The sequence below is a fragment of the Candidatus Poriferisocius sp. genome (assembly GCF_965204015.1).
Lineage (GTDB): Bacteria > Actinomycetota > Acidimicrobiia > Acidimicrobiales > Bin134 > Poriferisocius.
On sequence record NZ_OZ241965.1, the window covers coordinates 1489434 to 1547104 of the forward strand.

The following is a 57671-nucleotide window of genomic DNA, read 5'->3' on the forward strand; positions in this document are numbered from 1 at the left end:
CTGCGAACAAGCGAGCGTTGCCTGGGGATACGGCTCGCTGACGGTTCCCCTGTGGTCCCTCGATCTCAATGATGAGTGCATCCTCGCCCTGGCATTTTTGCCAAGAAGGCCTGAACCTGTAGACCGCTCTCTTCCCGAGCAAGTCCCGCCGGAGTTCTGGTGGCTGTTCTGGTCAGGCTCCCACGCAGGCGACCTCAGGCTCCCCGAGGACGCATTCCAAGTGGCATGCACGCTCTTGGACGGACCTGATCGCGTTGCCCGCGAGTGGGCACTTCGATGCCTGCCCGTGGAGTCGCTTCAGCGGTGTCGCGAGATGCGCGGATACGACATCGACCCGCTCGCCTCTGTAATCGACGCGGCGATCTTGGAGAGATCCATTGCCTGAGATTGACGGATGGGCCGACCACATCTCGGAACCGGCAAGAGACGTGTGGCCCATCCTGGGACGAGCAGTCAAGAAAATCGGCGGATTCCTGGTGGGGGGAACAGCGCTCGCCATTCATTTGAGGCATAGAACATCCTTCGACTTGGATTATCTGGCAGCCGAGCCGTTCTCGGGTGACCACCTCGCCAGATCGCTCACGAGGGAAACCGGCGATGTCGAAGTCATCGACTCTGGATCAGGGATCCTCCATGCCAGAGTCTTAGGCATAGCCGTCCAGGTGTTTTGCCCACCCCCGAGAGGAGCCAACCCCGGAGTGGAGAACACCTTGCAGAAACCCCTTGAAATCGATGGCATGAGGGTGGCTTCACTGCCGGACCTGCTGGCCACCAAACTGGACGTGATCATGTATCGGCCCAAACTGCGTGACTACATCGACCTCAAAGCCATAGACGAAACAGGACCGTATTCCCTTGAAGACGGCCTCCTCTTCCATATGCGCCGCTATGGGACCACGTCGGCGTCGAAGGACCTGGAGAGAATCATCAACCTCCTCGACAACCCAGGAGAGCTAGACCCTGATCGGGTGTTCGGCTACCAGTCCTCTGACACACTCGCCTATCTCAAGGCCAGAACGCCCGCTCTGCGAAGGCGCCTCTACCAGATGAGAGTTCAGTTCCCCAGCGCTTCTCGCCCTAAGCCGTTCGACCCGCCAATGAAGTTCGGCCCCACCGAGTAGTGCGACACATCGAGATCACATCGACATCGTTCATGCCGACATCCTTCATATTGAGTCACATTGAACAGTGCTCAAAAAGCCTCAGCCGCGCCGATGGCGGCCTGGAGGAGGCCGGGCACAAATCACCGGCGGTGTTGGCCTAGACCTGGCTGCAATGGCACCGGCCAACCCATATGTCGGTACCGTTTATGCGTGGCCAACGGTGCAGCCATCACCAACGACGCCTTTCTGCGGGCCTGCCGCGGGCTGCCTGTGGAGCGGGTGCCGGTGTGGTTCATGCGCCAGGCTGGGCGATCGCTGCCGGAGTATCGGGCCATGCGGGGGGAAGGCTCGATGCTGGACACCATCGCCCGCCCCGAGGTGGCCACTGAGATCACCCTTCAGCCGGTGCGCCGCTACGGGGTGGACGCGGCGATCTTGTACTCCGACATCGTGGTTCCCACCTACGCCATCGGGTTCGGGGTGGACATCGTGCCCGGGGTGGGGCCGGTGGTGGAGCGCCCGTTCCGCGAGGCCCGTGACCTCGATCGCCTGCGCCCGCTCGACCCCGAGGCCGACACTCCGTATGTGCTGGAAACCGTCCGCAACCTGGTGGCCGAGTTGGATGTGCCGTTGATCGCCTTTGCCGGGGCGCCGTTCACCATGGCTTCCTATTTGGTGGAGGGGGGGCCGTCGCGCACCCACGGCCTCACCAAGCGGTTGATGCACAGCGACCCCGGATTATGGGCCGACCTGTTGGATCGGTTGGCCGATCTGGCCATCGCCTCCATTGGCTCGCAGCTTGACGCGGGTGCCGCGGCGTTCCAATTATTCGATTCGTGGGCAGGAGCGCTGGCCCCTGACGAATACCGGAAGTTCGTCCTGCCCGCCAGCCAGCGGATCTTCTTCGAGCTGGGTGATCGCAACGATGGGGCGCCGGGCATCCACTTCGGAGTGGGCACCGGCGAGCTTCTGGAGTTGCTGGCCAAGGCGGGGGCCGATGTGGTGGGGGTGGACTGGCGGGTTCACCTGGACGACGCCCGAGAGCGGCTGGGACCCGACGTGGCCGTGCAAGGCAACCTGGATCCAGCCGCGGTACTGGCCCCGTGGCCGGTGGTGGCCGAGCGGGCCACCGACGTGCTGGATCGCAACGCCGGACAGCCGGGCCATGTGTTCAACCTGGGCCACGGCGTGCTGCCCGAGACCGATCCTGAGGTATTGGAGCAGATCGTCGAGCTGGTACACGGGTACAGGGCCACCCGGTGAAGGTCGCAATTGTTGGGGCGGGAATTACTGGTCTCGCCGCGGGCTATGAGGCGGCGAATGCCGGCACCGAGGTGGTGGTGTATGAGGCCGCCGAGCGGCCTGGAGGGCGCATTCTCACCTCTGAGCTGGCTGGGCAACCGGTGGATGAAGGAGCGGATGCGTTCTTGGCTCGGGTGCCGTGGGCGGTGGAGCTCTGCCAAGAACTGGGCTTGGCCGCCGATCTGGTGTCGCCAGCCCAACGGACGGCGTTCGTGTACTCCCGGGGAGCGCTGCGGGCGGTGCCCCAGCCCAACGTGTTGGGGGTTCCGCTGGACTTCGACGCCTTGGCCACCTCCGGGATCGTGTCCTCCGATGGCGTGAACCGGGCTCGCCAGGAGCCCGATCTGGCCGGGACGCCATTGGCCGAAGACGAGTCGGTCGGCGGGCTGGTCCGGCGCCGTCTTGGAGATGAAGTGGCCGACCGGCTGGTGGACCCGCTGATCGGGGGCATCAACGCTTCTTCCATCGACGACCTGAGTGTGCGGGCCGCGGTGCCCCAACTGGCCGAGGCCGCGGCTCGGGGCCCCAGCTTGGTTCAGGAGTTGAGCCGTTTGGCCGCGTCCTCCACTGCCGACCCCGACGCGCCGGTGTTTTACTCCCTGCCCGACGGCGTGGGGCGGTTGACCGATGAGTTGGCCGTCCGACTAGGCCACCGGCTGCGGCTGTCGTCCCCGGTTGTCGACCTGGGCGAGCTGGACGCTGACCAAGTGATTGTGACCCTCCCCGCGGCCGCGGCCAGTGCGCTGGTGGCCCCAATGTCTCCGACCGCAGCCACGTTGCTGGCCAGCATCGACTATGCCTCGGTGGTGCTGGTGTCGCTGGCGTTCAATGCCGCCGATGTCGATCACCCCATGGCGGGCTCGGGCTATCTGGTGCCCGCGATTGAGGGCCGGACCATCACCGCCTGCTCGTGGGCATCGAGCAAGTGGTCCCATGTCGGGACGGCTGACACGGTTGTACTGCGGGTGTCGGCTGGCCGGTATGGCGACGACCGGGCATTGGCCCTCGGCGACGACGCCTTGCTGGAGGCAGTTAGCGACGACTTGTCCCTGACCATGGGGCTGGATGCCGAGCCCCACACGGTACGCATCAGCCGTTGGGAGCGGTCGCTGCCCCAGTTCCGACCCGGCCATCTCGACTTGGTGGCCGACATCGAGCGAACGCTGGCCCGAGACGCCCCCTGGTTGCGGGTGACCGGGGCTTGGGCTCGAGGGTTGGGAATTCCGGCCTGCATCAATCAAGGGCGCCAAGCGGCAAGGGCCTGCGTGTCCGACGGGGCGGTCGCCCGATGAGCAGCCGATGAGTCCAAGGCTGGCGGTGTGGGCCCGAACCAGCGGGTGGACGGCGGCAGGCTCTTTAGCCGCCGGCGGGCTGGTTGCCCTGTCGATGCCGCCATGGGGCTGGTGGCCGCTGGCCCTAGTCGGGCTGCTGGCTTTCGAACGCCTATTGGCCGACCAGCCGATATGGGCCCGGGCGTGGCGGGGATTCGGGTTCGGAGCGGGCTGGCTGTTCCCGGCCACGTTCTGGATGGTGGACTTCACCCTGCCTGGCTATTTGGCGGTGTGCGTGGTGTTCTCCGTGCTGTACGGCCTGACGGGGGCGGCCTGTCCGCCGGGGCCGAGCCGGTGGGTGGCGCTGCCTGGCCTGCTGGTGCTGGCCGGGGCGATTCGGTGGCGGTGGCCGTTTGGCGGGGTGCCGCTGGCCACCCTGCCCATGAGCCAGGTGGATACCCCGTGGGCCACCACCGTGCGGGTGCTCGGGCCGTTGCTGCTGGTGGGGGTGTGTACGGCCATCGCCATGGTGTTGGCCGCTACACTCGATCGCCGCTGGCAGGCCGCGTTGGCCCTAGCGGTATTGGTACTGGGGTTCTGGGGCTGGGCCGCGCTGGCCCCCCGAGGATCAGCCAACGGCACCATCGACGTGGCCGTCGTGCAAGGTGGCGGGCCTCAGCGAACCCGGGCGGCCAACACCGAGCCAGGCGTGGTGTTCGAACGGCACTTGGAAGCCAGCCAACTGGTGCAGCCCCCGGTGGATCTGGTGGTGTGGCCCGAGGACGTGGTGGACGTGCATGGCTTGTTCGTCAACAGCGAGGAGCGCCTCCGTCTGGCCGAGCTGGCCCAAGAGCTCAACGCCACGGTGATAGCCGGCGTGGTTGAGGACGTGTCAGCCACCGAGGCGGCCAACTTCGCCGCGGTGTTCGCTCCCGACGGAACACTTGTAGACCGCTACGACAAGGTGAGGCTGGTGCCGTTCGGGGAATACGTGCCGCTGCGGTCGCTGATCGAGCCGCTGGCCCCCGACTACCTGCCGGCCCGAGACATGCGCCGGGGTGAGACCCCCGCGGTGGTGGACACCCCGGTGGGCCGCCTCGGGGCGTCCATAAGCTGGGAGATCTTCTTCGAAGACCGGGCCCGAGATGCCATCGGCAACGGCGGCGAGGTGCTGTTGAACCCCACCAACGGTGCCAGCTACTGGCTCACCATCGTTCAGACCCAGCAAATCGCCAGCTCCCGGCTGCGGGCCATGGAAACCGGCCGCTGGGTGGTCCAGTCGGCCCCTACCGGGTTCAGCGCCTTCGTCGACCCCGACGGCAACGTCTACCAGCGCACCGCCGTCTCCGAGCGCAAGATCATCCAAGCCGAAATCGAGCTCCGCACCGGCCAAACCCTCGCCACCCGCGCTGGCCCCTGGCCCATGATCGCCCTCGCGGTGGCCGCCCTGCTGGCCGCCTGGACAGCCCACCAGCGCAGCACCACCCCACCCCGCCGCAACACCCGTTGATCAGACCTCCACCATCAGGGTGACGGGGCCGTCGTTGGTGAGTTCGACGGCCATCATGGCCCCGAAGGAGCCGGTGGCTACGGTGGCGCCGAGGTTGCGGAGCTCGGCGACCAGTTCGTCGATCAGCCCGGCGGCTTGGTCGGGGGCGGCAGCACCCAAGAACGAGGGGCGGCGGCCTCGGCTGATGTCGCCGTAGAGGGTGAACTGGCTCACAACCAGCATCTCGCCGCTGGTGTCGGCCACCGAGAGGTTCATGTGATCGTTCTCGTCGGTGAAGATGCGCAGGTTCCACAGCTTGCCAGCCATCTTCTTGACCGTGTCGGCGTCGTCATCATGGGTCACGCCCACTAGACAGCACAGCCCGGGGCCGATCTCCCCGATCACCTCGCCGTCCACCCGAACCCGGGCTTCAGCGGCCCGCTGCACTAGCGCTCGCACGGGGCAAAGATAGCGGTCTGTCAAGGCGGCTGAGCATTTGCCAAACCCGCCGAATTCCGAGAGCCTTGTGGGGTTATGGCCCCGGCCGATCAACCCCTGAGAATCGCCCTTTTGTCGTACCGGGGCAAGCCCCACTGCGGCGGACAGGGGGTGTACGTCCACCATTTGAGTAGGGCGCTCACCAACCTCGGCCACCATGTAGAAGTGCTGAGCGGACAGCCCTACCCGGTTCTCGACGACCGGGTGCCGCTGCACCAGCTCCCCAGCCTCGACATCTTCAACGACGCCTATCCCGGACGGATGCCCGGATTCTGGGAGATCAAGTCGTGGGCCGACGCCGCCGAAGTAGGCTCGTTCATGACCGGCGCCTTCTCGGAGCCGCTGGCCTTCTCCATCCGGGCGTGGCAGATGTTGCGCTCCCGGGTGGGGGATTTCGACCTGGTTCACGACAACCAGTCGCTGGGTTACGGGCTATTGGCCATCGAGCGAGACGGGCTGCCGGTATTGGGCACCATCCACCACCCCATTACTGTCGACCGCCAGCTGGAGCTCGAACATGCCCGGAGCCCGATCGAGCGGCTGGGCAAGCGGCGGTGGTATTCCTTCACCCGGATGCAGGCCAGGGTGGCCCGACGCCTCCAGCGCATCATTACCGTGTCGGAGTCGTCGCGCGACGACATCGCCCGAGACCAAAAGGTGCCCCGCCGACTCATGCACGTTGTTCCGGTGGGGGTGGACCCCGAGCAGTTCCGACCCTTGCCCGATGTTGAACGCAAGCCGGAGCAGATCATCACCACCGCCAGCGCCGATGTGCCCATGAAGGGGCTGCGCTACCTGCTTGAGGCGGTGGCCAAGCTCCGCACCGAGCGAGACGTGCGTCTGATCGTCATCGGCAAGCCCCGCGAAGGGGGAACGTCGGCGGAGGCCATTGCCAGCTTGGGTCTGAGCCAGGTGGTCGAGTTCATCTCCGGGGTGACCGACGAGCGCATTGTGGAGCTGTACGCCACCAGCTCGGTGGCGGTGGTGCCATCGCTTTATGAGGGGTTCTCGCTGCCCGCCATCGAGGCCATGTGCAGCGGCACGCCGCTGGTGGCCACCACCGGTGGCGCCCTGCCCGAGGTGGCCGGCCCCGACGGCCAGACCTGCGTATCGGTCCCCCCGGGCGACAGCGAGGCGTTGGCGGCCGCGCTGAGCCGAATGCTGGACGATCCGGCCATGGCCGCCCGCATTGGCACCGCCGGGCGGGAGCGAGTGATTAGCCGGTGGAGCTGGCACCACACCGCGGAGCAGACAGCAGAGCACTATCGGGCCCTGCTGGACGAGTGGCAGCCTGACCGATAGGCACGATCACCTACGGCGGCTCCTGAATCAGCCATGTTGACTGTTGACTACGACCGCCTGGGCCTGCAACCGGGAGAACGGCTGCTGGATTTGGGATGCGGGTTCGGGCGCCATGCTTACGAGGCCGCCCGGCGGGGGGCCCATGTGGTGGCCTGCGATCTGGCTTCGGCCGAGTTGGCTGAGGTTCGGGCCACGTTCGCGGCCATGTCCGACGCTGGCGAGCAGTACCACGGAACATGCCAAGCCACCCAGGGCGACGCCACCTGTCTGCCGTTCCCCGACCAGTCGTTCGACCGGGTCATCGCCTCGGAGGTACTCGAACACGTGGACTCCGACGAGCAGGCGCTGGCCGAGCTGACCCGGATCCTGCGCCCCGGCGGGGTGCTGGCGGTGACCGTACCCACGTGGTTCCCCGAAAAGGTGTGCTGGGCACTGTCGGATGAGTACCACGCCCCCAAGGCAGTGGGCGGCCACGTGCGAATCTACCGGCGGAGTGAGCTGCGCCACCGGCTTCGACGAGCCGGCCTCGCCCCCTACTCCGGTCACCACGCCCACGCGTTGCACAGCCCTTATTGGTGGCTGCGGTGCGCGGTCGGCCCCAACCGGGACGACCACCGACTGGTGGCGGCTTATCGCCGGCTCTTGGAATGGGATATTGTTCGCCAACCAAGAATCACCCAAATAGCCGAACGAGTCCTGAGTCCAGTGCTGGGCAAGAGCCTGGTTCTTTATAGCCGGAAGCCAGGATCACACAGTCCAAGGGAGACCGAGCTTGTCGCCGTCTGAACCCCACAACCACAGGGAGACCGAGCTTGCCGGGCCTTGCGTGGCCGGCGTTCTGTCGGCATCCGATCTTGAACAGACGGCCGACAGCATCGCCGATTGGCAGTTGCCCAACGGGATGGTCCCCTGGTTCCCCGGCGGCCACGCCGACCCGTGGAACCACGTGGAAGCGGCCATGGCTCTCACCGTGATGGGCCGCCGGGCCGAAGCCGAGCAGGCCTACCAGTGGCTGGCGGACCACCAACGGCCCGATGGCGCCTGGCACCAGTACTACGTGGCCGACGGCGTGGAGCAAGACAAACTGGACGCCAACTGCGTGGCCTACGTGGCTGCCGGGGTGTGGCACCACTACCTGTGTACCGGCGACCAGGGCTTTTTGGAGTCGATGTGGCCGGTGGTGGAGCGAGCGGTGGACTTCGTGCTCGATTTGCAGCTCCCCCGAGGGGAGATCCGCTGGGCCCGCCACAACGACGGCACGCCGTGGTCGTTCGCCCTGCTGACCGGTTCATCCAGCATCTGCCACAGCCTGCGAGCGGCCATCGCTGCTGGCGAAGAACTGGGCCACGAGCGGCCTGACTGGGAGCTGAGCGCTGCCCGGCTGGCCGATGTCATCCGCACCCAACCCGACGCATTCGCCCCTAAGCACCGTTGGGCCATGGACTGGTACTACCCCGTTCTAGCCGGCGTGGTCACCGGACAAGAGGGCCGCACCATGCTGGCCTCTCGCTTCGACACATTCGTGATGGACGGCCTCGGGGTGCGCTGCGTGTCGGACCGGCCCTGGGTCACCGCCGCGGAGACCTGCGAAAGCGTCATCGCCCATCTGGGTGTGGGCCGACGAGACATCGCCGCCGAAATGTTCGAGTGGGTGCAAAACCTGCGGGCCGACGACGGCTCCTACTTCACCGGCATGGTCCACCCCGAACGGGTCCACTTCCCCGCCAACGAGCGCACCAGCTACACCGCCGCCGCCGTCATCCTGGCCGCCGACGCCCTATCCGGCGCCTCCCCCGCCTCCACCCTCTTCTCCAACCACCGCACCCTCCCCGAACTAATCACCATCGGCTGAGGTCGCCCTGTGCGGGGTGTAGATACCATCGGCCCATGAGCGGGCTGCCGGAGGGGTCTTGGGCTTCTTCAGAGGCGACCCGCAAGTCGATGCAGGGGAACCGCAGCCGCGACACCAAGCCGGAACTGGCGGTTCGCTCCGCGGTGCATCGGCGGGGGTTGCGCTTCCGGGTGGCGGCCCGGCCGCTACCGGAGTTGCGGCGAACGGCCGATTTGGTGTTTCGCAAGGCCAAGATCGCGGTGTTCGTGGACGGCTGCTACTGGCACGGCTGCCCGGAACATCACACCCAACCGTCCACCAACCCCGAATACTGGTCCAACAAAATCACCGGCAACATCGCCCGCGACCAAGACACCGACACCCATCTCCGGGAGGCCGGCTGGACCGTGCTGCGCTTCTGGGAGCACGAAAACCCCGAAACCGTCGCCGACGCCGTGGAGCGATCGGTACGCGCTGCCTTAGAGCAAGAGAATCGCTGAGAACTGCTCGCTGGTTAGCGGATGATGCCGCAGCCGACACGGTCGCCGGCACCGCCGATGGGCTGGGTGAGGTGGTCATCGGGGTTCTCGTGGATGACCAACGTGGAGCCGTCGGCATCGAGCAGTGAGGGCATTGACCCGCCGGAAATGGTCACCAGCGAGGTGAAGAACTCCGCTTGGGCAATGCCATCGGCCGCCGCGTACAGGTTGGGCAGGTCGCCGTTGTCGTGATTGTCCACCGTGCGCTGAGGGTTCTTCAAGCCGTGCTGCGCTTCATCGGTAGCCGTGAGGTGACCACCAGCGGCTTTGAAGTCAGGAGTACAAGCACCAACTTCGTGCAGATGGATGCCATGTGCGCCGGGGGTGAGGCCGCTCATCGACACCGTGATCAGTACCCCTGTCGGCCCCTGCTCAAACTCGGCGCTGCCCACGACATCGCCATCGGGGTTGACAATGCTGGCCGAGGCTGAGGTGCCAACCCGGTCAGCCTCGTAATCCTGCTCGTTGTCGTCGCTCCCACAGGCCGCGGCCATCAAGAAGAGGCAGGCGACAAGAGCAGGGATTCTCCAAGTGCTCCAAGAAATCATGGGGGCGAGGCTATACCGCGCTACAGGCTCAACCGCGCCAATGAAGTTCAGCAGCGGAAGCGGTGGGCGCGGGATTGGCGGCGAGTGGCGAATTGGGCGGCGCGTTGTTCGGGGGTGACGCGGATCACGAAGTCGGGAAGGTGGTTGTCTATCTCTGCGAAGGGGACCACGAGGCCCTCGGGGGTGGGCATGGTGGTGCTTAGGACCCAACGGAAGGTGATGAGGGCCTCGGGGCGGCCCTCGGTGTCGAGCCAGTTCTGCACGCCGGGGTCGTGATGGGCTACCACGATACGGAATCGGCCGTCGGGGTCCACTGCGATCTGGGCGTTGTTGAGGCTCACGGTGCGGTTGGCGAAGTCCAGCGACTCGAACCAGGCGTAGCTGTAGAGCATGAACGACCAGTACTGGGCGTCGGGCACGTCGCAGCTCACTACCAGGGCCTCGTCGGGCCCCAGTTCGTAGGAGCAGCCGCCGTACCCGATGGCGTCGGCCCCGCCGGGTACCGAGCGGGGGCCGTAGAACACGTTGGGCGGGGCGGCTCGGCGGCTGCGCTCCATCCACTGGTTCCAGAACACCAGGGCGTCCTCGGCCCAGGCCATGGCCCGGTCCAAGCCGTCGGCGAACTGGGCTGGGTCGAGCGGGTCGGGCTGCTGGCCTTCGCTGCCCACCCGCTCGATGAAGAATCGGCCCGGCTCGTCGACTCCCCAATCCACGTTGTACTCCCGCACCGAGATGTGGTCGGTGTGCTCGTCGATGGACAGCCAGTTGCCGTCGTGGGGGGTGGCACTGGCAATGAAGGTGAAGCTGCCGTCGGGACCCACGGCGAAGTCGTCGCTGGAGCGCTCGGCGGTGATGCCCAGACGGTTCTGGTGCATCTCGCCGTGGGCGCTTTGGATCACGAACATCGCCCCTGGCGGCAGCCACCCAGTGATCTGATAGGAGTGCTCGGCGCTCACGTGGGCCCGCCAGTAGGTGTTGTCCACGTTGGGCCCGCCCCAGCGCATCACGTCGTCGTTGTGGCGGTACATCACGGGAAAGTCCCGATCGCCAAACTCCACCTGCTCGATCCACCCCTGCATCAGCAGCCGACCCAAGTGCCGGTAACCCTCGGCCCGATCAGCCGCCCCCGCGGGAAAGTCGTCGCCCAGCAGTCGATCGCCCGCGGCCTTCAACCGATCGCAGAAGTCCCGCCACGCGTCGCCCGACACCAGTTTCTGGTTGTTATCCACGACCCTGAAGCTAGTGGCGTGCCTGATCAGATGCCGGGGGCGTGGCGGGTGAGGACTCGCAGGGAGCCGGTGGCGGGCTGCTCGGCGAAGGCGCCGGATTCCATGGCTCGGCAGTAGATCTCGTAGGGGGGGCGACCGCCGTCGGCGGGGTTGGGGAATACGTCGTGGATGGCCAGCCTCCCGCCGACGGCCACGTGGGGCACCCAGTTTTCGTAGTCGGCGTGGGCCGGCTCGGTGCCGTGACCGCCGTCGATGAACAAGAAGGCCAGCGGGGTGGACCAGTTTTGGGCGATGGCCACCGAGTGGCCCACCAGCGCTACCACGCTCCCCTCCAATCCGGCCTCGTACACGGTGCGGCGGAAATGGGGCAGGGTGTCGATCAGCCCGACCTCTGGGTCCACCAGATCGGGCTCGTGCCACTCCCAGCCGGGTTGGTTCTCCTCTGACCCTCGATGGTGATCCAAAGCGAACAGCACCCGGCCCTGTGACTGGGCGGCATCTCCCAGATATACCGACGACTTGCCGCAGTAGCTGCCCACCTCGAGCAGTGGCCCGGCAACCTCCAAATTGCACGCTGCTTGATGGAGAGCTAGCCCCTCGTCGGGAGGCATGAACCCCCGGGCGGCCTCAGCGAACGCCTGCCGATTGGGTTCCATCGCCTGCCAATTCGGGGGCCCGCTCAGAGTGGCCTTCACCTTCCACTAGGGTGCCGAACAGATAGCGGTCGCACACGGCGTACTTCACCAGCCACACCGTGCCGAATGCCCCCACCGACGCGGCGGTGATGAACCATCCGTTGTCGGTGGCGGCGTCTACCAAGCCCACAGCCAGCGACGACAGGGCCAGCCCAGCCAGCGAGACCAGCCAGAAGGGCAGCACCACTCGACCCCACTGAGTGGGGCCGTTGTCGTCCCACACCCACCCCCGGTACAGGAAATAGACGGGGATGTTGGCGATCACGAAGGCCACCAGATTGGACACCAGACCCGACCAGCCGAATAGGTCGTAGCACACCCGCAGAATGGTCTGACCCAGCACCACCCCCACCGCCGACGTACCGCAGTAGCGCAGCAGGCGGCGCCAATTGTCCAAGACGTGAGCGCGGGTGGAGTCAAGAAGCGACATGGGGAGAAATAAGCGTACCCCAGCGCCTCTCAAATCCGACCACCCGGTCCTAGGCCATAAAGTTTGCCTAACTCGGACGGTAGGATCAGTCGGTCATGCAGGCAGAGGTAGATGCGCTCATCGAACTGCTGGATCTGGAGCCCATCGAGAAGGACATCTTCCGGGGAGTCAGCCCCCAAGAAGACCGCCAACGGGTGTTCGGCGGCCAAGTGGCCGGCCAGGCCCTGGTGGCCGCCACTCGCACGGTGGAAGATCGCTCGGTCCACAGCCTCCAGGCCTATTTCATCCGCCCCGGAGATGTGGAGGCGCCTTTGGTGTATCTGGTGGAGCGGGTGCGCGACGGCCGCTCTTTCACCACCCGCCGGGTGACCGCCATCCAGCATGGCCAGCCCATCTTCGCCATGTCGGCTTCTTTCCACAAAGAAGAGGAGGGCTTCGAGCATCAAACCGACCTTCCCGCAGGCATCCCCGACCCTGAGGAACTGGAGCCGTTTGTGTGGGATGGCTTCCCGGTGGACGACCAAGGCCGAATGATCCGCCCCATTGAGCTGCGCTACGTGACCGGCTCGCCCGCCGAACGGGGCCAGAGCCGAGAGCCCCGCTTGCAGGTGTGGCTGCGGGCCACCGGCACGCTGCCCGAGAACCCCGTACTGCACACCTGCATGTTCACCTACGCCAGCGACATGACGGTGCTGGACACCGCCACCAAGGCGCTGCCGGTGCGGGGCAACGAGATCGACATCCAGGCGGCCAGCCTCGACCACGCCATGTGGTTCCACCGGCCGCTGCGCATGGATGACTGGATCTTTTTGGACCAGGTGTCCAACTCGGCCTCCAACGCCCGGGGCTTGGCGTGGGGCACGGCGTGGAACCGCACCGGCGAACTGGTGGCCTCGGTGGTGCAAGAGGGATTGATCCGACCGCTGCGAAAACAACCATGAGCATCTGCTGCCGGGCGGTAGCGGTGCTGGCCGCGGCCTTTCTGCTGGCCAGCGCTTGCGGTAGCGGTAACGACGATGTCGCCCAGCGTGATGATGGTCCGGCAAGTATGCCCACGGCTGCGGCCACCGCTGGTGCAGCAGCCACGACGGCCCCCGCTCAACAATCAGGCGCCGACGCCCCCACCGTTGCCGGAGATCAGCCGGCAGGCTCCCCTGCGACCGGCTCGGCCTCCGACCAAGGCGAGGACGCACCAACCGCAGTGGCCGACCAGCCTGAGGAGTCAAACCTGGTGTTGACCCCGGTGGCGTCGCTCACCGATCCGATGGCGCTCGTCGCCCGACCGGGCACCGGCGGCACCAGCGGAGACCTCTACGTGGGCACCCGGGAGGGCCAGGTGTGGCTCATGAGCGCCGACGGGGATGAACCTCCCGAGATGGTGCTGGATATCAGCGCCCAGACCAATCCCGAGTGCGAGGAGGGGCTGTTGGGCATCGCCTTTTCCCCCGATGGATCGCTTCTCTATGTGAGCTCAACCGACCTGAGGGGCGACAGCTTGATCGTGGAGTACCCCATGAGCGGACAGTGGGTTCAAGGCGACCAGGGTCGGACGGTGCTGAGCGTTGACCAGCCAGCCTGCAACCACAATGGCGGCCATATCGCCTTCGGACCCGACGGCTACTTGTGGATCGGGTTTGGCGACGGCGGCGGCCGCGATGACATGTTCAACCAAGGCCAGAATCTCAACACCCTGCTCGCCACCATGCTCCGCATCGATCCCGAAGCCAACGGCAATTCGGCCTACTCCATTCCCACCGACAACCCGTTTGCCGACGGCGGGGGGCGAGCCGAGATCTGGCACTACGGAGCTCGCAACCCGTGGCGGTTCTCTTTCGACCGAACCACCGACGACTTGTGGATCGCTGATGTGGGACAAAACGAGTGGGAGGAAATCCACGTACTACGGGCGGCCGACGGCTGGGCACCAGGGGCCAACCTGGGGTGGCCGCTGTTCGAGGGCAACGTCCGGTTCTCCGGCACTGAGACTCCCGAAGACTTGGACTTCCCCATTCACGTGTACGACCACGACACGGGCTGTTCGATAACCGGCGGCCACGTGTACCGGGGTTCGGCCATACCCAGCCTGGTGGGCACCTACGTGTTCGGCGACTTCTGCCAGGGCCGCCTGTGGGGGTTGACCACCGATGGCCAAGGAGTGGTCACCCGGGAGGAACTCAACCTCTCGGTCCCCGGTGGCACGCTGGTGTCGTTCGGCGAAGATGCGGCCGGCGAGTTGTACGTATTGAGCTTCGATGACACGGTGTACCGGCTGGAGCTCGCTCGATAGTACGCGTCATTTTTCGGATGCAAGAATGAGCCGGTGAAGTTGAGCGGGGGGGAAGCTCTCGTCAAGTCGCTGGTCCGAGAGGGCGTCGAGGTCGTCTTCGGTATCCCCGGCATCCAGACATACGGGATTGTGGCCGCGCTGCGCGACGAGCCCGGCATTCGGATGGTCACCACCCGGCACGAGCAGGCCGCCACCTACATGGCCTACGGATACGCCCGCGCGTCAGGCAAGCCGGGAGTGGCTCTGGTCGTTCCCGGCGTCGGCATATACAACGCCGCTGCGGGATTGGCCACGGCCCACGCCCGCTCCTGTCCGGTACTGCTCATTGCTGGGCAAATTCCCCGAGGGCAGATAGGTATGAACCTCGGCGGGGTCCATGAGATCGAAGACCAGATGGACATTGTGCGACCCATAACCAAATGGCGCCAGCAAGCCCTGACGCCAACGGAGATTCCCGGGGCCGTATCCGAGGCATTTCGACAAATGCGCACTGGTCGCCCCCGTCCGACCTACATCGAATGCCCACCGGATGCTCTGGTGGAACGAGATGAAGTCGAGCTCATGGACCCCATCCCCATCTCCCGAGCCATGCCCAGCCGCGAGCAACTGCAACAAGCCGCCTCGGCCATTTCGGAATCCCGACTTCCCCTGATCGTCGCCGGAGGCGGGGTAGCTCTCTCCGGCGCGGAGCAGGCGCTCCTCGACCTAGTCGAGGCCACCAATATCCCAGTCATCACGTCGGGCGGCGGCAAGGGTGCCATCCCCGACAACCATCCTCTGTGCTACGGCTCATGCGTCAGCCCCGGCGGTGAACGGCACGAGATGAATCAGCTCTTGGACGTTATGAAGACCGCCGATGTTGTCATCGGGATTGGAACACGCTTTTCTCTGGGCAACCCAGCCGGGAAGTCGTCGACGCTCGTGAACATCAACATCGACGACTTCGACCTCACCCGGATTCAAGACAACACCATCCCCCTGCACGGCGACGCCCAAGCAACCATCGACTCTCTGTTGCCACTTCTTGTTGAAGCCGGGTGTAGAGACCGCCCCTCCCCCGCTCAAGCCGTGTCCGCCGCCCGTCGCCTGATCGCCTACTACGACATCCGAGACAACGAACCGCAATACCCCATCTTGGAAGCGATCAGAACGGGGACTCCCGAAGACGCATATACCGTGTGGGACGTGACCCAGTTCGGCTTCTATGCCCGAACCCACTGGCCGGTGAACCACCCGAACACTTACATCGACTCTGGGTACTCGTTTAATTTGGGCTTTGCGTTCCCGTCAGCGCTGGGAGCAAAGCTGGCCAAACCAGATTGCCCGGTCGTGTGCTTCGCCGGGGACGGCAGCTTCATGTTCAACTCACCTGAGTTGTCAACCGCCGTCCAATACGGAATCAACATCACCACCGTCATCTTCAGAGATGACTCCTACGGCAACGTGGCCCGCGACCTAGACGATTTCTTCGACGGCGCCTACGGAACCGACCTCGCCAACCCCGACCTCGTGAAGTTCGCCGAGTCGTTTGGCGCCATTGGCATGAGGGCAGACGACCCCATGGACCTTGAAACACTTATCCCTGCTGCGCTCGAACAACCGGCACCAGTGGTCATCGACGTCCCTATAGGCCATATTCCCCTGCCTCGGCCCAAGCAGATCGAACATGTACCCAAACTGCCCTGGACCCATCCCCAGAAGGGGCTGATCTCGTCCTAGAGCCGAACTGCCGAGCGGCAGACCTAGCCGGTTTCGTACCAGCCGGAAGCGATGAGAATGTCATCCCGCTTGACGATCCACGTGTGCTTGGTCTCCTGCTGGCCGCTTTGCGGGTTGAGGTAGACGTAATCCACCCACTTGCCAGTCTCGGTGGCGGTCACCATCTCATCAGCGGCGGCCAGACCTTCGGGGGTGGCACCGAGGATCTCGTGGAGGGTTTGGCCCACATTGTCGGGAACCGTCGGATGGGCCAGCACCACGCCGTCGAGGTCGACGGCGAACCCGTACCATTGGCCGTCCACGCTAGGCGGGTCGGTGCTGTCGGGAGAATCCAAGTGATCGATCAGGGCGCTGCGTCCGTTGGACTCATAGAACCATATGACGTCTTCGACGAACGCCCTGGTGTAAGAGCCGGGCTCGGCTTTGGTGGGCCGAGGAACGGGATAAGTGTCCTCATACCAGCCCGATCCAAAGATCAGGTCGCCCCGCCGTATGGCCCAAGTGTGCTTGGTGCCGCCGGTGTCGGTCTGCGGGTTGTAGAACACGTAGTCCACCCAGTGGCCTGACTCGTCAGAATCCACCAGATCCCGGCCATAGGCATAACCGGTTATATCCACTCGCTGAGCTGAGTTGAAGCCAATCCGCGAAGGGATGGTGGCGTGGGCCACGCCAATTCCAGAGTTGGCATCAATTATGAACACGTACCACTGGTCGTTGGAGCCAGCCTCGTTGTTGTAGTAATCGATGGTGGCCTGCCGGCCGGTCTCTTCGTAGCGGTCGAGGGCCTGCTGCACATACCACTTGGTGTACGCGTCCCGCTCGGTCTTGGGGGGTGGACCGGCCATCGCTCCATCATCATCGTTGCCGCACGCAGCCAGCGCGAAGATCCCAACGGCTACAGCAGCCATTGCGGCGATGAACACTCGGCATCGACTTCTACGCATTTGGTTCACCATCCTGTTCCATTTATAGGTAGCTCAGGCTACCAGCAGCCCTTGAAAATCTGGTGTGAATGAAGTGTGGGTGCCTAGTGGGCGTAAAGGCGGAGATTGAGCCAGGCGTCGTCGGCCAGGTTGAGGAGGGGCTCGGGGTAGATGCCGAAGGCCAGGGTGAAAAGCACCACGATGGCAACAGCCAGGGCTGGACCACGGGGGATGCGCAACCGAGGGGCGTCGGGATCGGGGGCATCCAGGAACATGGCCACCACGATGCGCAAGTACAAGAAAGCAGCCACCACCGCAGCCAACATGGCGATCACCGCCAGCCAGAAGGAGCGGGCATCCACCGCCGCGGTGATCACCTCGAACTTGGCCCAGAACCCGGCGGTGAATGGGATGCCGGCCTGCGACAGCAACAGCACGGTGAAAGCTCCGGCCAACAGCGGGCGGCGGGCGGCCAGACCCTGGAGGTTTTCGAGAGCGGTACCCTCATCGCCCGGGCTACTGACCACGGTGATCACCGCGAAGCTGCCGATGGCCATGGCCGCGTAGGCGGCCAGGTAGAACAGCACGCTGGCCACGCCGTCATCAGTGGCGGCCTGCACGCCGACGAGGATGAACCCGGCGTGGCTGATCGAGGAGTAGGCCAAAATCCGCTTTACGTCGGTCTGGACGATGGCCAGCATCGACCCCACCGCCAAGCTGGCGATGGCCAGCCCGAACACCACCGGCTGCCAGTCGTCGGCCACCTCGCCGAACCCGGCGAAGAACACCCGGAGCAGGGCGGCGAACCCGGCCGCCTTCACCCCGGCAGCCATGTACGACACCACCGGCGAGGGCGCCCCCTGGTACACATCCGGGGTCCAGGCGTGGAACGGCACGGCGGCCACCTTGAAGCCGAACCCCACCAACAGCATGGCCATACCGGCCAGTAGCAGGCCGTTGTCGCTCAGGCGTTCGTTCTCCAGGATGTTCTGGATGCCAGCCAGGTTGAGCGACCCGGTGGCCCCGTACACCAAGGCGATCCCGTAGAGCAGAAACGCCGAGGCGAACGCCCCCAGCACGAAGTACTTGATGCCCGCTTCCTGCGATTCGGCCCGGCGCAGATGCATGGCCACCAGCACGTACACCGCCAGCGACAAGATCTCCAGGCCCAAGAACAACACGATGAGGTTGTTGGCTGAGGCCATGGTGATGCCGCCAGCAGCCGACAGCATCAACAGCACGTAGAAGGCGGGACCGTCCACGCTCTCCCGCTGCAAGAACCCATCGGCCACCAATGCGGTCAAAACCACGGTGCAGGCCAAAAGCACGATGATGAACACCGAGAACCCGTCCACGCCGATAGAACCGGCAACAACCGAGTGGGGACCCCATTGCCAGGCCCGAATCCACACCGGAATTGCGGTAGCCAGCACCGCCAGTCCGGTGGCCACCGTCCACGCCGCCGGGAACCACTTGGGCAGCCATCGACCGGCCACCGACACAATGGTCAACAGCACCACCGCCCCCCCGGCCATCACCAGATGGGGGATGAGCGGCAGCCACTGGATGTCGGGAATGTCGGCCTGGGCGAGGATCGAGAGCATCAGTGGCCCTCCCCCTCGTCGCCGTACTCGGCCTTGAGCTTGCGGAGATCCTCGAAGCTGCCCTCGGGCCGATCACCCACGGTGGGCGATTCGAATCCCTCGACTTCTTCCATGTGCTCGATCAGCGCATTGACGGCCGGCTCCATGCGCTCGATCACCGGCTTGGGGTACACCCCCAGAAACACGATGAGCCCCACCAGCGGCACCATGACCAGCTTTTCCTGCCAGTTGAGGTCGGGCATCGAGCGGTTGGCGTCGTCGGGGGTGCCGTGGAACACCCGCTGGTAGGCCCACAGCAGGTACAGCGCGGCCAGGATGACCCCGGCGGCGGCCACCACCGCCCACCAGCGGTGGGCCACAAAAGCCCCGGCCAAGATCAAGAACTCGCCCACGAAGCCGTTGAGGCCGGGCAGCCCCACCGACGACAGCATCACCACGGTGAACACCGCGGCCAGCACCGGGGCGGCCTTCTGAAGCCCGATCATCTCGGAGATCTGGCGGGTGTGGCGGCGCTCGTAGATGAAGCCCACCAGCAAGAACAGCGCCCCGGTGGAAAGGCCGTGGTTCACCATCTGGAGCAGCCCGCCTTCGATGCCCTCGGTGTTGATGGAGAATATGCCCAGCACGATGAACCCGAGGTGGGCCACCGAGGAGTACGCCACCAGGCGCTTCAGGTCGCGCTGCATGGTGGCCACCACCGCGCCGTACAAAATGCCGATCACCCCCAGGGTGAACAGCAGCGGGGCGAAGTAGCGGGACGCTTCGGGGAACAGGTACAGGCCGAAGCGGACCAGGCCGTAGGTGCCCAGCTTGAGCAGCACCCCGGCCAAGATCACCGACCCAGCGGTGGGGGCTTCGGTGTGGGCGTCGGGCAGCCAGGTGTGGACCGGGAATATGGGCACCTTCACGGCGAAGGCCAGCGCGAACGACAGGAAGATCCAGCGGGCAGTGATGGTGGGCAGTTCGCCCGCGCTGTTGGCGAGTTCGAGAAGATTGAACGTGACCGCCCCGCCGGTCTCCCGGGCGGTGAGCAGCGCCAGGGCCAGCATGCCCACCAGCATGAGGGCTGAGCCCAGCATGGTGAACAGGAAGAATTTGGTGGCCGCGTACTTGCGGTTTTCGTGGCCCCACTTGCCGATGAGGAAGTACATGGGGATCAGCACGACCTCGAAGAACAAGAAGAACAGCACCAGATCGAGGGCCAGGAATACCCCCAGGCAGCCGGTTTCCAGCACCAGCATCCAGATGTAATAGGCCTTGGCGTCGTGGGGCGGGTCGCAGGCCACGATGGCGATGGGGAACAGGAAACCGGTGAGCACCACCAGGAACAGTGAGATGCCGTCCACCCCGACGTGCCAGGAGATGCCGGCTGAGCCGATCCATTCGGCGAGCTGGGTGAACTGGAAACCGCCGTCGCCGGCCTCGAATGCCGCCATGAGCCACAGGGTGAGCGCCCCGGTGGCCGCCGAGGTAGCCACCGCCACCGGCTTGAGCACCTCCGAGCGGGAGGGGGCGATCAGCGCGATGGCCGCCGCGCCCACCAGCGGCAGGAAGATGATGACCGGAAGCACCATCGAGCCGTCCATCAGAACCCTGCCCTCGAGATGAACCAGGCCAATAGCCCCACCGCGCCGATGGCGATGCCCAGGGCGTAGCTGCGCACCAGGCCGGACTGCGACACCCGCAGCTTGGTCCCGGCCCGGCGGATCAGGGTGCCGGTGGCGTTGACCGCGCCGTCCACCACCTGCTCATCGAACTGGGTGGTGCGCTCGAACGCCCGGCGTCCGGGACCGCCCATGAAGTTGGTGATGGTCTCGTCGATGCGCCACGCCCGGGCCAAGAAGGGGTGTTCGATGCGGGCCGGATCGATCCGACGGCGGATGTACACCGCAGCCCCGGCCGACACCCCGCCCAGGCTGCCGACGATGGCCACGATGGCCAGCACCCACTGGGTGCCGCCGCCGAAGGGAAGATGGCCGGCGTTGCCGAACAGCGACGGCTTGAGCCAGTTGCCCAAGAAATGGACATCGGAGGTGAACGGCAGATTGAACACCCCGGCCACCATGGCCAACCCCGCCAGCAGCACCAGCGGAACGGTCATGGTCCAGGGCGATTCGTGGGGATGGCGGTGGGGCTTGTCGTCGGTGGCTTCGGCTTCAGAGTCAGCCCAGCGGGGCGGGCCGAAGAACGTCATGAGCACCAGCCGAGTCATGTAGAAGGCGGTGAGGATGGCGGTGGCCAACAGCAGCACCCATAGCACCTTGTTCTCACCATAGGCGTAGGCCAGGATCTCGTCTTTCGACCAGAAGCCCGAGAACGGCGGCACCCCGGCGATGGCCAGCCAGCCGGCCACAAAGGTCATCGAGGTGATGGGCAGCAGCCGGGCCAGCCCGCCGTAGCGGCGGATGTCTTGGTCGCCGTCCATGCCGTGGATCACCGACCCGGCCCCCAGGAACAACAGCGCCTTGAAGAAGGCATGGGTGACCATGTGGAAGATGGCGGCCACGTAGGCCCCCGAACCCACGGCCACGAACATGAACCCGAGCTGGCTGACGGTGGAGTAGGCCAGCACCTTCTTGATGTCGTTTTGGGCTACCGCGATGGTGGCGGCCATTAGGGCGGTGCCCAGGCCCACCCACATGATGAGGTCGGGCACCCAGCTGTGGGCCTCGGCGATGATGGGGCTCATCCGGGTGAGCAGGTACACCCCGGCGGTCACCATGGTGGCGGCGTGGATGAGCGCCGATACCGGTGTGGGGCCAGCCATGGCGTCGGGCAACCAGATGTGCAGCGGGAACTGGGCCGACTTACCGGCTGCGCCCACCAATAGCAGCACCACGATGGCTGACGCCGTGCCCGCAGCCACGCCGTTGGACTCCAGGTCGTAGAAGATCTCCCCGTACTGGAGCGACCCGAAGGTCAAAAACGCCAGGAACATGGCCACCAAGAAGCCCCAGTCGCCCACCCGATTGGTGACGAACGCCTTTTTTCCGGCAGAGGCGTTGGCCTCGTCGGTGAACCAGAACGAGATCAGCAGATAGGAGCACGCCCCCACGCCCTCCCAGCCCAGGAAGGTGAGCAGCAAGTTATCGCCCAGCACCAGCATGAGCATGGAGAAGGCGAACAGGTTGAGGTAGATGAAGAACTTGGAGAAGTCCTCGTCGCCGTGCATGTAGCCGATGGAGTAGAGATGGATGAGGGCCCCCACCCCGGTCACGAACAGGGCCATGGTGATGGACAGCGGGTCGGCCAGAAAGCCGATGTCCACGGCCAGCTTCCCGGCCGGCACCCACTCGAACAGGGTGACCACCGTCTCGCGCTCGTCGCCCTCGTGGCCCACCAGCCCGATGAACACCAGCAGGGTGGCGATGAACGAGCCGCCCATCATGGCGGTGGCCAGCCAACCGGCCCGAGGCTCGCCCAGACGGCGGCCCATGGCCATCAGAATCAGCACCCCGGCCAGCGGGAAGGCGGGGATCAACCAGACGAGGTCTACGAGAGTGCTCATGGCGGCGCTATCCCCTCAGCGCCGATAGGTCGTCGGCGGTGGCCTGGGGGCGGCGGCGGTTGATGGCCACCACGATGGCCAGGCCCACCACCACCTCCGCGGCGGCCACCACCAGCACGAAGAACACCGACACCTGACCGCCGATGTCGCCCAGCTCCCGCCCGAAGGTGATGAAGGTGAGGTTGACGGCGTTGAGCATCAGCTCCACGCACATGAACATGATCAGCGGGTTGCGCCGCACCAAGAGCCCCACCGCGCCGATGGTGAACAGCGCGGCGGCCAGGATCAGATACCAGGAGGCGGTGACCATCAGTCGTCCCCCGCGGTTCCCTGGGCATCGTCGCTACGGGCCATGCGGCGCGACATGACCACCGCGCCCACCACCGAGATGGTGAGCAGGGCGGCGGTGGCCTCAAAGGCGTACACGTAGTCGGTGAACAATGCGTCGGCGATCTGGTGCAGGTTGGAGTACTGATCAGACAGATCGGCCTTCAGAACCCCTGCGCGGAGCGCACCGATTTCGCTGTTTAGGAGAAAGACCACCGCCAAACCGAAGGTGCCCAGGCCCACCAAAGCGGCCAGGGTGCGCTGGCCGGTGATGGGCTCCACCGACAGGTCTTCCAACCGGTCGACGCCCAACAGCATGATCACGAACAAGAACAGCACCACGATGGCGCCGGCGTAGACGATGATCTGGACCGCGGCCAAAAAGTGGGCCTCCAGATTGAGGAACAGCACGGCCATGCCAAACAGGGTCCCCACCAGGCTCAACGCGGCGTGAACCGGGTTTCGGGCCAACACCACTCCCAGCGCCCCGGCCAGCACGATGGCCGCGCACACTATGAAGACAGCGGTCTCCATCAGTGGTGGCCCCCATGATCGTCGTGTTCATCGTCGCCCGCGTCAGCATCAGCGTCGGCCGGCTCTTCCTCCGTTTGGCCCCGCTCCGGCGAGCGGATGCCATAGCCCAGCTCGCCCGACCAGGCCACCTTGCCCTCGTAGGCGGCCTGACCCGATGGCGATGTAGCCCGCACCCACGCCGAGGTGTGCTCGTCGTCGCCGGGATGCCAGTCCTCCCAGGGAAGCTGCTGGGGCCGACCGTCGTCACCCACCACCAGCTCGTCTTTGGTGTAGATGGCGTCGGACCGGTTGGTGAACGAGAACTCGAACAGCTTCGACTCGGTGATGGCCTCGGTGGGGCAGGCCTCCACGCACAGATCGCAGTGGATGCACCGCAGGTAGTTGATCTCGTACACGTAGCCGAAGCGCTCGCCGGGCGACACCGGGTCGTCGGGCGGGTTGTCGGCCCCTCGCACGTAGATGCAGCGGGCCGGACACACGCCGGCGCACAGCTCGCATCCGATGCACTTCTCCATGCCGTCCTCGTAGCGGTTGAGCACGTGGCGGCCGTGGAAGCGCTCGGGCTTGGGGCGCTTCTCGTCGGGGTATTGGGTGGTGACCACCCGGCCGGTCTCGGTGCCCTTCAGCAGCTTGCGCAGCGTGACCGCAAATCCTTGGAGGTATCCCATTAGGCGAAGCCTCCTTGCGGGTCGAGTTCTCGGCGTTGGCGAGCGGTCCGCAGGGCCAGGGCCAGCAGCCCGGCCAGGGCGACCATGATGGCCATCATCACGATCACGGCGGCGGCCCGGTTCCAGCCCCGGTCGCCGGCCACGTCATAGGAGGCCAGCACCAGCAACCAGCCCAGCGACAGGGGGATGAGCAGCTTCCAGCCCAGGTCCATGAGCTGGTCGTAGCGGAAGCGGGGCAGAGTGGCCCGCAGCCACACGAAGGAGAACAAGAACAGCATCAGCTTGATGAAGAACCACAGCAGACCCGACAGCCAGCCGATCGAAGTGAAGTCGGGGCCGTTGGGGCCGCCCAAGAACAGCGTCACGATGATGGCCGACATGGTGATGGTGTTCATGAACTCGGCCAGGTAGAACAGGGCGAAGCGGATGGAGCTGTACTCGGTGTGGAAACCGCCCACCAGCTCCTGTTCGGCCTCCACCAAGTCGAACGGGGGCCGGTTCAGCTCGGCGGTGGCCGCAATCAGGAAGATGACCATGGGCACCACCCAGGTGACCCACAGGTTCCAGTTCCACACCGACTGCTCGGCCACGATCTGATTGGTGGACAAGCTGCCCGACTTCAACAGCACCGCAGCCAACGACAGTCCCAAGGCGGCCTCGTACGACACCATCTGGGCCGAGGCTCGCACCGACGCCAAAAGCGGATACTTGGAGCCCGACGACCAGCCAGCCAGCATGACCCCGTACACGGCCACCGACGACATGGCCAGCACCAGCAGGATCCCCACCGGTGGGTCGGACACCTGGAGAAGGGTCTCGTGGCCGAACAAGGTGACCCGGCCGTTGCCGCCGCTGAAATCGCCCCCTACCGGGACCACGGCGAACACCAAGAAAGCGGGCACCAGCGACAGATAGGGAGCCAGCTTGAACACCAGCCGATCGGACTGCTCGGGGATCAGGTCTTCTTTGAAGAACAGCTTTATGCCGTCGGCCAGCGTCTGAAAGATGCCGAACGGCCCGGCCAGATTGGGGCCGATGCGGTTCTGCATGTCGCTGATGACCTTGCGTTCGAACCAGATCATCAACATCACGGCCACCAACAAGATCGCGAAGGCCACCCCCACCTTGAGCAAGGTGATGAGCACCTCAGCCAGGCCCACTCCGCCGATATACAGCGGGTCGAGGCCAAACACACTCGGACCGAGCACCGCGGTCATCGGACCTGAACCCCTTGGAGCGGCCGATCCGCGGTCATCGAGTTTGGATCCTCACGTCGGTGACCACCGCATCGGCATCGATCAGGTCTCGCACGTCCCGGTCGGGGTGGTTGTACCCGAAGACCGCAGTGCCTCGGGGCACGCCGGGGTCGGCCACCACCGGCATGCCCATCTCGCCGATGTGCGAGATCACCTGCACCTCGGTGCCGGGATCAACGCCGACCCGGTCAAAGTCATAGGGGTTGACCGCAAGGGCCGCGGTATTGGCCAGGCCGGCCAACGAGGGGGCGTGCTGCACCAGAGTGCCCCGGTCGTACATGCGCCGAGCCGACACCAGCCGCAGGCTGTAGGCGTCCACATGGGGCACTTCAGTGGGGCTTTCCGGCGGAGTGAACTCGATGGAACTGTTTGCCGCCACCTCGCCATCGGTCTCGGCGTCGATGGCCTCCAAGGAGAGGCTTCGGTGCGATGGCGCCGCCCGGACGATCTCGTCCCACACCTCTTCTGGACTGCCGAAACCGAAATCGGCGTCGAGCTGTCGGGCGAGCTCAGATGCGATGGCCCAGTCGGCTCGGGCCGTACCCGGCGAGGTAACCACTTGGCGCTCCCGGGTGATCCGGCCCTCCATGTTGGTGTGGGTGCCTCGGCGCTCACCGAAGCCGGCCGCGGGGAACACAATGTCGGCTTGAGCCGCAGACGGATGCAAGAACAGGTCGGAGGCGATGACCGTGCCGGCGCGGCTCAAGGCCGACTCGGCCACCTTGCGGTCGGGGAAGTCGCCCAGAGGGTCGGCGCCCAGCAGGATCAACACGTCGATGTCTCCGCCGGCAGCCGCTTTCAGGATGCCTCGGGCGTCGGCACCGGGCGATGCGGGTACCGAGCCCCACGATTCAGCCAGCGCAGCGCCGCCGTCGGCCAGGGTCACCCGACCGGGCAGCAGGCCAGGCGCCATGCCCATGTCCAACGCACCGAGCACATTGCCCCGGTGCAGCGCGGGCAAAAAGGCAATGCCCGGTCGCCCACCTGCGGTCAGCAGCTTGGCCAACTTCATCAGCTCGGCCGCGGCCTCTACCGTGGGGCCTGCCGCCTCGGCCAGCGATGGGCGGCCCAGGATCACGGTGATCGGCTGGTCGGCCCGGTCGGCCAACGCGGCCGCCGCTTCGGCCAGGGCCTCGGCCGAAACCCCGCCAATCTCGCCGTCGGGTCCGGCGTCGATGTCGCCGCCCACCAGGGCGGCCGCAACCGCCGCGGCCTCGCCCGGACGGTGGTGCAAACGGTGGGCCGCCAAGTGGCTCAGCCCGGTTGCCCGGGGGGTGAGCTCGATGAGCTGCACGCCGTCGTTGACCACGGCGTGGCGGAGCCTCAGATACAGGGTGCCCTGCTCCTCTTTGGGATCAGCAGCCATCAAGATGACGGTGCCGCCCGGCGTGCAGGCCCGATTTATGGTGGCCCGGGGCAGGCCGAGCACCGCGTCAGCGGGCAGACCATCGTCGAGTTGGGCGTCGACGTGATCGGTGCCGATGACGCCTTTGGCCAACCGAGCCCAGGCGTACTGGTCTTCGTTGGTCAGGCGGGCCCCACCCAAAACGGCCACCGACTGGGGGCCCTTGTTCTCGACCGCCGCCAGGATGGCGTCGGCCGCCATGGCCAGGGCTTGGTGCCAGGAGGTCTCAACCAGCTCGGGGCCGTCGGGATCGGGCTGGCCCAACGGAGTTCCCCGCACCAGCGGCGACCGCAACCGCAGCTCGCTGGCGGTTGCCTCAAACGAGAAGCGGTCCTTGTCGGTGAGCCATCCCCAGTTGACCGCGTCGCTGTCCACGCCCTGATAGCGCAGCACCTGATCGCGGGAGGCCTGCACCACCACCCGATCACCCATCGGATTGGGATAGGTCGACTCCACCTCGGTGAGATCCCACGGGCGGGCCTTGAACCGATAGGGCACCGCGGTGAGCGCCCCCACCGGGCAGATTTGCACGGTGTTGCCGCTGAAGTACGAGGAGAAGGGCAGGTCGGGAAAGGTGTTCACCTGGGATTGGTCGCCCCGGTCTTGGAAGGTGATCAGCGGATCACCGGCCACCTCGTCGGCGAATCGGGTGCAGCGGTCGCACAGTATGCAGCGCTCCCGATCCAGGTACACCAGATCGTTCACGGGAATGGGCTTTTCGAAGTGGCGCTTCTCCTCGATGAACCGGCTCTCACCCGGGCCGTAGGCCATGGTCTGGTCTTGGAGGGGGCATTCGCCGCCCTTGTCGCACACAGGGCAGTCGAGCGGGTGGTTGAGCAGGAGGAACTCCAGCACCCCGTCCTGGGCCTTGCGGGTCTGATCGGAGGTGGTGTCCACCACCATGCCCTCGGTGACTTCGACCATGCAGGAGGGTTGCAGGGCTGGGCCCCGCCCGGTGTCGATGTCCACGATGCACATGCGGCACATGCCCACCGAGTTCATGCGGGGGTGGTAGCAGAAATGGGGAATGTACACTCCGGCCCTCTCGGCGGCGGCAATGACCCACTCGCCGGGGGCGGCCTCCACCGGTTGGCCGTTGACGGTGATGTTGACCACGGTTTCGGTCTCGCTCACGATGCGACCCCTGAGTTCGTAGTGACGGTTACCGCGGTGGCGGGCAAGTAGGCCTCGAACTCACCGCGGAACCGCTCCAAAGCCGAGGCGATGGGCGACACGGCCGACGGTCCCAGCGGGCAGATGGTGGTCTGGCGGGGCGGCCAGTTGATGCCGGGGCTGATGTTGTCGCAGACATCCATCAACAGATCAAGATCTTGGGGGCGACCCTGGCCCGACAGAATGCGGCTGAGGATCTTCTCCAGCCAGGAGGTGCCCTCCCGGCACGGGGTGCACTTGCCGCAGGACTCCCGGGCGAAGAACCTCACCACGTTGTGGCAGGCCTTGACCACGTCGGTGGTGTCGTCCATCACCACGATGGCCCCCGAGCCGAGCATGGAGCCGGCCTGGTCCACGGTGGCCTTCTCTAGGGGAATGTCGAGGTGCTCCTCGAAGAACCACGGGGCCGACGCCCCGCCGGGGATGAACGTCTTGAGGGTGCGGCCGGGGTGGAGGCCTCCGGCGTAGCGGGGATCGAAGATGATGTCGCGGAACGTGGTGGTGCCGAAGGGCACCTCGAACACGCCGGGAGTGGCCACGTGGCCCGACACCGCGAACACCCGGGTGCCCGTGGAGCTGTCGGCCCCCATGGCCGCGAAGGCGGCCCCGCCGTTGGACACGATCCACGGCAGGTTGGCCAGGGTCTCCACGTTGTTGACGATGGTGGGCTTGCCGTAAAGGCCGATAGAAGCCGGGAAATAGGGCGGCTTCAGCCGGGGCATCCCCCGATTCCCCTCCAGGCTCTCGATGAGGGCGGTCTCCTCGCCCACGATGTAGGCCCCCGCGCCCCAGTGAAGGGTGATGTCCACCGAGAAGTCATCGGCGCCAAGCACGTTGCGGCCCACGTAGCCGGCCTCGTAGGCCTCGTTGAGGGCGGCAGCCAGGCGCTCTTGGGCGTGGGCCATCTCGCCCCGCACATACAAGAAGCACTGGGAGAGACCGAGGGCATAACAGGCAATCAAACAACCCTCGATGAGCTGGTGGGGGTCGCGCTCCATGAGCAGGCGGTCTTTGTAGGTGCCGGGTTCGGACTCGTCGCCGTTCACCACCAGATAGCGGGGCCACACTCCTGGAGGGCAGAACCCCCACTTGACCCCGGCGGGGAACCCGGCGCCACCCCGGCCGAGCAAGCTGGCGGTGCGAACCTCCCCGTGGACCTCGGCAGGCGCCATCTCCAGCGCCCTGCGCAATCCGGCATAGCCCCCGGTGCGCTCGTAGCCGGCCAGGGTGTGGCCGTCGTCAACATCGAAGCGGGAGGTGATGATCTGCAGGTCTTGGGCTGCGGGCGCGCTCATGAGCCGTCTCCGTTGTCGGAGGGGTTGCGGGCCATCCAGTCGGGCTCGCCCTGGCCGTCGGGGGGCGATACCCCGGCCCAGCGGTCCTCCCTGACGTGCTGGCGCACCTTGGCCAGCTGGCCGTGAGGAGCGATCCCGGCGGTACCGGCCCGCAATTGGCCCACGATCTCGTCGAAGTCCTGGGTGCTCACCCGGTTGCGGTAGCGGTAGTTGACCTGGAGACAGGGGGCCTCGGTGCAGGCGGCGATGCACTCCACCGCCTCGAGGGTGATCTTGCCGTCGTCGGTGGTCCCGCCGGGCCTCACCCCCAAGGTGTCCTCAGCGTGATGGATCAGCTCGGACGCCCCCAAAAGGTGACAGGAGATGCCGTTGCAAATGTTGACCATGTAGTCGCCCACCGGCTCGCGCTTGAGCATCTCATAGAAGCTGCACGTACCCATCACCTCGGCGGGGGTCACGCCCACCAACTCGGCGATATGGGCCATGGCTTCCTCGGTTACATAGCCGTCTTGTTCTTGGGCCAAGTGCAGCAAGGGGATGAGCGCGGACCGGGGAACCGGGTATCGGCCGATGATCTCTTGGGCAACCGTGAGGCTGGCAGGGTTGAGGCGGGCCATGGTTAGCGGTCCACCTCCCCCATGATGGGATCGACCGATGAGATGATGGCCACCGCGTCGGCCACCATGCCTCCCCGCATCAGATGGGGCAGGGTTTGCAGGTTCACAAAGCTGGGACCGCGGATGTGCATGCGATAGGGCACTGCCGAGCCGTCCGACACCATGTAGCAGCCCAGCTCGCCCCGGGGAGACTCCACCGCGGCGTACACCTCGCCGGCGGGCACCTTGAATCCCTCGGTGAATATCTTGAAGTGGTGGATGAGGGCCTCCATCGACTCGTCGATGCGGGCCCGAGGCGGCGGGGTGACCTTTTTGTCCTGCACTCGGTAGTCGCCCGAGGGCATCTGGTCGAGGATCTGGGCCAAGATGCGGATGGACTCTCGGATTTCGTTCAGCCGGATGGCATAGCGGTCGAAGCAGTCGCCGTAGGTGCCCACCACCACGTCGAAGTCCACCTCGTCGTAGGCCAAATAGGGCATATCCCGGCGCAGGTCCCAGACATAGCCGGTAGACCGCAGGATGGGTCCGGTCACCCCCAAGGCCAGGCACTCGGCGGTGTTGATGACCCCCACTCCTTGAAGCCGCTCCCGGTAGATGGGCTGGCCGGTAAGCAGGGTGTCGAACTCGTTGAGGCGGGCGGGCAGCGTGTCGATCAGGGTGAGCACCTCATCGCGCCAGCCGTCGGGCAGATCGGCGGCCACCCCACCGGGCCGGATGTAGTTGTGATTCATCCGCAGTCCGGTGATGGTCTCCAACAGCCGCAGGGCCTCTTCTCGCTCCCGCCAGCCGTAGAGCATCATCGACACCGCGCCGATGTCCATGCCGTTGGTGGCCTGGAACAAAAGATGAGAGCTGATGCGGTTCAGCTCGCACATCAGCATCCTGATCCAGGTGGCCCGAGGGGGAAGCTCCAAACCCAGCAACGCCTCGGTGGCCATCGAGAAGGCCAGCTCGCTGAACAGCGGGGAGGCGTAGTCCATCCGGGTGACGTTGGTGGGACCCTGGAGGTAGGTGAGGGTCTCGGCGGTCTTCTCCATGCCGGTGTGGAGGTAGCCGATGACCGGCTTGGACCGCATCACGGTCTCCCCCTCCATCTCCAGCATGAGCCGCAGCACCCCGTGGGTGCTGGGGTGCTGGGGCCCCATGTTCATGACCATGCTGGTGTCGCTGGTTCCGGCTTCGGCCTCCAAGCGCTCGCCGTCGTCCTCGCCGATGCGAAGCACGGCGCTGTTCTCCCGGCGGCGGACGGCCTCGTCGGTGGCGACCTCCACCGTGGTGTCCGGGGCGCTCATCTCGTCGCCTTGAACTGCACTGGACGAGTCATGGACACAGTCTTCGCCGAATTCATCGGGTGGCCTTGAACTGGACAGGTATGTGCCCCACAGAGAAGTCCTTCCGCAGCGGGTGGCCTTCCCAATCAGGGGGCATGAGGATGCGGGAGGGGTCGGGGTGGCCTTCGAAGACGATGCCGAACATGTCGGCTACCTCCCGCTCCAAGGCCTCGGTGCCCGGGTACAGATCGAACAGGGTGGGCACGGTGGGGTCGTCGGCCGGAACCTGCACCCGCAGCCTGATGCGACCCGGCGCAGCGTGGGAGATGAGCGTGACCACCAGCTCGAAGCGCTCGGGCGTCACCTCGGGGGGCAAGTCGGTGCGGCCGGGGTGCTCCAGGTAGTCCACCGCGGTCACGTCGAGGGCCGACACATAGCCCTCGTCGCGCAAACCGGACACCGTCTCGACGAACTGGTCGCGGGGCACATGCAGTACCGAGTCGTTCATGTACGAATAACCACGCCCGTTGATTTGCGCAAGATCGTGGTGGCGAACATCAGGTTCTCCCGACCGGACGTATAGCCATGGGCATGCTCTGGCCGTCGCGCTGGTCGACGGTGAGGTTGGCCCCCGCCCCGGTCTCGTCCCGCCGGCGGGTGATCTCTCCGCTGGTGATCTTGTCGTGAAGGGTCAAGATGGCGTGCATGAGGGTTTCCGGGCCTGGTGGGCAGCCGGGGGCGTACACGTCTACCGGCACAATCTGGTCGACCCCCTGCACGATGGCGTAGTTGTTGAACATGCCCCCGCTCGAAGCGCACACTCCCATCGAGATCACCCACTTGGGCTCCATCATCTGGTCGTAGATGCGGCGCAGGATGGGGGCCATCTTTTGCGAGACCCGGCCGGCCACGATCATCAGGTCGGCCTGGCGGGGAGAGGCCCGGAAAACTTCCATCCCGTAGCGGGCCAAGTCGTAATGGGCCCCGCCGGTGGCCATCATCTCGATGGCGCAGCAGGCCAAGCCGAAGGTGGCCGGCCAGCAGCTCCGAGCCCGGGACCACTTGACCAGATCTTCGAGCTTGCCGGTCACGAAGTTGTGGTCGACTCCCTCCAACCCTTGATCGAGAACGACCTTGGGGTCACCCAATAGTGGCAGCTTCATGCCGCTTCCTCCGGGGCGCCTCGTCCGTCCAAGCCCACTCGGCGGATGGTGGTGTCGCTTGTGCGGCGAGCCGACACTTGGGGGTCACGCCGCCACTTCGGGCGAGACGGCCCCCAATCGAGGGCACCGTTGCCGATGAGGTACACGAACGACTCGAACACAGCCAGAGCGAAGATACCCATGGCCACCAAGCCGAACAGGCCCAGCCCCCGGTAGGACACCGCCCAGGGATACAAGAAGATGATCTCGATGTCGAAGACGATGAAGATCATGGCGATGAGGAAGAACCGGACCCCGAACCGCTCCGGAGCGTCGGTGCTCTCCTCCACCCCGCACTCGTAGGGGGCCAGCTTGGCCTTGGTCTGGCGCCGGGGGGCCAGCAGTCGGGAAGCGCCAAAGCTCAGAGCGGCGAACAGCACGGCCAAGACTCCGAGGGCGAAGATCGGCAGGTATTGGCCGGTCATCGCGGTCTACCCCGCTGCGATCATGGGGCCGCGCCCTCGCCCTCCAGGCGACGGCGGACTTCCAAATCACGGGTGTGGAGCATCAGCAAAGACACCAAGAACAACAAGCCGGAGCCGATGGCCACCAGAATACCGGGCAGGCGGAACCGGCCCAGGTTACGGCGCAAGAGCACCGAGATGACCGGCTCATCGGGGTCGATCTCCGCCGGAGGCGGGGCCTGGCCGGCTACTGGCGGGTGGTACTCCGACCGCTGCACCTGTACCACCGTGTAGTTGGTGGGATGGCGGGGCATGGTGCTGGTGATGACCTTGTTGCTGACCCGTTCCCATACTCCGTTGTTGAGCCTCTTCGGTTTGCCCCCCTGCTGGTAGGCATCCAGCACAACGAAGGTGTTGCTCTGCTCGTCGGTAGCGCCAAAGCCCAGATCGGCTTCGGCCAGATAGTCGCTGGCCGCGGTAATGGCCTCACCGGCGGCCTGGGTGGTCTGGAGGTTCCAGTCGCCCAACTCCAGCCACCCTTTACTCTCAGCATCTTCGATCAGGTCGGGGTGGACGCCCTTCAGCTCGCTTAGGGTCAGATCCTCGTTGCGGATGCGCTGCTCCTCGGCCAAGCGCTGCACCTCACACTCCAACTGCTCTTCCTTTACCGAGGTTCCGTTCGGGCTCGTCTCAAACTCGCACTCTGGAGCTTCCTCAGAACTGGCTGTCAAAAGCTTGCGGGGATCGTCTTCCTCCAAGTCATCGTTAAAGACGGTCAGATCGGTGCGGATGGCACCGGCGTCAACGGAGTCCAGTTCGGCTTTCTGGGTGCTGTTGCCCCTCACGCGGACGATCTGGATGGCCTTGGGGAGACAGTCTTGGTCGCCCAAGGTTGCGCAGACCACCGGGTTGGGCAGATCGTCAAGAATCTCTGGAGGCGGGTTGGCCTCGTTGTCAGACACCGAGGGGTTGCCGATGTGGATGGCCTGAACCTCCCAGGTGGGGCGGGCCCCCTGGAGTCCGATTCCGTACAGGGCCCACAACAGCGCCATCATCGCCGTCCAGCCGAAGATGGCCGAAATGGCGATCAGGCTCCCCAAGCGGAAGCCGGTGTTGGTGGAGATGATGAGCCACACCGATCCCATGAGGATGGCCGAACCCAGCAGCACGGTCAGCAGGCCGCGGACCTCGTTGTCGAACGAGATGGCGGCCAGCGCGCTCACTGCGGAGAGAACCGAGCCCATGCTCACAACCCCCGCTCGTAGGCCACGATGTCTTGAATCTGGTCCTCGGACAACATGCCCGGTCGGTCACTGCCGTCTTCCAGGGTGCAGAACCCATGGATAGCGCTGCGCTCACTGGAGTCCCGGTCGCCCACGCACACCCCGAAGGCCGGCATCTGGCCCCCACCGTCCCCCTGGCCGAAATTGCCGTAGCCCACGCCTTCTTGCGAGCCGATAATGACGAAGCCCACGTGGCCCTCGGCGCTATCGAACTGCCGAAGGGTGGCGCCGTTGGTGAGGTTGGGTCCGAACCCGCCGCCCCCGGGTATGTCGGCAGGAATCAAATTGCCAAGCTGGGCAATCATTTCGGCTTCTTCCAGAGAACCCTTGGTCAATTCCTCCGGACCTGCACCTGGTTCTGTCTCTGGTCCGGTGAACTGCCAGGAATCCCGCGGGGTGTGACACCGGGCACAGCCATAAACCCCGTTGTTGAACAGCAGCTCTCCCCGATCAGGGGATGCAAGATTACGTAGGTACTGCTCGCTGGCTTCGCGGAGTTCCACTTCCAGGACAGCCACTTGTCGGGCGGCCGCTTCCGCGGCGGCTTCGTCGGCCCCCGCATCCGCCACCGCTTCGTTGGCCTCATCCAGTCGGTCACTCAAATCGGAGTTGGCGGTCAGCACGTCGTCGCGCACCTGAAGGACGAGGCCGTCGAGCACCTCACCCTGCAATTCATCGGGATCAAGCTGGATGCTCTGGATGTACTGGATGAGCTCGTCCACCTGCTGGGTGGTGAGGGGGCCGCCGCCGGGGGCGCCCCACGCCTGCATGGGGGTGGGCGGCCGGCCGTAGTTGAGAATGTGGCGCACCTCTTCTTCGGAGAAGCGGTACAGCGTGGTGGTGAGCGCGGGAACATCCCACTTGATGGCAGCGATGAAATTCCCGCTGTCGTCAGTAATGGTGTGGTCGGTGTTACCGCCCAAGCCGCCACCGCCGTGGCAACTAGAACACGACTCTTCAAACAGACCAGCACCCCGGCTGGTGAACTGCCGGCGGGAGTCCTCCAAGTAACCTTGTTGGCGTCCGGGCTCGCCCAGCCAGTACAGGGGCAGGGCCACGCCGATGATGACCAAGGTGACCAGGCCACTCACCAGGGCCAGGTCCAGCTTGGAGGTCTCCAACTTCTCATCGCTCAAATAGGGCTTGCGGTTGGGGGCCAGCTCCAACTCTGAGCCCTTCTCCCCGCGTCCTGCCCACAGCACGTTGTAGATCAGGTAGATGGCGAAACCCACGATGGCGACGACCGCGATGGCCATGCCCAGATTGCGCTGGGTTGAGGCGGCAAGCAGGTGCATCAGTGCGATGCCCCCCCAAGACAGCTCGGCCCCTCAGGCTCTTGGCCGGTCGTGTTCACCCCGATGGGCGGCCCCTGGATGACGGTGCCGGTGCGGATGATGAACTCCCCCTTGGGGTTCACCGTCATGGCGAACCGGTCCATTCCTCGAGGGGCAGGCCCGCCCCGCTTCTCGCCCACCTGGTTGTACCGAGACCCGTGGCAGGGGCATTCGAACCACTGCGAGGTCAAACAGCTGGGCACCCGACACCCCAGGTGAGGGCACTTCTGGAACAGGGCGACGAGCCCCGCCTCCATGCCGGTCAACTCCGGTGCGCTGTAGGTGGCCTGGGCCTTGGGCAGAGCCGCCGCGGGATACTCGGTCACCCAGGCCCGGCCTTCGGGCAGATATAGAAAACCGTTCTCGTCCCGAATCTTGGACTTCACTTCGTCGACTAAACCGGCATTCACATCGGCACCGAAGCCGGTCACAAATGGCGGCCACAGAAACGCCACGCAAGCGGCGCCGAAGCCGCTGAGGCCCAAGCCCATCATGGCCACCGTGCTGCGGTTCAGGAATTGGCGGCGGTTCACCCCAATGGCATCGGGGTCGGGTGGAGTCCACTCCTCCACCGACGCGTCGGCTGCTTCCACCAACTCGGTTCCGGCACTCCGGCGAGCCAGCACCGCGGCCCGCTCCACCTCCCGGCCGGTGGGGGCATCGGAGGCATCCTCGATGTCCACCCTTCCACGGTCCCGTAGGCGGGTCTCCCGAGTCAGGCGACCTTCGGCCGCCATGGACTCCCGACGTCGGGCCGCGCCCACCAACACGATCACCGCGGCAACCACGATGATCGGCATGGCGATGGAGAGTGCGACACCCATAGTCAGTTCCTACAGATCGAAGAAGAGGCCGACTTCCCAGGGGAAGACGAAGTTGAAGCCGGGGCCTCGGAAGAATGAGCCGATAAGAACCAGGATCGCCCAGAACATCAGGTGGATGGTCATGAGCGAGATGGCGAACTTGCGGTCTTCGGGCTTCTTGCTGGGGTTGCGGTCAACGTAGGGGGCCAAGATCAGCAGGAACAGCGCTATGCCGGGAATGGTCACCCCGGCCACCATCGGGTGGAACATGGTGAGCAGCTCTTGGAGGCCGAGGAAGTACCAAGGGGCCTTGGACGGGTTGGGCGTCTCGTTGAAGTTGGCCAGTTCCAGCAGCGGGGCGTTCACGAAGATCGAGAAGATCAGGGTGAAGGCGGTGAAGATCAGCGCGGCCACGAACTCCACCACCAACAAGTGGGGCCACACGTGGACCTTGTCGGTGGGGGTGGCCTTGACGTCTTGGATGGAGCCCGACTTGACCACGGTGAGCAGCCGCTGGGTTCCCCCGCCCGGACCGGTGGGCTCGGGCTGGGCCGGACCAGCGGGCATCGGCGCGGTGGCCACCGCAGCGGCCGCTTGGGTGCCGCCACCGGCCGCGGCTTGATCGCGGGCCGACTTGGACCGATCCAGCAAATGATCGGGGATCTTGGGACCGCCCGAAGATTCCTCAGCGGGGGCAGCGCCAGCAGCATCGGCCGGCTCCGCCCCCGAGGATTCGGGCGCGGCCCCACTGCCGCCGCCCTTTTGGGCTTCGGCGCGCTCGCGGGCCTCTTGGGCTCGCTTCAGGAGGTGTTCGGGAACTTCAGCCATGGGCTCTCAGATCGGGCCAGAAGCGTCGTTGCGACGTCGCCTCTAGAGCGGCCCGGAAATACCTCCGTCCTTTCTCACTCGCCAGAAGTGGATGGCCATGAATATGACGATCACAAAAGGCAGCATCAGCACATGCAGCACATACCATCGCAGCAGCGTGTCGGTGCCGATCTCCACGCTTCCGAGCAGCACGAAGCGCACTTGATCGCCGAATACCGGGGTGAAGCCCATCATGTTGGTTCCCACCGTCACCGCCCACAGGGCCAACTGGTCCCAAGGGAGCAGATAACCGGTGAACGACAGCAGCAGGGTGAGGGTCAACAGGATGACGCCGATTACCCAGTTGAACTCTCGGGGCGGTTTGTAAGCCCCGTGGTAGAAGACCCGGGCCATGTGCAAGAACACGGTGATCACCATGAGGTGGGCGGCCCATCGGTGCATGTTGCGCACCAGCAGCCCGAAGGCGACCGACGTCTGGAGGATGTAGATGTCGTCCCAGGCCTGGGCCGCGGTGGGCCGGTAGAAGAACATCAAGAAGATGCCGGTCACCGTGAGCAAGATGAACAAGAAGAAGCTGAGGCCGCCCAAACACAGGGTGTAGCTGACCTTCACCGCATGGCGCTTCACCTTCACCGGGTGGAGGTGGTACAGCACGCTGTTCATGATCACGTAGCTGCGATTCCGGGGGCTGTCGCTGTATCCCTTGCGGAAAATGGACCCCGGACGGAAGATGGACGACCAGGCCTGCGACCCCTGGACATCGCTCATCATGCCGCTCATCGCCTGCTTGGCCCGCTCGCTTGCCGGTGGTCTGGGCTGCTTTGCCACTTTTCTCCCTGAGTCCTCTTATCCGTTCCGGGCCTAAGTTCTAGGTCAACCGCATGCCGTAGCCGTAGCCGTAGCTGGTCATTCGCTGATGCGGATCGCCATCGCCTCCGGGGTCGCCCAGCCGGCCCAAGGTGATCACTCCGGTGGGACACCGATCCACGCACAAAGCGCACCGGGTGCAGGCGTCCTCGTCGATGGTGAAGATCACGTGGTCGCTGGGGTCGACGCCGGGTTGTTCGGCGCCTACCGCCAGGTCGACCGCATCGGGAGCCACCATGTGGATGCACTTCCACGGGCAGATGTCCACGCAGCCCTCGCACATGATGCACTCGGACTGGTCGATGTGGATGAACTGCTTGGGCTTCACCTTGCTCTGGAGGTAGTCGTTGTCCACCTCGACCAGCACGTAGTCGTCGCGGAACTCCGGCATGGGGGGATTGGCATCACTGCTGGCCATCAGACACTCGCCCCTTCTCTCACGATCGGTCGTCCATATTCAGACTTCTCCACCTCGACCGGAGCGGTCTTGCCCCGGTTCTGCCACACCATCCAGCCGGCGACGTTCCCGGCCAAGGCCAAACCGTAGATCACCACGGCAATCACATCGCGCAATACCAGATAGGGAAGGTCAAACGGCAGGGCCCAGGAGATGATGCCCTGGTTGCCCACGTAGTAGCCCTCAATCAGCCGGTCTTTTCGCCAGCCGAGCTCGCTGTCGGCGTAAACCAGCCACTGGTGGGGCACCACGCCGTAGATCCAGAACAAAAGGAAGAAGACACCCGCGGCGGCGAACATGGCCTCGCCCCAGGTGTGGTACTTGCCCACCGGTCGGCGGCGGGCGTATTCCAAGAAGGCCACGATGCCCAGAACGGAGACCACCAGGGAGGCGGTGAGGGCCACGTTGAAGTACGGCGCCCCCAATCCCTCGTCGTACTGGTGGACGGCGATGAAGGCCCACAGCGCCAGATAGAGGACGAAGCATCCTCCCAGGGCCATGTAGAACTTGGTGACGGCGATGTCTATGGGCCTCTGAGCGGCCACGATCCTCCCCTCGTGGGTGCGGTTCGCGATTGATAGTACTCGCCTTACCCTGCACTTCTACACATCAAACTGTCTGCTGCTCGTGCCCCGTCGCATCGGCCCAAAGTCACTGTTCGCGCTGGTTAGGCCGTTAGCGTTGGGCGGGCCTAATGTGGCACGGGGCTGGCTGTGGTGCCGGCTGGGAGTAATACCGGAGGAGCGTTGGTAGAAGTACCCGAGCATCTGCTGCAACGATCGCGAGATCGTCGCAAGGACCTCGGCGCGACCACCGGCGACGAGCCCGCGGCAGAGGTTCCCCCATCGGAGACCGCGGCTGCTCCTGCGGTGGCCCAAGCCCAGGCCCCGGCGGCCGCGGCGGGACCCTCATTGCCCGAGCTCCCCGACCTGGAGCCGGATCCGGAGCCCGAGCCCCAACTGGAGCCGGTAAAGCCCTGGGTTCAGGCTGCGCTGACCCGCAAGAAGATCCCGGTCTGGGCCGTGCCGGTGCTGATCTTCCTGCCGTTCTGGGCCATCATCTTCGCCGGCACCTTGGAGTCGCCCGAGCGCGACAGCGAGATCATCGCCTTGGGCCGCGAGGTGTACGAGGGCAGCGGCGGATGCTCTGGCTGCCACGGCGCGGCGGGCGGCGGTGGGGTTGGACCCGCGCTGGTGGACGGCGAGGTAATGGCCACGTTCAACGACTGGGAAGACCATGTGATCTGGGTCATCAACGGCTCACCGGCCGAACCGGGCACGCCGTATGGCGATGACGGGGACACATCCCTGGGTGCAGACAACGGCATGCCCGCCAATGGCGAAAAGCTGAACGCCCGGGAGATTCTGGCCGTGGTCTACTTCGAGCGGGTTGAGCTGGGAGGCGCCGACGAGGCCGACCTGCACGACCTCGAAGAGCTGTTCGAAGCCGAAGAGGTCGTTCCCGAGGAGCTGAAATTCGAAATCGGGCAGACCTTCCCCAGCACGCTGCGCGGCCTGTTGGACGAAGCCGGGATCGGAGCGAGCTGACGCCTCGCCGCGACCTTCTGGTCGTGGGCGGCGGTCCTGCGGGAGCAGCCACCGCCTACTGGGCTGCCCGACACGGCCTCGACGTGGTGGTGGTGGAGCGCAAGCAGTTCCCCCGCGACAAGACCTGCGGCGACGGGCTGACCCCCCGGGCGGTCAAATCGCTCAACGACATGGGCCTGGGCGAAGAGCTCACCCGCTTTCACCGCTACGGGGGCCTGCGGGCGGTGGCCCACCGGCGAACGATGGAGTTGGCCTGGCCCCAGCACCCGGTGTTCCCCGACTACGGCTATGTGGTGCGGCGGCGGGAGCTCGACCAGATGGTGGCCGACCATGCGGTGGCTGCCGGGGCTGAGCTGCTGCTCGGCACCGAAGCCACTCGTCCGATTCTGGTCAACGGCCTGTTGGACGGCGCGGAGGTGGCGGACAAGGCCACCGGCAGCACCGGTCAGATCCGGGCCCGCTATGTGGCGGTGGCCGACGGGGCCAACTCCCGGTTCGGTCGAGCGCTGGGAACGGCCCGCGACCGGGCCTACCCCCAGGGCATGGCCATTCGCACCTATTTCGAGAGTCCGCTGCACGACACCCCGTGGATCGAGAGCGCTCTGGACATGCGGGACCGAAACGGCAACTCGCTGCCCGGCTACGGCTGGATCTTCCCGCTGGGCGACGGATGCGTGAACGTGGGCGCGGGGCTGTTGTCCACGTTCCGGGACTACACCTCGGTGAACACCTCGCATTTGATGCAGGAGTTCGCGGCCACCCTGCCCGCCTACTGGGAGATCGATCCCGACCGTCCGCTCATGGAGCCAGTGGGAGGGCGCCTGCCCATGGCCGGGTCGGTGAGCCCGAAGGTGGGGCCGAACTACCTGGTGGTGGGGGACGCAGCCGGCTCGGTGAACCCCTTCAACGGCGAGGGCATCGACTACGCCTACGAGACCGGGAAGATGGCCGCCGATTTGGTGGCCGAGGCCATCGCCACCGGCGACGGCGGGGCGATCTGGCGGTACCCGGCGCTGCTGGAGGAGAACTACGGGGCCTATTTCCGGGTGGCCCGGCTCTTCGCCCGGCTGATCGGAAAGCCCGCGCTGTTGCGGGAGCTCACCCGGGTGGGGATGCAGTCGCGCCCGGCCATGGAGTGGGCGCTGCGGATCATGGCCAACCTCATGGACCCCGACGACCCCGGCCCCGCCGAGTACATCTACAAGGCAGCGGCGAGGGCTTCGATGGCGGCGTCGCCCTGAGCCCGCTACTTCCCCAGAGCAGCGGCGAAGGGGTGAATGACAGCGTCGCCCTTGCGACTGGGCCGTCCTCCTACTGCTCCACAGCAGCGGCGAAGGCCTCCACCGTGGAGTCGATGTGGTCGTCGGTGTGGGCCAGGCTGGGGAACAGGGCCTCGTAGGGGCCGGGGGCGAAGGCCACGCCGGACTCGAGGAGGGCGTGGAACACCCGGGGGTAGACGCCGTTTTCGGCCGCGGCTTTGGCCTGGTCGAAATCGGTTGGCGCCTCATCGCAGAAGAACACCCCGAGCAGCGACCCCACCCGGGGGATGGTGCAGGCGGCCCCCGCGGCGGTGGCGGACGCGGCCATGCCGTCGGCCAAGCGGGTCGCGGTGTCGGTGAGGGTGCGGTAGGCGTCGGGGGTGAGCTGTTCCAGGGTGGCCAAACCGGCCGCGGTGGCCAGCGGGTTCCCCGACAGGGTTCCGGCCTGGTAGACGCCGCCCAGCGGAGCCAGGTGCTCCATCAGATCGGCTCGCCCGCCGAACACCCCGATGGGCAGGCCGCCGCCCACCACCTTGCCGAAGCACCACAGGTCGGGGGTCACGCCGAACCACTCGGTGGCCCCGCCGGGGGCCAAGCGGAAGCCGGTGATGACCTCGTCGAACACCAACAGGGCGCCAGCCTGGTCGCAGGCCGCTCGCAGCCCCTCCAGAAAGCCGGGAACCGGGGCCACCACTCCCATGTTGGCCGCCACCGGCTCCACCACCACCGCGGCCACCTCGTCGTCCACTGCGGGGATCTGGTTGTAGGGCGCCACCACCGTGTCGGCCACCGCACCGGGAGTGACCCCGGCCGAGTCGGCCAGCCCCTGGTTGGCCACCCCGCTGCCCCCTGCGGCCAGCAGGGCGTCGCTGTGGCCGTGGTAGCAGCCGGCGAACTTGATGATCTTGTGGCGGCCGGTAGCCCCCCGAGCCAGGCGGATAGCGGCCATGGCCGCCTCGGTGCCGCTGGAGGTGAGCCGGGTCCAGGCCATGCCCGGCACCCGGTCGCACAGCAACTCGGCCAGCAGCACTTCACGTTCGGTGGGCGCCCCGTAGCTGGTGCCGTCGGCCGCCGCCTTGGCCACCGCCTCGGTCACCGCCCGATGGGCATGGCCCAAGATGCCGGGGCCGTAACTCTGCACATAATCGATGTAGCGGCGCCCCTCCACGTCCCACACGTAAGGCCCCTCGGCCCGAGCCACAAAATACGGAGTCCCCCCCACCGACCGAAACGAGCGCACCGGAGAGTTCACCCCACCAGGAATCACCCGCCGCGCCCTCTCAAACAAACCCCGGTTCGTGACCATGACTGCGATCCTAACTATCCGACTCCCCACCGATTAGAGCGAGAATGAAGAAGCCACAAGCCAGATACGCCATCCCAACCGATGCTGCCGCCCCAAAGGACGACATCCATGTTCTGTTCTTCGCGGTCGGCGAATCACCTAGACTGGCATGCTGTGTCTCAAAGGCCCCAGCCCCAGACCATCGTCTACGTCGATGGCTTCAATTTCTATTACGGGGCACTCAAAGGCAACCCAGATCTGAAGTGGCTTGACTACCGAGAACTGGCTAGCCGTCTGTTGCGGGGACACCACGTTGGAAAGTATCCACAGGCCCAAAGAATGGAGGGTCTGACGCGCAGAAACCCGCCGAAGCGGGTTCCTGCTGGGCCTAGCCCCTCGACAGAGAACTAGGTGGTTCGCTCTTAGTCTAAGTCGCCGATCACATTTTTCAAGTCAACTTGTGCGGAGGTCGGTTTGGGTGTGCCCGTGCTCACGGCGGTCTCGTCGTCTATGTCCAACATCTCCTAGCTTCATCCGATCCGCCTAAACCCCGAGAAGTTCAAAGCAACACCTGACGATCCCTCTCGGTCACCGCCGGATGGGCATGGCCCAAGATGCCGGTTGCCTTATGCGGCTTGGTCTAGTCGCTTTTTGAGGCGGGCCACGATTTTTGCTCGGGGGAGCCCCGTCTGGGAGAAGCCTGCGGGTTTAGGTGTAGAGGAATTTGAGGGTGGGGTGGTTGTTGAGGGGTGTGGTGTCTGCGATGTTGTTGTGGGTGATGTCGAGGAACCAGAGGCGGGGGAGTTGGGCGAGGGGGGAGATGTCGGTGATGTTGTTGTGGGCGAGGCGGAGGTCGGTGATCTGTGTGAGCGGGGCGAGGGGGGAGATGTCTGCGATTTGGTTTTGGGTGAGGCGGAGTATAGAGATTTGTGTGAGCCCTGAGAGGTGTTGGATGTTTGCGATGTGGTTGTGGGACAGGGTGAGGCGTTTGAGGTTTGTGAGGCCGGCGATGGGTTCGAGGTTTGAGATTTGGTTGGAGGAGGCGCTGAGGCGTTGGAGTTGGGTGCGGTTGCGGAGCGGTTCGAGGCTTTGGATGCGGTTGATGTCGATGAACAGGGTTTTGAGTTGGGGCAGTTGGGGGAGGTCGGCGATGTCGGCGAGGTCGTTGAGGATCAAGTTGAGGTGCTCGAGGCGGCGAAGGCCCGCAAGGGGGGCGAGGCTTTGGATGCGGTTGGATTGGAGGTCGAGCTCGCGCAGCTCGGCGAGCGCTGAGATGGGGGCGAGGTCTGTGATGTGGTTGCCGGGCAGCTCGAGGGTTCGAAGGGCGGTGGCGTGTTGGAGGCCGTCGAGGCTGCGGATCGGGTTGGGGTCGTTTCGGCGGGCGGCTCGTTTGAGGGTTCGTAGCCCGGCGAGTTGTTCGGCGGTGGGCTGCTGGTCGGGGCGCAGGCCCAGCGCGTTCTGCACCGCGGCGAGAAGCGACGCGTCCGCGATCAGCGAAGGCACGAGGCTCTGGGGGCGGGCATGCACGGTCCCGCCGAGCGCGTCGAGGGGCGACAGATCGGCGATGAGGTTGTAGCGCACGTCCAGATAGCCCAACCCCGACAAGCCGCCCAGCGTGTTCGCGGCGGAGATCTGGTTGCCGTCGGCCCACAGCACGCGAAGGCCCGACAGGCCCGACAGGGGGGAGGTGTCGGCGATGTCGTTGTCGAACAAATACAGCGCCCCCAGCGCTGTGAGGCCGCCCAGCGCCGACACATCCGAGACGCCGTTGCCGCCCAGACCCAGCGACGTCAAACCGGCCAGGCCCCGCAAAGGCGAGACATCGGAGACCTCGTTGAACGACACGTCCAAACCGGCCAGACCCACCAGACCCGACAGCGCCGAGACATCGGAGACCTCGTTGGCGTGCAGCCGCAAAGACCGCAACCCCACCAGACCCGACAGCGCCGACACATCGGCGATGTTGTTGCCGCCCAGCCCCAAAGACGTCAAACCGGCCAGGCCCCGCAACGGCGACACGTCGGAGACGCGGTTGCCGCCCAGTTCCAGCGATACCAAGCCCCGCAGACACGACAGCGGGCCCAGGTCGGCCACGTCATGGCCATACAGGTCCAGCACCCGCAGGCCCGAGGCGTGCTCGAGCCCCGACAGATCCGACACCCGCCCCCCGCCGACAGGCACCACGAGCTCGCCGAGCGCGCCCAGCTCCGCTGCGGTCACGGCGTCGCCGGCCGCCTTGCCCAGAGCCCGCTCGATCCCCGCCCGCAGCGCCGCGTCGCCGACCGCCACCGCCCCTGAGCCGCCGGTCGCCTCAGGGCAGGCGAACCCCCCGCCGCCGGGCCCCGCCACCGCGCCCGGCGCACCGCCCTGCTGCGCGCCGGCTGGGGGCGGCCCGACAGCGGTGTCGGGCAGCGGGTAGGCCCGGGCCGGGGGAATATGGCCGCGGGGGCGGGGCTCTTCCTGTTCCTCGAGCAGGAGCCGCTCCTCCTCCAACAGGCGCCGCCGCTCTTCCTCGAAGCGCTGTTGTTGTTCAGAGTCGGCTTCGGAGCCCCCGGCCTGCCCGCCGACACCGCCGGGCCCTGCGCCGGTGCCGCTGGTTTGGGGACGCGGCGGCTGCGGCCGGGCGACGGTCACCACGTAGCGGGCCGCGGCGGCCCCGATGCGCGAACCGGAGATCCCCGCGGGGATCTCTCGGCGGACCCAGACCCAAACGGTGTGCGGCCCCGCGGGCTCCAACTCGGGAGAGCGGGCCCCCCAGCACACCGCGGCCTGACCGGTGGTGATGGCGCACGTGTGGTGTTCGTTGGCGGACACAGCGGTGAACCTGCCTGCCGGGGCGTCCGACTGGCCGTAGCGGTTGGAGCCCCAGCACACCACGCCGGAGTCGCCGGCTTCGATGGCGCAGGAGTGGTAATCGCCGGCGGACACTGCGGTGAATTCGCCTGCCGGGGCGTCCGACTGGCGAGAGTTGTTGTCGCCCCAGCACACGACGCCGGAGTCGCCGGCCTTGATGGCGCACGAGTGCGAACTGCCGGCGGACACTGCGGTGAACTGGCCAGCCGGGGCGTTCGACTGGCCGTTGGAGTTGGAGCCCCAGCACGCTGCGCTCCGGTCGGCCTTGATGGCGCACGAGTGCGAACTGCCGGCGGACACTGCGGTGAACTGGCCGGTCGGCGCGGCGGTTTCACCGTTGTGGTTCCTGCCCCAGCACACCGCGGTGTGGTCGGTCTTGATGGCGCAGGAGTGCAACCAGCCGGCGGACACTGCGGTGAATCTGCCTGCCGGGGCGTTCGACTGGCCGTTGGAGTTGGAGCCCCAGCACACCGCGCTCTGGTCGGTCTTGATGGCGCACGAGTGGTGCCCGCTAGCGGACACTGCGGTGAACTGGCCTGCCGGGGCGTTCGACTGGCCGTCGTCGTTGCCTCCCCAGCACGCCGCGCTGCCGCCGGCCCGGATTCCGCACGAATGGTTATTCCCAGCTGCTATCGAAGCGAACAGCCCCGACGGCGCGTCCTGCTGCCCCCAAGCATCAGCTCCCCAGCACACCGCCGCACCGCCAGATCTCACCCCGCACGAAAAGCCGGAACCGGCCGACACCGAGGTGAACGGCCCCGTCGGCGAGACAGCCTCGCCGGCGTAGTTGCCGCCCCAGCACACCGCGCTCTGGTCGGCCTTGACCCCGCAGGAGTGCCAAGTGCCCGCCGACACCGCGGCGAACTGGCCCGACGGGGCAGAGCTCCTCGAATCGCGGAGCCCCCAGCACACCGCGCTCTGGTCGGCCTTGATCCCGCAGGAGTGAGAGGTGCCCGCCGACACCGCGGTGAACGACCCCGACGGCGCGTCGGCCTGGCCGCGGCTGTTGTCGCCCCAGCACACCGCTGTCTGGTCAGTTTTGACGGCGCAGGTGTGGTTACGGCCTGCGGACACTGCGGTGAACCTGCCGGCTGGCGCGTCGGCTTTGCCGCGGTCGTTTTCGCCCCAGCACACCGCGCTCTGGTCGGCCTTGACGCCGCAGGAGTGAGAGGTGCCCGCCGACACCGCGGTGAACTTGCCGGCCGGCGCGTCGGCCTGGCCATGGGGGTTGGAGCCCCAGCACACCGCAGCCCCGTCGCTCCTCACCGCGCAGGCATGGCCCCAGCCAGCCGACACCTGGGCGAACGACCCAGAAGGGGTTCGATTCCGGACAGACGAGTACCGGCCCCAACAAGCCACCTCGCCGCCGGTCTTGATCCCACACGAGTTCAAACCACCGGCATCGACCGACACGAACCCCCCATCAGAGCTGAGGGCGATCTGGTGTCCGAGGGTGTCGGGGTCGGCGTCGGGGGGCGAGGTGGACGCGGCGCCGCCGGTCGCGGTGGGCGACACGGTGATCTGGTTCCAGTGGGCCGGGGCGGTTGTTTTGTAGTCGCCGGTCTCGGGGTCGAACTCGGGGTCCAGTTCCAGCTCGGTGCAGGGATCGGTCACAAGACAGTCCGGCCCGTAGAGCCGCAGCGACTCCAGGCGGGGCGACTCGACGGTTTGGATGCTGTAGACGCTCTCTTCGCCGTAGCCCCACAGCGACTTGACGGTGACCTTGATCACCCTGTCAGACGGCAGGCGGACCTGGTGGCCCGATGCAACAGGGTCCGAATCGGGCAGCGACACCGCCACCACATCAGTGGCTGCCGCGGTCCACCCCAGCGTGGCAGTGCCCCGAGGCGCCTCGACGACGTAGGCCAAGGTGCCGGCATCGAACAGTGCCGACAGCAGATCCGTCCCCGCCGGATCGGCCAAGGAAATCTCCTCCAAATCCGCGGTCGACCCCTGTCCGGCGCTGTGGTCGCCCCAGCACACCACCCGTCCGGTGTTCCGCAGGCCGCAGGTGTGCCGCCAGCCCGCGGACACCTGCACGAACCGGCCCGGGGGAGCGTCGGTCTGGCCATGGGCGTTGTCGCCCCAGCAGCGGACCTCGCCACCGAAAGCGAGGGTCGATATCCCCGACGAGTTCACCTGCTCGAGCGCGCAGGCATGGCTATAGCCGGCGCTGACCTCGTAGAACCCCGGCTCGCCGTCGGCAGACGGCGCACCAGCAACCACAGCTGCCGCACCCCAGCACGCGACGTTCCCGTCGTCAGCCGTCACCGCGCAAGTGTGCGACCCGCCCGCGCTCACATCGCTGAAGTCGCCTCCGGGCGCTTTCGCCTTGACGGGGGTGTTTTCGGGGGTGTTTTCGTCCCAGCACACCGCGGTCGCGTTTGCCCGCAGGCCGCACCAATGGTCCCAGCCCCCCGAGATGCCAGTGAACCGGCCCTCGGGGACGCCGGCCATGCGCACCCCCGTCCGGTTGTGCCAGCACACCGCCTCGCCCCCAGGGCGCAGCCCGCAGGTGTGCGACTGCCCGGCCGCCACTTCGGTGAACGCCCCCTGCGGCGCGAACCTCGACACCCGCGAGTCCACTCCCGACCAGCACAGCACCGTGCCCCGCTCGTCGCCGGGCCCGAGCGGCCGCAAACCGCACCCGAAGCCGAGCGGGCCCACCGGCGCAGAGATCTGCGAGAACGCCTGGCCCACGGGCACCGCTGCGACCAGGTCCCCGTCGCCCCAGCACCGAACCGCCCCATTGGCGAACAGCCCGCACGAGAACGCACCCCCCGCCGCAACCGACGTGAACCCGCCCAGCTGCCCCGGAACCCGCTGAGCGCCCAGAATCTTGCCCAGTTCGTCCACCGCCCCCAGCGGATTCACGATCCCGTGGCCGAACTCGTCGTCGCGGCCCGGGCTGCCCTCATCGTCAGCCGACCGCTCCAAAGCGGCCCGCACCTGGCCCGGAGTCGCCTCGGGGTGGCGGTTCAGCATGTGGGCCACCACCCCCGACACGAACGGCGCCGCCATAGACGTGCCTCCCTTGAACCCGACCCGGTGCCCGCAGTCTTGGGGCATATGATCGGTTTGTCGCCTCAAAGCCGTCCCAGACGCGCACTCGGCGGGCGGGTTGTTGAGGCCGCACTCCAGCGGCTTCCACTGGTCGTCGGCGCCGTCGCCGTTGGTGTCTTCGGCCTCGCACGCCGCCAGCAGCACCGTCGACAGGATATTCCCGCCGGGTGCGGCGATGTCCACAAGCTTGTTGGCGGTGCTCGACGCCGACCGGGAGCCGCTGTGGGCGACGTTGGCCACCGCGATCACCGGGCCGTCGCGATACACCGGCTCTGCGCCCACCGCATCGACCAGCACCTTGGAGAAAGCAGCCGGCAGCTGCTCGGCGTTGCGCACTGGGCAATCATTGGCTTTCCAGTTCGAGCCGCCGCAGTTGCCCGCCGACGCGACGGCGACTGCGCCGAGCATCGACGCGGTGCGAAGCACCGTCTCGTAGGCATCCGCCTCCTCGTCCTCGAGGTCTATGTCTATGCCGCCGGCGTCGAGACCTTCCGTGTTGTGGCGGGCGGTGCCCGCGAACGACATGTTGATGACCCGCGCCCCCCGGTTCACCGCCTCGGCCACCGCGGCGGGCGGCGACAGCGGCCCCGGGCTGGCCTTGCAGGTGTTCCCCTTCAACTTGACGCTGACCGGCAGGATCCGCGCGTCGGGGGCCACGCCCGCGACATGGGCACCGTTGTCGGCCTGCGCGGCCACGATCCCCGCCACATGGGTGCCATGGCCGTGGGGGTCTTCGCCGTGGCAGCCGCCCGCCCAGTACGAAGCGAGCTGATTCCGCAGATCCGGATGTGTCACGTCCACCCCGGTATCCAACACCGCCACCGTCACCGGATTGCCCGGCAGCCACCCCTGCCACAAACCGTCCTTTGCCACGAACAGGTCCCCCTGATTGTCCAATTCGAACTCCCCAGTGATGTCGGGAGTGAGGTGCCATTGCCCGCAGCAGGCGCCGTTGCTTGGGTCTGGCTTGTGGTTGTCGGTTGTGTCGTCGTAGTGGGCGGTGTCGTCGTCGTTGCCGTCTTTGTCGTGGTCGGGGGTGTAGCCGTGGGCGGGCTCGGACACGGCGAAAACGGTGGGGTCTGAAGCGAGCAGGTCGCGCACCTGACCGATGGTTCTTCCGGCGAGGTCGGCGTACTCGACGAGCAGGCAGCCGCCGGCGATGCGGACAACCTCGGCCACCGTCAGCTCCGCATCCGGATCGCCGAGGTCGGCGGGCGGGGCGACGATGGTGATGCCGGCTGCATCTAGGGCGGGGGCGGCGGCGCAGTCGGCCCGGCCCGGCGTGATCGTGGCGGCGGCCTGACCGAGGCGCTCGAGGTCGATGTCAGAGCGCGTCGGGGCGGTGAACGGGTCGAACACCGGCTCGACGGCTTCGGGTTCGGCTGCGAAGTCGGGTACGGCGACCTCGAAGCTCGCCGACCACTCAGACAAACCCCAGGGGTTGCGGGCCCGCACCGCGAACCAATACGACCCCAGATCCTGCGGCAGCCCGGCCACCACCGCCGAGGGCCCGTCGAACTCCGCAGCCACGCCGCCCGCAGGCTCGCGCTCTGACAACAGCGCCCACCCGCCGGGGCTGCGCCACATCACCTCATAGCCGGACGCGCCCGCCGCGTCGTCCCACTCCAGCCACACCGCGCCGGGCACCGCCCACTCGCCGCCCGCCGAAAAACCCCCGCCCAGAACCGGCGCCGAACCAACAGCGCCGCCGTCTACACCAGCAGCGCTGGCCGGACCCGCCGCCCCGGACTCAAACGCCGAGAGTGCCGAGAGCGCCGAAGACGCCGGAAATACCGCGGATGCGGGGGGGGGGGGATGACTGCGGGCCCTCGCCGGGCGGAGCCTGCGCCGACACCGGCACCACCACACCCGCCGACAACACCGCGACCGCGAGAACAAAACGAGCAGCCGCCCGCTTGCGCCGCCCAAACAGCCCGACACCTCTTCGACACAACACGCTCATAGCCGGCGCAGATGCTGGCCACTCCAACCTGCCGCCGTCAAATCGCGGGCCGGGCCGCGCGAAACCGGGGCCGCTCACTCCAAGGGGGTAGGCATCCAATCGTCTTCATACCACCCGATATAGCGGGTGTGCCCGTATTCCCCGTCGTGGTCGTGGCCCCAGCACACCGCGTCGCCTCCGGCGCGGATCGCGCAGGCGTGGTGGCGGGCCACGGCGACTTGGGTAAACTCTCCGCCGGGCGGCGCGATCGGCCCGGTCGAGGGGGCGTTGTTAAGCGCGGCGAAGTCCCCCCAGCATCCCAGGGTGTGGTCGGCGCGGATCGCGCACCCCGATCCGTTGGGGCCCACCGCCACGTCTGAGAACTCTCCGTCGAACCCCTCGCCCAGATCGAGGGGCTGTTGTGTGTAGGTGTGCCAGCACATCAGCGACCCGTCGGCAGATCCGACGCCGCAGCCGTGGCTGCCGCCGACCGACGCCGCGGCCAGCGGCCCGGCGTCGGCAGGCTGCTGGGGCGAAACGGCGTGCTCCCAGCACGCGACCTCCCCGGTTTTTGCCACGATGCCGCACGGGCCCCGGGCGTCGAGGGCCGCGAACCCCGCCGCCGGGACGGCCATCCCAACCCACCCGGGCACATCGGCGACATAACGCCAGCCCGGAGCAGCTTCTTGATCTTGTACGCCACCGACCCACCCGGGCACATCGGCGACATAACGCCAGCAGCCGACAGCGCCATCGGCCCCAAGCCCGCACACCACGCCGTCGCCATACAGACTCGACACCGACACTGACACATACCTGCCGCCGGGCACCTCCACCGGACCCCGATCCCACTGGGGGAACCAGCACACCGCGACGCCGTCGGCCCCGAGCCCGCACACCATGTCCCCATACGCCGAAACCTCGACGAGGCCCGCACCCGAGGCCGGATCAGACGGGCCTGCCCCGACCGCCCCATCCGGGTCCGCGTCGGGCGCCAAGACGTGCCCCCATCTGGAGCCCCGGCAGGCCACTGCGCCGTCAAGGCGCAGCCCGCACACAAACCTGTTGCCCACCGCCACCTGGGTGAACAGGTCCCCGAGGAACGGCGCCGGCGACCGGTCTCCCCAGCACACCACCTCCCCGTCGACGCGGACCCCGCAAGTGTTGTCAGACCCAGCAGCCACTTGCACGAACTCGCCCGCAGGCGGATCGGCCTTGCCCCGGAAATTGTCGCCCCAGCACACCACCTCCCCGCCCTCATCCCCATCGCCGCGAATCCCGCACGCCTGGTTGGTCCGGCCTGCGCCCACAGTCAGCTGAGAGAACAATTCCCCCAGAGGCTGTTCAACCCACCCCGCTTGGGAATGGCGCAAACTTGTGCACACTGCCTCTCCGCCGGGACGCAGCCCGCACCCGAGCCCGCCCGGAGCGGCCACATCCACAAAACTGCCCTCGAGCTGCCAAGCCCCCACACCGCCGAGCAAATCCGAACCCTCCCCCGACACAAGCCGGGCCCAGCACCCGAACCCCGCCCCAGAGCGCACCCCGCACACCTGGCCGTCCCCCACCACCAAACCAGACAACCCGCCCGGCACCCCCACATCAGCCCAACGCCGCCCACCCCAACACGCCACCGACCCGTCCCCCCGCAAACCGCACACCCCTGCCGGGCCCGCGGCGATGTCCACGAACCCCTCCCCAGGCTGATCGGGGCTAGAGCGCAACTCCCACACCAGCGGATAACCGCCATCGTCCACCGCGACCGCCACCGCATCGCCCAACCCCAAAAACTCCTGGCCCCAGCACACCACAACCCCATCGAAGCGCAAACCGCACGCATGCTCCCCCCCGATATAGCCGGTATACCAAGGCCAGTCGTTGGGGCGCACACCGTAGTCGTCGTCGCCCTCGCTGCTCCACAGCTCCACCTGGGAGAACTCCCACTGCACCGGCGCGCCCCTCACCACCCTCCACCACCACGCCGACTCCGCCGACTCCTCGCCCCAGCACACCAACTCCCCGCCAACGCGGACCCCGCAACTCGCCAACGTGCTCACCGCAATATCGACAAACACCCCGCCCGGCGCATCCAAACGCCCCAAACCCGGATACCACTTGACAAACTCCGACACCACCGGCTCAGGCCCCACCGTCGCCCCAACACCGCCACCAGGCTCCACCGGCTCAGGCCCTACCGGCCCGCCCGAAGACCCTCCGCCGCCCGCGCAACCACCGGCAACCACCGCCAACACCACCACCGCGACCAGCCAAACCCGGCGCCTACCCGAACGCAACCACATCATACCCACTAACCAAACACACCGCGACCATCACTTCTCGATCCTAACCAGCCGCCAAACCCCCATTCCCACAGCACCCGGTTGGTGGCCTGGTGGTCCCTGGGAGGTGCATTTGTGGTGCGGCTTGGGCTGGGGCGGCCAGCACGGAGGAGGCCAGCAACCCTGCGGCCAACGCCGCGGCGGCGAGGGGCCGGTTTCTGGTCGTCGTCGTTGTCTTTTGGGATGCCGGGGCGGTTTCTTTTGGCTGTTTGGGCGGTTGTGGCGGGGTATGCGTGGGGGTTTGGTTTGGTCTGTTCATTCGAGTCCTTCGATCTCTTATCGGGCTGATGGCTCGGCGGTTACGGTGTAGTACGAGCCGGCGGGCCCCCAGCAGGCCAGGGTTTTGTCGGTTCGGATCGCGCACGCGTGGTCGTTGCCGACTGCGATTTCGGTGAACTGGCCGCTGGGGGCGTCCAGCAGCATTTGGCGCTCTTCGAGTGCTTGAGGGTGGTAGGTGTGCGACCTGTTGTCCCAGCAGGCCAGAGATGCGTCGGTTGCGATGGCGCAGAAGCCGCTGGAGTTGGACGCCTCGATGTGGGTGTAGGCGCCGGGGGGCGCTTTTGTGGGCAGGCCGGATCGGTTCTCCCAGCACGCGATGGACGAGTCGGCCCGGCGGATGCCGCAGGTCTCCAGCCGGCCGTGGGCGGCGCGGGCCAGCGGCCCGGTCCCGTCGGGGGGCAGGTCGCGGTGTACGTGGGCGCGGCACTCGATCTGGCCGCCTGGGCGAAGGCCGCAGCCCCCTCCGAGGCGGGCCCACTCCACGTCGTGGGCGGTCAGATCGTCGGACTCCGACCAGCACAGCAGCGACGCGTCGGCGAGCAGGCCGCAAAAGCTCCCGCGGCCGCGTTGGCCGGTCGCGGTGATCTGGGTGAACTCGCCCGGCGGCGACCAAACGGCGCTGTTGTTGTCTTGGGCGGCTTTGTCGGCGGGCGCCCCCCAGCAGGCCACAGCCCCGCCGGCTTCCAGCGCGCAGGCCCTGGACTCGGCTACCGCCACCGCGGCGAAACCCGCCCCGTCGGGCTTCGCCGCCATCCAGCCCATCGGCCCGACATCATCCCAGCCGCCCCCTCCCCGGTGGTCCCAGCAGGCCACGGCGGTGTCGGCGCGGACACCGCAGGCATAGGCCCCGTTCCCGGCGTACACCGCCACCTGGGCGAACTCGCCGGCGGGCCGCTCCCAGTCGCCTGGCCCGCTGTTCGCACCGCGGCCGGGCCGCTCTCCCCAGCACTGCGCCCCGCCGCCGACGCGCAGCGCGCACACGACGCCGCCGCTGGCCGAGATCTGCTCAAAGGGCCCAACCCTATCCGTGTCGACAACATCGACGCCTGTCCCCCTGCACACCGCGTCGCCGTCGGCGCTGAGCACGCACACCCCCGGATTCGCAACCGAGACATCGAGGTACTTGAACTCGATCCCAAGCTCCCTCCTCAAATTGACCCCGACTCCCAGCGGGTAATACCCGCTCCAGCACTCCAGCTCGCCGCGGCCGCTCACCGCGCACCCGACCGCCCCCGCCTCCGACACCTTCTCGAACACCCTGACCCTCAAACGGCTCGCCAAGTCGCCACTCCAGAGGTCTCCCCAGCACACCAGCTCGCCGCCGACGGTCAGCCCGCACACCCGCAATTTCGCGGTCACCTGGGAGAACTCCCCGTCGGGCACCTCCAGCCAATCGCTGCCCTCGGCGACAAAGCACTGCACCTCTCCGCCGACGCGCACCGCGCATTTCACACCGGTAGACCAGGAGGCAGTCACATCCACAAACTCGCCTTCTGGCCTGAAGCCGGAAGGCAAGCCGGAAGGCCAGCACGCCAAAGAGCCGTCCACCTCCAACGCGCACCCGTTGGCTCCGTCACCCCAGATCCGGGCGAACTCCCCCACCGGAAGCCCGCGCCCCCGCTCCTCGCCCCAGCACACCAGCTGGCCGCCGACGCGCACCCCGCAAGCGGAGTAATCGGACACAGACACGCTCTCGAACTCCCCCGCCGGATGCCTCATCACCGCCCATGTAAACCACACCTGATAATCGCCATAATCCATCCCCGCATCCGGCTCCGCGGCCCCGCCGCCATCGAGAGCACCTGCGCCTGCGGGGTCTGGAAGCCCGGCGGCAGGCACACCGGCCCCCGCATCCGGCTCGCCGGTCCCGGCCCGAGGAGCCGGGGTGAGGCCAAAAGACTGCGGCCCCGACGCTTCGCCGGCCACGGGATCGGGGCTGCCGCCGGCGCAGCCAGCCAGCGCGAGACCACAGACCAAAGCTCCTGCCAGCAGCCCCCGAAACAGCCCCCGCGGCCTCGGAGCCTTGCCGCGCCGGCCGCCCGCGCCCAGCAGGCAGGGGTGCAGGGCCCCTCCGTCCCGACCGCGGCCAGGCGCCGTGTGCGGTGAACCCCCTGCCATGGCCCCTGGCCCACATCGAAAGCCGGACCGCATCTGGCCAAACGCCCAGCACCACCGAACGCCGCCGGACATCACCTGGCCTCCCCAGCGGACCCCGCCAGACCCCGCCCTGCCAGATTTGGGCCACCGCGCCCTACCCGCAAGAACAAAACGAACCACCGCCAGCTTGCGCCAGCCGCCCAACCCGACACCCCTCCAACACCATCCACTCACAGTCAGCCCAGATGCTGGCCCCCCCGACCAGACTGCGCCAAATCGCGGGGCGGCCTGTGCCGTATGAAGCCGGGGCCACTCAGTCAGCGACGGGCATCAAATCGTTTTCGTCGAAGTAAGCGATGTATCGGTAGTAAGCGTCGGCACCGTCGTGGTCGTGGCCCCAGCAGACCGCGTCCCCGCCCACGCCGATCGCGCACGCATGGTGGCGGGCCACGGCCAGTTGGGCGAACTCCCCGCCGGGCGGCGCGATCGGCTCGGTCGAGGGGGCGTTGTTAAGCGCGGCGAAGTCCCCCCAGCATCCCAGGGTCTGGTCGGCGCGGATCGCGCATCCCGACCCGTTGGGGGCCACCGCCACGTCTGAGAACGCGCCGGTGAGCCCCTCGCCCAAATCGAGGGTTTGTTGTGTGTAGGTGTGCCAGCACACCAGCGACCGCTCGGCAGATCCGATGCCGCAGCCGCGGTCGCCGCCGACCGATGCCGCGGCCAGCGGCCCGGCGCCGGCAGGCTGCTGGGGCGAAGCGGCGTGCTTCCAGCACGCGATTTCCCCGGTTGTCGCGGCGATTCCGCAGGGGCCTTGGGCGTCGAGGGCCGCGAACCCCGTCGCCGGGACGGCCATCCCAACCCAGCCGGGCCCATCGGCGAGGTAACGCCAGCACCCGACAGCGCGATCGGCCCCAAGCCCGCACACCACGCCGTGGCCGTGCAGACTCGACGTCGACACCGACACGTACCCGCCGCCGGGCACCTCCACCGGCTCCTGATCCCACTGCGGGAACCAGCACACCGCAATACCGTCGGCCCCAAGCCCGCACACCATGTCCCCAAAGGCCGAGACCTCGACGAGGCCATCGGCGGGGAACCGGTACGGCGGGCTCCAGACTGTCTTGTTGGCCGGATCGTCAGCAGCCAGCTCCCACGACTTCGCGTCGTAGCCCCGGCACACCGCAACACCGTCGGCCCCAAGCCCGCACACAAACATGCGGCCCACCGCCACCTGGGCGAACGACCCGTCCAGCGGGGCCTCGGCACTGCCCACATGGCCCCAGCACACCACCTGGCCGCCGACACGCACCCCGCAAGTGTCGTCAAACCCAGCAACCACCTCCACGAACTCGCCCGCAGGCGGATCGGCCCCGCCCCAGAGATGGAAACCCCAACACACCACCTCCCCGCCATCCTCCTCATCGCCTCGAATCCCGCACGCGTATGTGGTCCGACCTGCGCTCACAGTCAGCTGAGAGAACAGTTCCCCCAGAGGCTGTTCAACCCACCCCGCACCGCCAAAGCGCAAACCTATGCACACTGCCTCTCCGCCGGGGCGCAGCCCGCACCCGAGCCCGCCAGGCGCGGCCACATCTACAAAACTGCCCTCGGGCTGCCAAGCCCCCACACCAGAGGACAAAGAAGCCCAGCACCCGAACCCCGCCCCAGAACGCACCCCGCACACCTGGCCGTCCCCCACCACCAAACCAGACAACCCGCCCGGCACCCCCACATCAGCCCAGCGCCGCCCATCCCAACACACCACCGACCCGCCGGCTCGCAAACCGCACACCCCGCCCTCGCCCGCGGCGATGTCCACAAACCCCTCCCCAGGCCCATCAGAACCAGCCCGCAACTCCCACACCAGCGGATAACCGCCATCGTCCACCGCTACCGCCACCGCGTCGCCCAGCCCCAAAAACTCCTGGCCCCAGCACACCACAACCCCATCGGAGCGCAAACCGCACGCATGCTCCCCCCCGATATAGCCGGTATACCAAGGCCAGTCGTTGGGGCGCACGCCGTAGTCGTCGTCGCCCTCGCTGCTCCACAGCTCCACCTGGGAGAACTCCCACTGCACCGGCGCTCCCCTCACCACCCTCCACCACCACGCCGACTCCGCCGACTCCTCGCCCCAGCACACCAACTCCCCGCCAACGCGGACCCCGCAACTCGCCAACGTGCTCACCGCAATATCGACAAACACCCCGCCCGGCGCATCCAAACGCCCCAAACCCGGATAACACACCACCGGCTCCGACACCACCGGCTCAGGCCCCACCGTCGCCCCAACACCGCCACCAGGCTCCACCGTCGCCCCAACACCGCCTGAACCTCCCCGGGTATTGCGCAGACTGTGGGTGTCCCTTGGTTTGGTGGGGGCGTTGGGAACGGGAACGGCAACGGTTTTCAACGCGACCCCCGATTTCCCCAAAAACCACCTCAACGAGAATTATCTGAAAAACAATGTGATATAATATAGTTGCACTCACCCACAACGACGTGTAGCATCTCACTCATGGACCCTGCCGCCCTCGCCGCCGTGCTCGGCCCAGTCCTCGCCTTGGTTGCCGCCAACATGCGTCAACAGCACAAGCACAGTATCCAAACCCGCAACCTCATCACTCAAACCAGCCGCGAAAACCGCGAAGCCATCGACCAACTCCGCCGCGACAGCCACCAAGCCATCGAGAAGAACCGCGAAGCCATCGACCAACTCCGCCGCGACAGCCACCAAGCCATCGAGAAGAACCGCGAATTGATCGACAAGAACCACCGCGAGACCACCACTGGCCTGGGAGAGGTGCGCGAGCGCCTCGCCCATATGGAGGGCTATCTCAAACGCTGGCCGCCCCCCACCCCCGATGACGACGCCAAAGCCGCATGAACCCCGCGCCGAGACAGCCCGGCAACTTGAACACCATCACGGCCCGTTACACAAAATTCCCTGACAGTCCCACAAGCTACGACGTCAGCGGGTGAAGAAGTCCTCCAGGGCGGAGACC

General features: G+C 66.6%; 48 protein-coding genes and 1 pseudogene (2 of these 49 cut by a window edge). 15 read left to right on the forward strand and 34 right to left on the reverse strand.

All coding sequences use genetic code 11. The features are described 5' to 3' along the window. The 5 genes from ACOGJC_RS06515 to lnt form a co-directional block, all read left to right on the forward strand. Positions 1–385 carry the 3' portion of a hypothetical protein gene (locus ACOGJC_RS06515; RefSeq protein WP_419848284.1) on the forward strand. Its footprint begins 272 nt before the window's first position, so only the last 385 of its 657 coding nucleotides appear in the window; the start codon falls outside the window, past its left edge; the stop codon is at positions 383–385. Between the two features lie 43 nt (positions 386–428). Further along, a complete protein-coding gene (locus ACOGJC_RS06520; RefSeq protein WP_419847700.1) occupies positions 429–1121 on the forward strand; it encodes a nucleotidyl transferase AbiEii/AbiGii toxin family protein in 693 nt (230 codons plus the stop codon). Positions 1122–1313: 192 nt separating this feature from the next. Continuing rightward, positions 1314–2366 carry a uroporphyrinogen decarboxylase gene (hemE, locus tag ACOGJC_RS06525; protein ID WP_419847701.1) on the forward strand — a complete coding sequence of 351 codons (1053 nt, stop codon included), beginning with the start codon at positions 1314–1316 and terminating at the stop codon, positions 2364–2366. After that, positions 2363–3697 (forward strand): protoporphyrinogen oxidase, encoded by a 1335-nt coding sequence (hemG, locus tag ACOGJC_RS06530; protein WP_419847702.1) that lies wholly within the window; start codon positions 2363–2365, stop codon positions 3695–3697. Before hemE ends, hemG begins: the two co-directional genes overlap by 4 nt. Before the next feature lie 7 nt (positions 3698–3704). After that, complete coding sequence (gene lnt / locus ACOGJC_RS06535; RefSeq protein ID WP_419847703.1) at positions 3705–5186, forward strand: apolipoprotein N-acyltransferase; 1482 nt, start codon at positions 3705–3707, stop codon at positions 5184–5186. On the opposite strand, the gene dtd is transcribed toward lnt, so the two are convergent. Beyond that, positions 5187–5624 (reverse strand): D-aminoacyl-tRNA deacylase, encoded by a 438-nt coding sequence (gene dtd / locus ACOGJC_RS06540; RefSeq protein WP_419847704.1) that lies wholly within the window; start codon positions 5622–5624, stop codon positions 5187–5189. Positions 5625–5699: 75 nt separating this feature from the next. On the opposite strand from dtd, the gene ACOGJC_RS06545 reads away from it, so the two are divergent. From ACOGJC_RS06545 to ACOGJC_RS06560, 4 genes are read left to right on the forward strand one after another with little or no spacing between them, the layout of a single operon-like run. Next, the gene (locus ACOGJC_RS06545) at positions 5700–6965 is read left to right on the forward strand and encodes a glycosyltransferase family 4 protein (protein WP_419847705.1); all 1266 of its coding nucleotides are present in this window, start codon (positions 5700–5702) and stop codon (positions 6963–6965) included. Positions 6966–6998: 33 nt separating this feature from the next. Next, positions 6999–7751 (forward strand): class I SAM-dependent methyltransferase, encoded by a 753-nt coding sequence (locus ACOGJC_RS06550; RefSeq protein ID WP_419847706.1) that lies wholly within the window; start codon positions 6999–7001, stop codon positions 7749–7751. Next, positions 7738–8817: a prenyltransferase gene (locus ACOGJC_RS06555; protein WP_419847707.1), complete on the forward strand. Its 1080-nt coding sequence runs from the start codon at positions 7738–7740 to the stop codon at positions 8815–8817. The genes ACOGJC_RS06550 and ACOGJC_RS06555 overlap by 14 nt, the downstream gene beginning before the upstream one ends. Positions 8818–8852: 35 nt before the next feature. Further along, on the forward strand, positions 8853–9296 hold the full coding sequence (locus ACOGJC_RS06560) for a very short patch repair endonuclease (protein WP_419847708.1): 444 nt from the start codon (positions 8853–8855) through the stop codon (positions 9294–9296). Positions 9297–9310: 14 nt separating this feature from the next. Here the strand turns inward: ACOGJC_RS06560 and ACOGJC_RS06565 are convergent, their stop codons facing one another. The 4 genes from ACOGJC_RS06565 to ACOGJC_RS06580 are packed head-to-tail and all read right to left on the reverse strand — an operon-like array spanning position 9311 to position 12237. Then, positions 9311–9883, reverse strand: coding sequence for a superoxide dismutase family protein (locus tag ACOGJC_RS06565; protein WP_419847709.1), 573 nt, complete (start codon positions 9881–9883; stop codon positions 9311–9313). A 47-nt stretch (positions 9884–9930) separates the two neighbouring features. Further along, positions 9931–11112 carry a DUF1214 domain-containing protein gene (locus ACOGJC_RS06570; protein WP_419847710.1) on the reverse strand — a complete coding sequence of 394 codons (1182 nt, stop codon included), beginning with the start codon at positions 11110–11112 and terminating at the stop codon, positions 9931–9933. Positions 11113–11138: 26 nt separating this feature from the next. Next, positions 11139–11768 carry a class I SAM-dependent methyltransferase gene (locus ACOGJC_RS06575; protein ID WP_419847711.1) on the reverse strand — a complete coding sequence of 210 codons (630 nt, stop codon included), beginning with the start codon at positions 11766–11768 and terminating at the stop codon, positions 11139–11141. Beyond that, positions 11740–12237 carry a GtrA family protein gene (locus ACOGJC_RS06580; RefSeq protein WP_419847712.1) on the reverse strand — a complete coding sequence of 166 codons (498 nt, stop codon included), beginning with the start codon at positions 12235–12237 and terminating at the stop codon, positions 11740–11742. Before ACOGJC_RS06580 ends, ACOGJC_RS06575 begins: the two co-directional genes overlap by 29 nt. A 95-nt stretch (positions 12238–12332) precedes the next feature. Here ACOGJC_RS06580 and ACOGJC_RS06585 point away from each other — a divergent pair, with 95 nt between their 5' ends. The 3 genes from ACOGJC_RS06585 to ACOGJC_RS06595 are packed head-to-tail and all read left to right on the forward strand — an operon-like array spanning position 12333 to position 16243. Next, positions 12333–13178, forward strand: coding sequence for an acyl-CoA thioesterase (locus tag ACOGJC_RS06585; protein WP_419847713.1), 846 nt, complete (start codon positions 12333–12335; stop codon positions 13176–13178). Then, positions 13175–14524 carry a PQQ-dependent sugar dehydrogenase gene (locus ACOGJC_RS06590; RefSeq protein WP_419847714.1) on the forward strand — a complete coding sequence of 450 codons (1350 nt, stop codon included), beginning with the start codon at positions 13175–13177 and terminating at the stop codon, positions 14522–14524. The genes ACOGJC_RS06585 and ACOGJC_RS06590 overlap by 4 nt, the downstream gene beginning before the upstream one ends. Positions 14525–14557: 33 nt before the next feature. Beyond that, the gene (locus ACOGJC_RS06595) at positions 14558–16243 is read left to right on the forward strand and encodes a thiamine pyrophosphate-binding protein (protein WP_419847715.1); all 1686 of its coding nucleotides are present in this window, start codon (positions 14558–14560) and stop codon (positions 16241–16243) included. 23 nt (positions 16244–16266) lie between these two features. On the opposite strand, the gene ACOGJC_RS06600 is transcribed toward ACOGJC_RS06595, so the two are convergent. The 22 genes and pseudogenes from ACOGJC_RS06600 to ACOGJC_RS06705 form a co-directional block, all read right to left on the reverse strand. Next, positions 16267–17166: a cache domain-containing protein gene (locus ACOGJC_RS06600; RefSeq protein ID WP_419847716.1), complete on the reverse strand. Its 900-nt coding sequence runs from the start codon at positions 17164–17166 to the stop codon at positions 16267–16269. A 104-nt stretch (positions 17167–17270) separates the two neighbouring features. Next, entirely contained in the window at positions 17271–18770 is a 1500-nt protein-coding gene (locus ACOGJC_RS06605) for an NADH-quinone oxidoreductase subunit N (protein ID WP_419847717.1), read from the reverse strand. Further along, on the reverse strand, positions 18770–20356 hold the full coding sequence (locus tag ACOGJC_RS06610) for a complex I subunit 4 family protein (RefSeq protein WP_419847718.1): 1587 nt from the start codon (positions 20354–20356) through the stop codon (positions 18770–18772). The genes ACOGJC_RS06605 and ACOGJC_RS06610 overlap by 1 nt, the downstream gene beginning before the upstream one ends. After that, positions 20356–22278 (reverse strand): NADH-quinone oxidoreductase subunit L, encoded by a 1923-nt coding sequence (gene nuoL, locus ACOGJC_RS06615; protein ID WP_419847719.1) that lies wholly within the window; start codon positions 22276–22278, stop codon positions 20356–20358. Before nuoL ends, ACOGJC_RS06610 begins: the two co-directional genes overlap by 1 nt. A 7-nt stretch (positions 22279–22285) precedes the next feature. Next, complete coding sequence (nuoK, locus tag ACOGJC_RS06620) at positions 22286–22588, reverse strand: NADH-quinone oxidoreductase subunit NuoK (RefSeq protein ID WP_419847720.1); 303 nt, start codon at positions 22586–22588, stop codon at positions 22286–22288. Beyond that, on the reverse strand, positions 22588–23139 hold the full coding sequence (locus ACOGJC_RS06625; RefSeq protein ID WP_419847721.1) for an NADH-quinone oxidoreductase subunit J: 552 nt from the start codon (positions 23137–23139) through the stop codon (positions 22588–22590). The genes nuoK and ACOGJC_RS06625 overlap by 1 nt, the downstream gene beginning before the upstream one ends. Beyond that, positions 23139–23807 carry an NADH-quinone oxidoreductase subunit NuoI gene (gene nuoI / locus ACOGJC_RS06630; protein ID WP_419847722.1) on the reverse strand — a complete coding sequence of 223 codons (669 nt, stop codon included), beginning with the start codon at positions 23805–23807 and terminating at the stop codon, positions 23139–23141. Before nuoI ends, ACOGJC_RS06625 begins: the two co-directional genes overlap by 1 nt. Next, positions 23807–25024, reverse strand: coding sequence for an NADH-quinone oxidoreductase subunit NuoH (gene nuoH / locus ACOGJC_RS06635; protein ID WP_419847723.1), 1218 nt, complete (start codon positions 25022–25024; stop codon positions 23807–23809). The genes nuoI and nuoH overlap by 1 nt, the downstream gene beginning before the upstream one ends. A gap of 34 nt (positions 25025–25058) precedes the next feature. After that, a complete protein-coding gene (locus ACOGJC_RS06640) occupies positions 25059–27602 on the reverse strand; it encodes a molybdopterin-dependent oxidoreductase (RefSeq protein WP_419847724.1) in 2544 nt (847 codons plus the stop codon). After that, entirely contained in the window at positions 27599–28936 is a 1338-nt protein-coding gene (nuoF, locus tag ACOGJC_RS06645; RefSeq protein WP_419847725.1) for an NADH-quinone oxidoreductase subunit NuoF, read from the reverse strand. Before nuoF ends, ACOGJC_RS06640 begins: the two co-directional genes overlap by 4 nt. Then, positions 28933–29553 carry an NADH-quinone oxidoreductase subunit NuoE gene (gene nuoE / locus ACOGJC_RS06650; protein ID WP_419847726.1) on the reverse strand — a complete coding sequence of 207 codons (621 nt, stop codon included), beginning with the start codon at positions 29551–29553 and terminating at the stop codon, positions 28933–28935. Before nuoE ends, nuoF begins: the two co-directional genes overlap by 4 nt. 2 nt (positions 29554–29555) lie before the next feature. Continuing rightward, entirely contained in the window at positions 29556–30845 is a 1290-nt protein-coding gene (locus tag ACOGJC_RS06655; RefSeq protein ID WP_419847727.1) for an NADH-quinone oxidoreductase subunit D, read from the reverse strand. A 52-nt stretch (positions 30846–30897) separates the two neighbouring features. After that, positions 30898–31332 (reverse strand): NADH-quinone oxidoreductase subunit C, encoded by a 435-nt coding sequence (locus ACOGJC_RS06660; RefSeq protein WP_419847728.1) that lies wholly within the window; start codon positions 31330–31332, stop codon positions 30898–30900. A 118-nt stretch (positions 31333–31450) separates the two neighbouring features. Beyond that, positions 31451–31939, reverse strand: a pseudogene (locus ACOGJC_RS06665) (NADH-quinone oxidoreductase subunit B); the annotation flags it as partial. Positions 31940–31983: 44 nt separating this feature from the next. After that, positions 31984–32451 (reverse strand): NADH-quinone oxidoreductase subunit A, encoded by a 468-nt coding sequence (locus ACOGJC_RS06670; RefSeq protein ID WP_419847729.1) that lies wholly within the window; start codon positions 32449–32451, stop codon positions 31984–31986. Between the two features lie 20 nt (positions 32452–32471). Continuing rightward, positions 32472–33680, reverse strand: coding sequence for a hypothetical protein (locus ACOGJC_RS06675; RefSeq protein ID WP_419847730.1), 1209 nt, complete (start codon positions 33678–33680; stop codon positions 32472–32474). After that, on the reverse strand, positions 33677–35008 hold the full coding sequence (locus ACOGJC_RS06680) for a c-type cytochrome (RefSeq protein ID WP_419847731.1): 1332 nt from the start codon (positions 35006–35008) through the stop codon (positions 33677–33679). The genes ACOGJC_RS06675 and ACOGJC_RS06680 overlap by 4 nt, the downstream gene beginning before the upstream one ends. Beyond that, positions 35008–35871, reverse strand: coding sequence for a ubiquinol-cytochrome c reductase iron-sulfur subunit (locus tag ACOGJC_RS06685; RefSeq protein ID WP_419847732.1), 864 nt, complete (start codon positions 35869–35871; stop codon positions 35008–35010). Before ACOGJC_RS06685 ends, ACOGJC_RS06680 begins: the two co-directional genes overlap by 1 nt. Positions 35872–35880: 9 nt before the next feature. After that, entirely contained in the window at positions 35881–36678 is a 798-nt protein-coding gene (locus ACOGJC_RS06690) for a menaquinol-cytochrome c reductase cytochrome b subunit (RefSeq protein WP_419847733.1), read from the reverse strand. 42 nt (positions 36679–36720) lie between these two features. Continuing rightward, positions 36721–37449 carry a selenite/tellurite reduction operon b-type cytochrome ExtP gene (extP, locus tag ACOGJC_RS06695; protein WP_419848207.1) on the reverse strand — a complete coding sequence of 243 codons (729 nt, stop codon included), beginning with the start codon at positions 37447–37449 and terminating at the stop codon, positions 36721–36723. Positions 37450–37546: 97 nt separating this feature from the next. Continuing rightward, the gene (locus ACOGJC_RS06700; RefSeq protein WP_419847734.1) at positions 37547–37963 is read right to left on the reverse strand and encodes an NADH-quinone oxidoreductase subunit I; all 417 of its coding nucleotides are present in this window, start codon (positions 37961–37963) and stop codon (positions 37547–37549) included. Beyond that, complete coding sequence (locus ACOGJC_RS06705; protein WP_419847735.1) at positions 37963–38547, reverse strand: hypothetical protein; 585 nt, start codon at positions 38545–38547, stop codon at positions 37963–37965. The genes ACOGJC_RS06700 and ACOGJC_RS06705 overlap by 1 nt, the downstream gene beginning before the upstream one ends. 201 nt (positions 38548–38748) lie before the next feature. On the opposite strand from ACOGJC_RS06705, the gene ACOGJC_RS06710 reads away from it, so the two are divergent. Both ACOGJC_RS06710 and ACOGJC_RS06715 read left to right on the forward strand, forming a co-directional pair. After that, positions 38749–39549, forward strand: a complete 801-nt coding sequence (locus ACOGJC_RS06710; protein WP_419847736.1) for a hypothetical protein — start codon at positions 38749–38751, stop codon at positions 39547–39549. 23 nt (positions 39550–39572) lie between these two features. After that, positions 39573–40790: a geranylgeranyl reductase family protein gene (locus ACOGJC_RS06715; RefSeq protein WP_419847737.1), complete on the forward strand. Its 1218-nt coding sequence runs from the start codon at positions 39573–39575 to the stop codon at positions 40788–40790. A 70-nt stretch (positions 40791–40860) separates the two neighbouring features. On the opposite strand, the gene hemL is transcribed toward ACOGJC_RS06715, so the two are convergent. The 6 genes from hemL to ACOGJC_RS06745 all read right to left on the reverse strand — a co-directional run bounded on the left by hemL (position 40861) and on the right by ACOGJC_RS06745 (position 57079). Next, positions 40861–42114, reverse strand: coding sequence for a glutamate-1-semialdehyde 2,1-aminomutase (gene hemL / locus ACOGJC_RS06720; RefSeq protein ID WP_419847738.1), 1254 nt, complete (start codon positions 42112–42114; stop codon positions 40861–40863). Positions 42115–42801: 687 nt separating this feature from the next. After that, a complete protein-coding gene (locus tag ACOGJC_RS06725; RefSeq protein ID WP_419847739.1) occupies positions 42802–49656 on the reverse strand; it encodes a leucine-rich repeat domain-containing protein in 6855 nt (2284 codons plus the stop codon). 103 nt (positions 49657–49759) lie between these two features. Beyond that, positions 49760–49972, reverse strand: coding sequence for a hypothetical protein (locus ACOGJC_RS06730; RefSeq protein WP_419847740.1), 213 nt, complete (start codon positions 49970–49972; stop codon positions 49760–49762). A 74-nt stretch (positions 49973–50046) separates the two neighbouring features. Beyond that, positions 50047–52254, reverse strand: coding sequence for an RCC1 domain-containing protein (locus ACOGJC_RS06735; protein ID WP_419847741.1), 2208 nt, complete (start codon positions 52252–52254; stop codon positions 50047–50049). 312 nt (positions 52255–52566) lie between these two features. After that, a complete protein-coding gene (locus tag ACOGJC_RS06740) occupies positions 52567–54546 on the reverse strand; it encodes a hypothetical protein (protein WP_419847742.1) in 1980 nt (659 codons plus the stop codon). 433 nt (positions 54547–54979) lie between these two features. Next, on the reverse strand, positions 54980–57079 hold the full coding sequence (locus ACOGJC_RS06745; protein WP_419847743.1) for a hypothetical protein: 2100 nt from the start codon (positions 57077–57079) through the stop codon (positions 54980–54982). Positions 57080–57184: 105 nt separating this feature from the next. On the opposite strand from ACOGJC_RS06745, the gene ACOGJC_RS06750 reads away from it, so the two are divergent. After that, on the forward strand, positions 57185–57553 hold the full coding sequence (locus tag ACOGJC_RS06750; protein ID WP_419847744.1) for a hypothetical protein: 369 nt from the start codon (positions 57185–57187) through the stop codon (positions 57551–57553). 84 nt (positions 57554–57637) lie between these two features. On the opposite strand, the gene cobA is transcribed toward ACOGJC_RS06750, so the two are convergent. Next, on the reverse strand, positions 57638–57671 hold the 3' end of the coding sequence (gene cobA, locus ACOGJC_RS06755) for a uroporphyrinogen-III C-methyltransferase (protein WP_419847745.1). Its footprint extends 1445 nt past the window's final position; 34 of the gene's 1479 nt are visible here — the last part of the coding sequence; its start codon lies beyond the right edge, outside the window — the gene reads right to left on this strand; it ends in the stop codon at positions 57638–57640.

Excerpts from the sequence above, each read along its gene's own strand:
- lnt (WP_419847703.1), top strand. The coding sequence starts at position 3,705 with ATGAGTCCAAGGCTGGCGGTGTGGGCCCGAACCAGCGGGTGGACGGCG.
- ACOGJC_RS06545 (WP_419847705.1), top strand. The coding sequence starts at position 5,700 with ATGGCCCCGGCCGATCAACCCCTGAGAATCGCCCTTTTGTCGTACCGG.
- ACOGJC_RS06550 (WP_419847706.1), top strand. The coding sequence starts at position 6,999 with ATGTTGACTGTTGACTACGACCGCCTGGGCCTGCAACCGGGAGAACGG.
- ACOGJC_RS06560 (WP_419847708.1), top strand. The coding sequence starts at position 8,853 with ATGAGCGGGCTGCCGGAGGGGTCTTGGGCTTCTTCAGAGGCGACCCGC.
- ACOGJC_RS06565 (WP_419847709.1), bottom strand. The coding sequence starts at position 9,883 with ATGATTTCTTGGAGCACTTGGAGAATCCCTGCTCTTGTCGCCTGCCTC.
- ACOGJC_RS06575 (WP_419847711.1), bottom strand. The coding sequence starts at position 11,768 with ATGGAACCCAATCGGCAGGCGTTCGCTGAGGCCGCCCGGGGGTTCATG.
- ACOGJC_RS06580 (WP_419847712.1), bottom strand. The coding sequence starts at position 12,237 with ATGTCGCTTCTTGACTCCACCCGCGCTCACGTCTTGGACAATTGGCGC.
- ACOGJC_RS06585 (WP_419847713.1), top strand. The coding sequence starts at position 12,333 with ATGCAGGCAGAGGTAGATGCGCTCATCGAACTGCTGGATCTGGAGCCC.
- ACOGJC_RS06590 (WP_419847714.1), top strand. The coding sequence starts at position 13,175 with ATGAGCATCTGCTGCCGGGCGGTAGCGGTGCTGGCCGCGGCCTTTCTG.
- ACOGJC_RS06605 (WP_419847717.1), bottom strand. The coding sequence starts at position 18,770 with ATGCTCTCGATCCTCGCCCAGGCCGACATTCCCGACATCCAGTGGCTG.
- ACOGJC_RS06610 (WP_419847718.1), bottom strand. The coding sequence starts at position 20,356 with ATGGACGGCTCGATGGTGCTTCCGGTCATCATCTTCCTGCCGCTGGTG.
- nuoL (WP_419847719.1), bottom strand. The coding sequence starts at position 22,278 with ATGAGCACTCTCGTAGACCTCGTCTGGTTGATCCCCGCCTTCCCGCTG.
- nuoK (WP_419847720.1), bottom strand. The coding sequence starts at position 22,588 with ATGGTCACCGCCTCCTGGTATCTGATCCTGGCCGCCGCGCTGTTCACC.
- ACOGJC_RS06625 (WP_419847721.1), bottom strand. The coding sequence starts at position 23,139 with ATGGAGACCGCTGTCTTCATAGTGTGCGCGGCCATCGTGCTGGCCGGG.
- nuoI (WP_419847722.1), bottom strand. The coding sequence starts at position 23,807 with ATGGGATACCTCCAAGGATTTGCGGTCACGCTGCGCAAGCTGCTGAAG.
- nuoH (WP_419847723.1), bottom strand. The coding sequence starts at position 25,024 with ATGACCGCGGTGCTCGGTCCGAGTGTGTTTGGCCTCGACCCGCTGTAT.
- nuoF (WP_419847725.1), bottom strand. The coding sequence starts at position 28,936 with ATGAGCGCGCCCGCAGCCCAAGACCTGCAGATCATCACCTCCCGCTTC.
- nuoE (WP_419847726.1), bottom strand. The coding sequence starts at position 29,553 with ATGGCCCGCCTCAACCCTGCCAGCCTCACGGTTGCCCAAGAGATCATC.
- ACOGJC_RS06655 (WP_419847727.1), bottom strand. The coding sequence starts at position 30,845 with ATGAGCGCCCCGGACACCACGGTGGAGGTCGCCACCGACGAGGCCGTC.
- ACOGJC_RS06660 (WP_419847728.1), bottom strand. The coding sequence starts at position 31,332 with ATGAACGACTCGGTACTGCATGTGCCCCGCGACCAGTTCGTCGAGACG.
- ACOGJC_RS06670 (WP_419847729.1), bottom strand. The coding sequence starts at position 32,451 with ATGACCGGCCAATACCTGCCGATCTTCGCCCTCGGAGTCTTGGCCGTG.
- ACOGJC_RS06680 (WP_419847731.1), bottom strand. The coding sequence starts at position 35,008 with ATGCACCTGCTTGCCGCCTCAACCCAGCGCAATCTGGGCATGGCCATC.
- ACOGJC_RS06685 (WP_419847732.1), bottom strand. The coding sequence starts at position 35,871 with ATGGGTGTCGCACTCTCCATCGCCATGCCGATCATCGTGGTTGCCGCG.
- ACOGJC_RS06690 (WP_419847733.1), bottom strand. The coding sequence starts at position 36,678 with ATGGCTGAAGTTCCCGAACACCTCCTGAAGCGAGCCCAAGAGGCCCGC.
- extP (WP_419848207.1), bottom strand. The coding sequence starts at position 37,449 with ATGATGAGCGATGTCCAGGGGTCGCAGGCCTGGTCGTCCATCTTCCGT.
- ACOGJC_RS06700 (WP_419847734.1), bottom strand. The coding sequence starts at position 37,963 with ATGGCCAGCAGTGATGCCAATCCCCCCATGCCGGAGTTCCGCGACGAC.
- hemL (WP_419847738.1), bottom strand. The coding sequence starts at position 42,114 with ATGGTCACGAACCGGGGTTTGTTTGAGAGGGCGCGGCGGGTGATTCCT.
- ACOGJC_RS06730 (WP_419847740.1), bottom strand. The coding sequence starts at position 49,972 with ATGAGCGTGTTGTGTCGAAGAGGTGTCGGGCTGTTTGGGCGGCGCAAG.
- ACOGJC_RS06735 (WP_419847741.1), bottom strand. The coding sequence starts at position 52,254 with ATGATGTGGTTGCGTTCGGGTAGGCGCCGGGTTTGGCTGGTCGCGGTG.
- ACOGJC_RS06750 (WP_419847744.1), top strand. The coding sequence starts at position 57,185 with ATGGACCCTGCCGCCCTCGCCGCCGTGCTCGGCCCAGTCCTCGCCTTG.